This is a genomic window from Janthinobacterium sp. BJB301 (assembly GCF_002735685.1).
Taxonomy (GTDB): Bacteria; Pseudomonadota; Gammaproteobacteria; order Burkholderiales; family Burkholderiaceae_D; genus Janthinobacterium; species Janthinobacterium lividum.
This window is the reverse complement of record NZ_PDZJ01000001.1, coordinates 112628-168861: the sequence shown is the minus strand read 5'-3', so window position 1 is coordinate 168861 and position 56234 is coordinate 112628. Positions and strand designations below refer to the sequence as shown.

The following is a 56234-nucleotide window of genomic DNA, read 5'->3' as shown; positions in this document are numbered from 1 at the left end:
TGCAAGCCGTGTTTGGCGATGCGGCCCGCTATGCGAGCGAACAGCATCAGGCTGGCTGGCGCCTCACCTTTACCTTGCCGGCGGCGCCATGAATGTCTTGATACTGGAAGATGAACCGCTGATCGCGCAGGGCCTCGAACGCGAGGTGCGCGCGCATTTCGGCGCGCGCCTGACGGCGCTGGCGCTGCATGACAATGTGCCGCAAGCCTTGGCCGCCCTGGCGCAGGAGCAGGGGCAGGACCGGATCGACTTGCTGCTGCTGGACTTGAACCTGCATGGCGCGGACGGCTATGACCTGCTGCGCCTGGCCCAAAATGCTTCGTTCCAGACCATCATCGTCTCGGCCCACGCGGAACGCTCGATCACGGCGTTCGAATTTGGCGTGCTCGACTTCGTCGCCAAGCCGTTCAGCCGCGAACGGCTGCACAAGGCGCTGCAACGCTACACGGGGCGGCACACGGAAGCGGCCTCGCTGGCCGTCAAGAAGCGCGGTTCCCTGGAATGGATCGCCATGGCCGACATCGACCACGTGCAAGCCGACGGCCACTACAGCAATATCGTGCTGCGCAACGGCGAACAGTGTTTTCATGACTTGCCTATCGACAAGCTGATGGCCCTGCTGCCACCCCACTTCCTGCGCGTGCACCGCTCCTACATCGTCAACAGCCTGGGTTTCAAGCGGCTGCAGATCGCGGCAGGCGGCAAATATGCGCTCGACACGCAGACCAGCACGGGCATCCCCGTGTCGCGCAGCAGCTATCCCGCGCTGAAACAGCGGCTGCTGGGCTGATGTTGTTGAGTTAAAGCCAAACTTACCAGTGCGGCGCGTAGTTGGGGAACGGCGGGGCCATGTGCTCGGCTTCCACGGGCGGCGCCATCCAGTCGCGCGGGTCGACCTTGTAGTACTGCAAGAATTGCGCGTACAGCTCCTCGTGGTGCTCGGCCATCTGGTACGGCTTTTCAAAGAAGGTTTCCGTCGCCACGGCAAAGAATTCGGCGGGATTGGTGGCGCCGTAATGGTCCATCACGCTTTGCTGCTGGACCATGGCGTCATGGCGCAAGTTGTCGAAGTCGCGCGACAGCACGGTGGCCCAGCTGCGATAGCTCGACACGCTGGGCAGGTAGGGCGCGCCATTCGCGGCGCCCGATTCGCTGTCGAGCTGATGCGCAAACTCATGCAGCACGACATTGTGGCCATCGCTCCAGTCGGCCGCGCCCCGCTGCACGTGGTCCCAGGCCAGCACCACGCGGCCATCGCCCCAGGATTCGCCCAATAGCCCGTTCGCCGAGGGCGTCACCACGCCGCCCGGCCCCACTTCATCGCGCGTGACGATAAATTCCGTGGGATACACGAGGATGGTGTCGAGTTCGGGATATACCTGCGTCTGGCGGTTCAGCAGCAGCAAGCAAGCCTGGCCGGCAATCGTATAGCGCATCTCGTCCGTGATCTCCAGGCCGCCGCAACCGACGAATTTCTTTTGATACAGGAATTGCACGACGAGACGGCGCAATTGCTCCTGCAGCGGCGCCGGCATATGCCGGTAGACGGGAATATTGTTTTCCAGCACAGCCAAGCCTTCTGCCGGCAAGGGTTTCGCCAGGGCCCGCTTCAAGCGCCAGCGGGGAAACCACAGCGACAGCACGATGGCGGCCGTGACGAGGGCGATCCACAGCAGCGGATTCATGCGGCGGCCCGTTTCAGGCAAGGCAGGGGCGGACACGATAACAAGGCGGCGTAGGCAGACAAGGACAAGCTCCTTCGAATGAACCCCGCATCGGGACGGGCGGGCAGTCCAGCCCACATGGGGTTGATTAACATCTTTTCAATCCGCCAAGATCAAAGGGCCGGCTCCAACGCCAAAAGCCGGGTTGCAACCCGGCTTTCATTCTTTCATTACAACGTTCCAACGCCTGACAAAACCGTAGCGAGCGGCGATGGTTTGTGGCTAAGAAGCGCAACCGTACTCTAGTACGGTGAGCATCGCAGGCCGCAAAGCGCGCCGCGCAGTAGGTTTGGTCAAGCGTTATTCTGCAGCCTTTTGCTGTGGTGCACCAAACAGAGCGGCAACCAGGGGATCGCGCGTCACGGGACCGCGGTTGACGCGGATGGCGTAATGCGTGTCATCGGCCAGGATGTGGAAGTGACGGCCGCTGCCTGCCATGCTTTGCTCGCGCAGGCCTGGACGGTCCTTGCGCGGTGGCGCGCCTTCGCGTTTTGGCTGAACGATGGCGGCCAGGAAGGCGCGCACGCGCTCAGGATCCGGCGTCAGCTGGTACACTGCCTTGCCCAGGTAGGTGGCGGTGCCTTCGATGTAGCGGGCCAGTTCGATCACGCCCGCTTCGCGCAGGTCGCGGATGTATTTGCGGGCGCCCGATGGCGAAAACTTGAGGAACCACGCGATTTCGTCGGCCAGCATCTCGTGCAGCGACAATTCGCCGATCAGCTTTTGCATGTTTTCAATGCGGCGCAAGGTGGCCGACGTCGAACGCACGCGCTCGATCGGTGCCATGGAAATGGGATTCATGCGTTCCGGGGGGATGGGTGCTGCGCGTTCTACCATTTGCGAGCCTTTTTCGGGGCTACGAAGTTCCTGGTGCGCTGCCTTTAATTCGCTCTTCACGTGAGACTGAGTCATTGCATGCATTTGAATACTCCTTTTAAACGATTGCCGGTAGCCCGGATTGTTAAGTTCTTGGCAATTTTTATACCAGAACACCACGAATCCTGAGCGTCTGGACACAGAATGCCTGTGCCGGCGGCTACGGTCTGTGCGTTAACGAACATTAGAAGCAAGAAAGTGAAAAATATTGCCCTACTGAATTCTTTCTCTCATGGCATTTCAAAAAAACATCTAAAAACTCTGCACTCCCGCTCTGTGCTCCCATTCATGGCACAAAGTGAAATAGCGAACAGAAGCGGAACCACCATTGCAATAAATTCAAGCTTCGCACGCGGCGCCCGCCGCCCGCATCGCGCACCTTCGACTCTTGCAAAGGAAATATCATGAAAATACCTGCCCTGTTGGCCGCCGCCTTGCTTGTCAGCCTGTCCGCCTGTAAAAAACCGGCCGAGCCGCCCCTGCCCGAAACGGCACCCAATCCCGCTTCCACCCCGCAAGTGATGCCGGCCCCCGTCATGCCAGCCACGCCGGAGACGGGTCCAGGCAGCACGACGCCGCCTGCGCCGCTGACCGACCCCGCCACCGCGCCCGCGCTGCCGCCCGCCACGGCGCCGAAGTAAAGCCTGAAGACGAGGCCGCCGGACGGCGATCGATCAGGCGCCCACGCGGCGCCGCCCCTACTCCACGGGGGAGTTACGCGTTGCCAGCCTGTCTGCAACGCGTTTTTTTACGATTGGAGTCGGCTACGCCATGAAGGTTCACCTGCAATGAACCCGCAAGCGGACATCGGGCCCGTCCGCCAAAAATGCGGCAATCCGCACAGCCTTTCCCCTCCCCGTGCGGAAAGGCGGAATATCGCCATTTCCTATTTTCAATAGATCCAAATTAAACCTTTATAAACAATCACTTGCAATAAACGCCAAAATGCGCTCCACTGGCACGGAAGATGCTTTTATATTTTCATAACCGCCATCAGAGCGGCAGCCTGACCCACTATATAAAACCATCTACATTTTGGAGACAACAGCATGGCACGCACCTTCCGCATCGCATCCTTCCTGAATACCAAGGCACTGGCCGTGGCCGTCGCACTGGCCGCGCAATTCCCGCTGGCCGTCCACGCAGCCGATACCGTACGCCTGGGCAACCTGAAATTCGCCCATTACGGCGCAGTCGCCTACATGAAGGAAATCGCGCCGAAATACGACCTGAAAATTGAAGAGCGGATCTTCGCCAAGGGCCTCGACATCGTGCCGGCCATGATCGCCGGCGAAATCGACGTGTCCGCCAGCGCGCTGGAAGCGGCCATCACGGGCCGCGCCACGGGCTTGCCCGTGTACCTGGTGGGCGGCTTCGCCAAGGGCGGCGTGCAGATCGTCGGCCGTCCCGACCTGAACATCAAGGGCATCGCCGACCTGAAAGGCAAGAAAGTCGGCGTCACGCGCGGCGGCCCGCAGGAAATCCTGCTGTTTGCCGAACTGACCAAGGCCAAGCTGACCTGGTCCGACAAGCCGGGCAAGGACGTGCAGATCCTGTACATGGGCTACCCTGACTTGAACCAGGCGCTCCTGACCAAGGATATCGACGTCATGAGCCAGTCCGAGCCGTACTCGACCCAGGCGATCCACAAGAAATACGGCGCGGCCATCCTCAAGCCTTACGACACGCCGCTGGGCGAGCCCGTGCGCGCGCTCGTGATGACGGAAAAAATGTACAAGGAAAAGCCGGCCGTGGCCCAGCGCTTCATGGATTGCTTCGTCGCTGCCACGCGCGCCTTCCTGGCCGACCCGAAACTGGCGGAAAAATACGTGCGCGAATCGATGTTCAAGAACCAGATCACCACCGAGGATTACCGCGATGCCATCGACAATGCCATCTTCACGGAAGACATCACGCAAAGCCACGTGCAGCTGACCACCGACTACATGGTGAAGTTCGGCGTGGGCCGCATGGCCAAAGCGCCTGTCGCCAAGGATTGGGTCAAGCTGGACCTGCTGGAAAAAGCCAAGAAGTCCTACGCACCTCGCTAATCTGAAAGTGTCACGATGAATATTCAAATGATGAAACGCTTCGCGCACGGCGCCGCCGTGCCCGTCGCCGTGCTGCTGTTGTGGCAAGCCATGTCGACGTTTGGCTGGATCAACCCGCAGATCCTGCCGTCGCCCGTCGCCGTGGTGGTGAAATGGTATGAATACCTGATCCCCATGGAAGCCTACACGCCCGAAGCGGGCAATTACCTGGTGTGGATGTTCTCCGGCGAACTGCCGCACGATGCCTGGGCCAGCCTGTCGCGCGTGCTGGGCGGCTTTGCCATCGGCGCCGGCCTGGCCTTGCCGCTGGGCCTGCTGATGGGTACCAACAAGACCATCTATAAACTGTTCGACCCGCTGGTGCAGGTGCTGCGCCCGATTCCACCGATCGCCTACATTCCGCTGGCGATCCTGTGGTTCGGCCTGGGCAACCCGCCCGCCTTCTTCCTGATCAGCATCGGTTCCTTCTTCCCCGTGCTGATGAATACCATCGCCGGCGTGCGCCAGGTCGACGGCATCTACATCCGTGCCGCGCGCAACCTGGGCGCCAGCCAGATGACCATGTTCCGCCGCGTCATCCTGCCGGCGGCCACGCCGTATATCCTGGCCGGCGCGCGCATCGGCATGGGCACGGCCTTCATCGTCGTGATCGTGGCCGAGATGATCGCCGTGAATAGCGGCCTCGGCTTCCGCATCCTGGAAGCGCGCGAGTACTTCTGGTCCGACAAGATTATCGCCGGCATGTTCACCATCGGCCTGTTCGGCCTGGCCATCGATATCGCCATGAATGCCCTGAATAATCATTTGCTGCAGTGGCACCGCGGCCTGGAACACTGAGAGGAACGGCCATGACCACGATCAATATCAACGCAGTCAATAAAATCTTCACCACGGGCGGCGCGGACGTCATCGCCCTGAAGGATATCAACCTGGAAATCGCCAGCGGCGAGTTCATCTGCCTGCTGGGACCGTCCGGCTGCGGCAAGTCGACCCTGCTCAACGCCATCGCCGGCTTTTCGCAGCCGACCTCGGGCCAGATCCTGGCCGGCGGCAAGCTGATCACCGAACCCGGTCCCGACCGCGGCATGGTGTTCCAGGAATACGCGCTGTTCCCCTGGATGACTATCGAAAGCAATATCGCTTTCGGCCTGGAAATCGCCGGCAAGACGCCGGCCGAGATCAAGGAACGGGTCGACATGCTGCTGAGCATGCTGGGCTTGACGGAATTCCGTGCCCGCTACCCGAAAGACTTGTCGGGCGGCATGCGCCAGCGCGTGGCCATCGCCCGCGTGCTGGCCCTCGATTCGCCGATCATGCTGATGGATGAACCGTTCGGCGCGCTGGATGCCTTGACGCGACGCAACCTGCAAGATGAATTGCTGAAAATCTGGAAAGTCTTCGGCACCACCATCGTCTTCGTCACCCACTCGATCGAGGAATCGATCTACCTGGCCGACCGCACCATCGTCATGACCTACCGTCCCGGCACCATCAAGCGCGACGTGGCCATCGACCTGCCCCGCCCGCGCGACCCGAGCGACCCCGAGTTCAACCGCTTGAAACGCATGCTGGGCGAGATGGTGATGGAAGAGCAGCAACGTCATCACAACGCGGAAACGATGGCAAGTACGGCAGATTAGTCGTCGTGCGACCAAACCCGAAAGCAAATGCCGGGGTCGGACCTTAAGGTCCGACCCCAGTCCTCGACTTGCGGGTTTCAGCTTTACAATATCGCTGTTTTTAACCCGACACACGGAGCACCATGGCATTCGGCAAATGGCCCCTGAGACCCGCGCTCGCCCCCCTGCTGGCCGTGGGCTCGCTGGTCGTGCTGACGTGGGCGTCGTATGCCTGGGTCAAGCAGCGCCAGCTCGATGAATTGCACCGCACCCTCGATTCGCGCGCGGAACTGTATGCGGCGTCCATCGGCGGCGCCCTCAACAAGTACGAATTCCTGCCCCTGGCCGTGGCCCAGAGCGATGCCGTCGCGCAATTGCTGGAACAGCCCAGCGCCGACAAGGTCACGCAGATCAACGCCTACCTGGTCGACATGAACCGCCGCGCGGGCGCCTTTGCCGTCTACGTGCTCGACGACAAGGGCACGACCCTGGCGTCGAGCAACTGGCAAGACCGCAGCTCCTACGTGGGCGTCAACTACGGTTTCCGGCCCTACTTCAAGGATGCGTTCGCGGGCGGCATCGGCCGCTTCTACGGCATCGGCGCCTCGACCTTCGAAGCCGGCTATTTCATTTCGCAGCCCGTGCAGCGCAACGGGCGCATCATCGGCATCGTCGCCGCCAAGGTCAACCTGGACTGGATCGAGCAATCGTGGCGCACGCCCGGCGCGGGTGAACAGATCTGGGTCAAGGATGCGAATGGCGTGCTGATCCTGGCGACCACACCCGCGTTCAAGTTCAAGACCCTGGCCCCGCTGTCTGCGGACGCCAAGAAAGACATCAGCGAACAGCGCCAGTTCTTGCAAGAAAACCTGCCCATCCTGCCGCACCGCGTGCGGCGCCAGTTTGCCGATGGCGCCAGCGTGATGACATTGGAACGTCCGCAGACGGGCGACACGCCTGCCCTGTCCGGCAGCGCAGACTACCTGGCCGTGAACCGCTCCCTGGGTCCGCTGCAATGGCAGATCACCGTGCTGGCCGAGCTCGACCAGGTCGACGAGGCGGCGCGCAATGCAGCCATCGCCGCCGCGCTGGGCTGGGCCTTGCTGCTGCTGGCCCTGATGTATGCGCGCCAGCGCCGGCGCCGCATCGCCGACAAGCTCAATGCGCAACAAACCCTGGCGCGCGCCTATGAACAGCTGGAAATCAAGGTCGAACAGCGCACGGCCGACCTGGTCCATGCGAATGGCCGCCTGCAGGCCGAGGTGGCCGAGCGCGAACGGGCCGAGCAAACCCTGCGCTATGCCCAGGCGGAACTAGTACAAAGCGGCAAGCTGGCGGCCATCGGCCAGATGGCGGCCGGCGTCACGCACGAACTGAACCAGCCGCTGGCCGCCCTGCAAACGTTTTCCGACAATGCCAAGGTGTTCCTGGCGCGCGGGCGCATCGATGATGCGCTCGACAACCTGTCGACCATATCCGACCTCGTCAAGCGGCTCGGCTATGTGACGTCGCAACTGAAAGGCTTTGCCCGGCGCAGCGACGATGCCCGCAAACCCGTCAGCGTGCGCCAGGCGTTTGCGCAAACCATGCTGCAAATCCGCACGCGCAAGCATTCGCAGCGCCTGACCCTGCATGAAAGCTGGCTTGAGGACGACATCATCGTGCTGTGCAACGCCATCGGCCTGGAACAGGTGTTTACCAACCTGATCACGAACGCCATGGATGCCGTGCCGGAAAGCGAGCCCGTGCACATCTGGTTCCAGGTGCGCCGCGAAGGCGACCTTGCCGTGCTGCATATCACCGATAATGGTCCCGGCATCCCGCTCGCTTCGCTCGACAAGATCTTCGACCCCTTCTATACCACCAAGGAACACGGGCTGGGCTTGGGATTATCGATCAGCGCAGGCATACTGCGCGCGGCCGGCAGCGCCCTGGCCGTGCGCAACCGCAGCGCGCAGGAAGGGGGCGGCGCACAATTTACCATCACCCTGAGCTGCGCCCCGGGGGAGAATAAGATAGAGACGAAGGAATAGGGAATGCACGAGAATAATTTTGAAGGCATGCAAGTGCTGCTGGTGGAAGACGATGCCGTCGTGCGCAAGGGTGCCCGGCAATCGCTGGAGCTGGCGGGCTTGCAAGTGACGGCCGTCGCCACGGCCGAGGAAGCGCTGCCCTACCTGGTGCCCGAATTTGCCGGCATTTTATTGAGCGATATCAAGCTGCCCGGCATGGATGGCTTGAAACTGCTCGATATCGCCGTGGCGCAGGATGCCAGCCTGCCCGTCATCCTCGTCACGGGCCACGGCGACGTTTCGATGGCCGTGGGCGCCATGCGCCGTGGCGCCTACGATTTCATCGAAAAACCGTTTTCCGCCGACTTGCTGGTGGAAGTATGCCGCCGCGCGCTCGACAAGCGCCATCTGGTGCTGGAAAACATGAACTTGCGCCGCCAGCTCGAGCAGCGCGTCGGCATCGCGGCGCGCATCGTGGGCCGAAGCGCGGCCATGGCCAAGGTGCGCCAGCTGGTGCTGAACCTGGCGCCAAAATCGGCCGACATCATCATCCTCGGCGAAACGGGCACCGGCAAGGAACTGATCGCCCGCTGCTTGCACGACTTCAGCGAGCGGCGCGACCATCCGTTCGTCGCCATCAACTGCGGCGCCCTGCCCGAATCGATCTTCGAATCGGAACTGTTCGGCCACGAGGAAGGCGCGTTTACGGGCGCGCAGCGCCAGCGCATCGGCAAGATCGAATATGCGAACGGCGGCACCCTGTTTCTCGATGAAATCGAAAGCATGCCGCTGGCCCTGCAAGTGAAACTGCTGCGCGTGCTGCAGGAGCGGCAAGTGGAGCGGCTCGGTTCCAATAAACTCATTTCCGTCAATTTCCGCGTCATCGCCGCCGCCAAGGAGGATTTGAATGTGCTGGCGGAACAAGGGAAATTCCGTCCCGACCTGTATTACCGCCTGAACGTGGCCAGCCTGACCCTGCCCGCCCTGCGCAACCGGCGCGAGGATATCCCGCTGCTGTTCGAGTTTTTCGTGCTGCAGGCAGCCCTGCGCTACGGCCAGCCGGCCGCCCTCGTCAGCGGCGAACTGATCTCCTCGCTGATGGCGCAGCGCTGGGCCGGCAATGTGCGCGAGCTGCACAATGTGGCCGACCGCTTCGTGCTGGGCTTGCTGGACGACACCCTGAGCCCTGCCGGCTGCCGCGAAGCCTCGCTGGCCGAGCAAGTCGACACGTTCGAGATTTCCATCATCGAAGAAGCCTTGCGCCGCCACAACGGCAACGTCATCGACGCGGCTGCCAGCCTGAATATTCCAAAGAAAACCCTGTACGACAAGCTCAAGCGCTTCGATATCTCGACGGAACAATTCCGATAATCAGTAGCAAGTAGCCGACACAGCCATGAGGCGGCGTCCTACCCGTGCCGCCGGTATCCTGTGTGAGAATGCAAGCTCTTCCTCATTTCTGCACAGGACACTGCCATGAAAACCGCCGCTCTCTTGCTGGCCGCCACCCTGATGACCGTCGGCGGCGCCTGGGTGCAAGCCCAGTCGACGACGAATCTGAACCAGACGGGCAACCACACCAACAATCCCAACGATCCGGGCCAGAAATCGGACCAGTCCGACAAGCTCGACAATAAAGGCAAGCCGATCCACGACGCCAAGCCCGCCAAGACGCGCACGGACAAACGCACGCGGCGCGGCAAGCCCGTAGCCGCGCCGGACACTCCGGCCGCCAGCGGACCGGCCACCACGCCGCCAGCGACGCCAGTCGCGCCGGCCCGCTAAGTCTGCCTCCAGCGCTGCGCCACATTGCTCCAAGGCACGTTATCATCGCGCCTTTGCAATATATTCAGGATGACAATGAAAGCAGCATGGTGTGGAATAGTGGCGGCCAGCGTATTCGCGGCCGCGAGCGTGCAGGCGGCGCCCACGGTGGGCGAATGCATGGAGCTGACGACAGGCATCAAGTTCAGCAAGAACAATGGCGATGCGCAAGTCAACGTCGAGGAAACCTTCGAAGGCAAGAAACAAAAGGGCACGCAGCTGATCCTCGACGGCGGCGTCTTGCTGGCCACGTCTTACCAGGACATCCGCGACGGCCAGGTATTCCTGACGGGCGCCATCCACTACAACGAAGACGGCACCGTGCGCAGCAAGAACGTCTACACGCCGCAGTCCGCCATCCCCGCCAACATGCGCCCCGGCCAGGAAGTGCGCGTGCAGTTCACGGACACGCGAACGGACACCCACTATCCGCTGGCGGGCCTGTCCGACAAGATCACCACCTCCACGCGCACCGACAAACGCGATTTCTCCATCACCTTCCTGGGCTGGGAGCGCCTGGAACTGGGCGGCCGCCGCTTCCCCGATGCCTGCAAGTTCGAACTGCGCGACGTCGGTGGCAAGAGCAAAGGCAAGAGCGGCGAATACGTGTGGTACGCGCAAGGCTACGGCGTGATCATGACGGACAAGCTGGACAAGGATGGCGACGTGCAGCCCGCGTACCGCATCGCGCTGACGAAGATCATCAGCGCGCCGTAAATACTTTCTGACAATACTGCGCCAGAAAGCGGCCAAGGGCACGAATCGTTCCGCCTAATGCAGCTGCGCCAGCGCATTGCCCCGCACCTGGAACGCCACCTGCGCCACCGTCTTGCCGGCGCCGTCGACGAGCGCCAGCGCATGCTTGCCCGGCACGGGGCGCCAGCTGATGCTGTCAAGCGCCGCGCCCATGTCCTTGCCATCAAGCACCCAGCGCAAGGCGTGGCTGCCCTGGGCCTGGAAGAACACGCGCTGCAAGGCGGGCGGGATGTCGGGGTCGATGGCGAGGATGCTGTCCTCGGCCGGATACACGATGGCGGGTGGCTTCACGGTGTCGCCCAATACGGCGATGACGGGGCTTTCCGTGCCGGCGATAAACCATTCGCGGCGCGGCGCTTCCAGCGCGGGCTGGTACGCCACCATCTGCTGCAATACGCCGGGCGGCGCTTTCGGGGCATGACTGGGCACGTTCTTGTGCAGGTAATCCATCACGTCGCGCCACACGGGCGCGGCGCCCGTCACGCCCGACACGTCCCACATGGGCTTGCCGTCGAAGTTGCCCACCCACACGCCCACCGTGTAGCGCGCCGAGTAGCCCATGCACCAGTTGTCACGCATGTCCTTGCTCGTGCCCGTCTTGACGGCGCTCCAGAAATTCGTCCCCAGCTCGTTGCGCAAGCCAAAGGTCATGCTGCGCGCGGCGCGGTCGGCCAGGATGTCGCCGACGATGAAGGCAGCGCCCGGCTCCATCACGCGGCGCCGATCCTTGCCCGCCTGGCCCGGCTGCAGGCTGGCCGTGCTGTACAGCCCGCCATTGGCCAGCGCGCGATAGGCGTTGGCCAGTTCCAGCAGGCTTACTTCGGACGAACCCAGCGCCAGCGAAGGACCGTAGTATTCGGCCGGTTCCGTCAGGCTGGACAGGCCCACGTCCTTGAGGCGGTTATAGAAGCCGTCCTGCCCCGTCAGCAACACCGTGCGCACGGCGGGAATGTTGAGCGAACTGGCCAGGCTGGTGCGGGCGCTGACGTATCCCTTGAAATTGCGGTCGTAGTTTTGCGGCGCATACATGCCGGACGCCGTGGCGACGTCCAGCGGCGAGTCGTCCATGACGGACGCGGCCGTCATCAGCCGGCGCTCGATGGCCAGTTCATACAAGAACGGTTTCAAGGTGGAACCGGCCTGGCGCAGGGCCGCCACGCCATCGACATGGCTGCCGCCCGCATTGCCCACATAGGCGAGAATGTCGCCGCTGCGGTTGTCCAGCACGATGATGGCGCCATCGTTGACATTGCGCTCGCGCAAGGACGCCAGTTGCTGGCGCAGGTTTTCCTGCGCGAAACGCTGCAAGGGGCCGTCCAGGGTGCTGGCCACTTGCGCGCCCGGCTGTTTCAACAGTTGCTGCGCCACTTGCGGCGCCGGCGCCAGCTCCGCATACAGGGCGTTACGCTGCAAGGCCGTCTGCACGCGCTGGCCGATCAGCTGGCAGCTGCTGTCCATGCGCCATTCCTTCGCCAGCGCACAGGCGCGGCGCGTGACGGCGGCCGGCGGCGCATTCGGCGCCCGCACGAGGCTGGCCAAAATGATGCCGTCCGTCTGGTTCAGGCCCGACGGCGCCTTGCCGAACAGGCTGTACGAGGCGGACGCGATGCCCTGCAATTCGCCACGGAACGATACGAGGTTCAAATACGCTTCGAAAATCTGCGCCTTGCTCCAGCTATCCTCGATAGCCTGGGCCGCACGCATCTGGTCCCATTTCTGGCGCAGGCTGCGTCCGCCCGAAGACGCCTGCAAGTCCGCGTCCAGCTGGCCTGCCAGCTGCATGGTGATGGTCGAAGCGCCCCGAGGCTTTTTCGAAAACAGATTGTCCCAGGCGGCCGTGGCCAGCGCGGACACATCCACGCCGCCATGGCGCATGAAACGCTGGTCTTCCGCCAGCAGCACGGCCTGCTGCACGGAGGGAGAGATATCTGCCAGCGGCACCCACGGCAAGCGGCGCACTTTCATGTCCACGCGCAAGGATTGCAGCGGCACGCCGCTGCGGTCCAGCAGCTGCGCTTCCGAACTGCGGTACGCGGCCTGCACCTGGGCCGGTGTCAATATCGCTTCAGCGAAGACCGGGCCGGCCAGCAAGCCGCCCATCAGTAAAACAAACCCTTTCACTGCGCCACCTTCACATTCGCGTTCGGCGACTCGCCAAACATCTCGGGCGAATACATGGCTTCGATGCGCGTGGCCGGCAGGCTGAAATCCCCTGCATTGTTCAGGCGCACCGTGTATTCCACGCTCCAGTTACCCTTTGGCACGAAGGCGTAATACGCGCGGAAAGCGTCGAACGCCCGCTCTTCGAACGTGGGCCAGACCCAGCCCGTGGATTTTTCGCCCGCCGTGAGCAGCTGCGAATCGCGTCCCAGGCCATTGCCCAGCACCGTGGCGCTGGCGGGAATCGGGTCGTCGACCACTACCCAGCTCATGTCCGCCTGCGCCGACAAGTCCAGGCGCACGCGGTAGACGTCGCCGCGCGACCAGGCGCCTGCCGTCTTCTGTTCCACCGGCATAATGGTTTTCTTGATCGTGTAACCGCTGGAGACGGGCGCCTTGAGCGGGATGGCCGCCAGGCTTTGCACGGTGGCCCAGGGCTTGCCCGTGCCGCTGTGCGCCAAGCCCAGGGTGTCCGTGCCCTTCGGCCACGCTTGCAGCACGGGGCCGACCTTCGCCGCGCCATTCCACACGAGCGCTTGCGTATCGCTGCCCAGCTTGACGGCGCTGGCGCCCGTCACGGGCGTGGCTTCGAACTTGGCCGAGAACTTGGCGATCGCCAGGGTGCCCCAGGCGTTGGCCACCGTCGTATCCCAGCGGCCCTTCTTTTGCCGGCCCATGCTGCCGCGCACCAGGCGGCCGATGTCGTCCTTCCATGCCGGATTGTCCATCACGGCCAGCAGCAGCCGGTTGGCGTTGACGTCGCCGGAGACCATCAGCCACCACCAGTTATCCTTGCGCTCGGTGGAAAAGCCCATGGTCGTGCCCTGGAAATTCAGTCGCGCGCGCAATATCTGCTGCGCCTCGGCCAGCAGGACATCGCGGCGCGCCAGGCTTGGCGTGCGTTGCAGCAACAAGCTCCAGTCGATGACGGCGGACGTCGGCCACAGGTTCGGGCTGATACTGATGCTCTCCAGCGCATCGGGCGGCACCTTGTTCGAACGCGACAGCGCTTCCAGCGCGGCCAGCTTGCGCACGGCCAGGTCGGTCGTATCCAGCGCGGAACGGCGCACGATGCGGCCCTGCACGAAGGCCGTCAAGGCTGCTTCCATGCGGTTCTTCGTCTGTTCGGGAATCGCATAGCCCGCTTCCCGGGTGGCTGATAGCACATACGCCGTCAGGCTGTCGCTGCCCTGCTCCATGATGGGGAAGTATTTCAGCAGGCCGTCGCTGTCCAGGTAGGCGGGCAGGCTGGCGGCCAGCTTGTTCCACGCCTCCTGGTCTTGCAGGGCGATGGCCTTCGACGTGTTTTGCTCGAAGCAGGTGTACGGATAGGCCGCCATGTACTCGCGCACGCCGGGCAGCTCGCCGCCCAGCCTGGCGACAAAGCTCGTCTGGATGCCGCCCCGGCCCGGCAAGGCGCCGGCCGGCATCTGCACGGACATATTGATGGGCTTGTCAATCTGCTGCAAGGTGGCTTGATACGTGCGCACGGGCGTGGCCTGGCCCACCTTTTGCGTGATTTTGAGTTTATCCGTATGGCTGCCCGCCTTGGCGACTATCTCCCACACAATGCTGGTCGCGCCGAACGGCACCTGATAATCCCAGCCCGTTTCGCGCGCTTCGCCCGCCGCCAGGGTCAAGCTCTGGCGCGGCAAGGCTTTGCCGGCCGCGCTGGCGTTGAGGTCCACGCTCAAGGATGCGGCCAAGGTGTTGCGCACGGTAAATCCCGCGCGCAACTGGTCGCCTTCGCGCACGAGGGTCGGCAAGCCCGACATCAAGATCAAGTCTTGCGAACTGCGGATATCCGTGCTGCCCGTGCCAAACAATTCCTTGCCGGCGCTGGCGATGGCGACGATGCGAAACGCCGTCAGCGAGTCGTTCAGCGGCACTTGCACCGTCGCTTCGCCTTTTGCGTCGAGCTTGACGGTGGCCTTCCAGAACAGCAGGGTGTCGAACAGTTCGCGGCTGGCGCCCTTGCCGCCGCCACCGCCGGCCGGGAAGGCCTTGCGGCCGAAGTGGCGCTTGCCAATCACCTGCATCTGCGCCGTCGCCGTTTCCACCTGCAGGCTGCGCTGCGCCATCATGGTGTCGAGCAGCTTCCAGCTATCGTTGGGCATCAGTTCCAGCAAGCCCGTGTCGACGGCTGCCAGCGCCACTTCGGCGCCGGCCGGCAGCGGTTTGCCATCGGCGCGGCGCACGCGCACGGACACTTCCGCCTTGTCGCGTGTTTTATATACTTCCTTGTCGGACACCACCATGACGTTCAGTTCATGCGCCTGCCAACCCACGTTCAGCGGTGCAATGCCCATCTTGTAAGCGGGCTTGCCCAGGTCCACCAGGGCCGTCGGCTGCACGCCATCGACCCTGCCCCGCACGACAAACACGGAGACATACACATTCGGTGCATAGTTCGGTTTGACCGGGATAGTCACCACCGGTTCCCGCCCATTGAGCTGGCGCACATAGGTGTCGAGGATGCCTTCGCGCTCGACCGTGATCAGTGCCGTGCCGGAACGGAACGGCATGCGCACCTGCAAGCTTGCTTCCTGGCCTGGTTCATAGCGTTTCTTTTCCGGCAGCACGTCGATACGGTCATTATCGCTGGCGTTGAACCACCAGTCGCCGCTGCCGGCCACCCAGGTTTCGCGGTTGGCCACCGCCGCGTTGCCGGACGTATCCTGCGTGCGCGCGCGCAAAATCAGATTACCGCTGGCGGGCGCCTTCACGTCGCAAATCAACAGGCCCTTGGCGTCCGTCTTGCCTGAGCATGCCGGGCCCAGCTTGACCACTTCGCTGCTGTTTTCATATGCATAGAAGCCGCCGATCAGGCGCCGGCGGTGCGAATAGCTGTTGCGCTGGAAAAAGTCGACGGCGACCGGGGCGTTCGCCACCGGCTTGCCATTGGTACCGAGCACGGCCACCGTGAATTTGAAGGCATCCTTGCTCAAGGCCCAGGCATCGGGCTTGATGCCGATCACGACGTTCGATGGCCACAGCGGCACTCTTGTCGCCACGGAAGCCGTCTCACCATTCGCATCCTGGAAAGCCATTTCCGCCACCAGGTCGCGCGGCGTGGACAGCTGTGGCAGCTGGTCGATGACGATGCGCGCGCCGCCCGCCTTGTCCAGGGTCAAGCTTTGCGTGCGCGCAGCCGCCGCGCCAGCACCGGCACGCCCGCCATTGCCCTCGTCCTGCCACTCGCCTTCATCGTCGTCGTAACCTGTGCCCTGCTTGACGAGCCCTTCCTTCACGTCGCCATTGCTGAAGCTGTATTCGGGATAATCGGCAAAGGAAACACTCTTGTCTTGCAGCACCGTACGCAGCTTGACGGGCGCATTCGTGGCGGCACCGCCAGCCAGATACGTGATTTGCGCATCGAGGGCCAGCTGCTTCGCCTGCACGGCGGGCGCCTTCGGTCCCTGCAGCACGGCCTTCATGGTCGGCACGCGGAACGCTTCCACGCGGAAACTGCCGGACGGGCGGCCCGCCATCGTCACGCTGTATTCGCCCTGCTTGGCATCGGCGGGAATGAGCCAGTCGCTTTCCGCCGTGCCGCTGGCGGACCAGCGCAGGGGCAACTGGTAGTTCTGGTCGCTGCCCTGGTGCGTGATGACGATGGAGGTGGCACTGCCGGGGCCGTTGTTCTTGTCGACCAGGCTCATGCCTTCGCCCGTGTGCTTGCGGATGAAATGCTTCATGTGCACGGTTTCGCCGGCGCGCAGCAAGGTACGGTCGAATACCGTGGCCAGCAAGGTGTTGTCGGCGCGCGTGTCGTCCGTGGGCAAATTGAAACGCCAGGCTTCGATGCCGCCCACCCAGTCCGACAGGGTGAACGTCATGTCGCCGCCGCTGCGCGCACTGATAAAGTAGCGGCCATTGTTCTTGCACGAGGAATTGGCCAGCTCGCCGGGGATGTGCGCCACGCCGTCCGCGCCCGTGGCGCCTTGCCACAGCAGCTTGCCGGCGCAGTCGCGCACGGCCACTTGCGCCTTCGCGACAGGCGCGCCCTTGTCCAGCGACGTCACCCACACGAGCGACGATTGCGCGCCATGCTTGAAGTGGGCCGCCAGATTCGTCACCAGCGCGGCCGTGCGGATGTAGGCCGTCGTCGGTTTACCCAGCAATGCCTTGCCGAGGATGGGGCTGGCCAGTTCGACCACATAAAAGCCCGGTTTCAGCAAAGGAATACCGATCACTTCAAAGGTTTTCTTGCCGTCCGGACGAGGCAAGCTGATGGGGCGCGTGCCGGCAGCGTCGGCCAGCACGGATTTACTCATGTTGCCCGCGTACTGGGCGTACGGCTGCCAGTATTCGCCCCCGTCGCCATTGCCGGCCAGGCGCCGCATCCACTCGATGATGAACTTGTCGTCATTGTCGGGCACGCGCAAGGTGGCGCCCGCGGCGGCGGCTGGCTGGGCGACTTCCTTGCCGGAGAGCACAGGTTCGATATTGCGCACCGTCACAGGCAGCAAACCGTCGCCCTTGGCTTCGATGATGCCGAACGGGGCCGGGAACTTCAGCAGCGGCGGCTGTTCGCCCGTGCGCACCGTCATGGGGAAGCGCGCGCGGTTGAGCAAGGCGCGGCCCGCGTCATCCGTCAGCTTCGGCGGCAGGGCCAGCACGAAACTGGCCTGCACGGGAAACGGGCCGTTGAAGGTGGCGCCATACAGGAATTCCGCCTTTTCCTCTTCTTTTGCAATCGTCGGCGCATACGTCTTGCCGCCGCCCTTCAGGGTCATGGCGCGCACCTGCGCCGCGCTCACGGGCGCGGAAAACTGCACGCGCATGGGCAGGAAGGGAATGCACTGTTCCTTCGGATTGCTGCGCTCGCAGCTGAACTTGGCCGTGAAATCGGGACGCGTCTTGAACTGCAGCGTTTGCGCCTTGTCCGTGGCGATGCCGCTGGCGCTGGCGATGCCTTCGCCCCACACGAGCGACACCTTGGCGTTGGCGGGGAAACTGCGCTTGCATTGCAACACGGTCACAGGCAGCGGCGGCGCACCCTTGCTGGCGACGGGCATGCCCACCTTCCACAGCGTGCCCCGCTTCTTGAAATACACGGTCAGGTAGCGGTCGAGAAAACTCTTGCGCAGGGTCAGTACCTGCTCGAGTTCCTTGCCCACAAGCTGCCGCACGGGAATCTTTTCATTGATGCCATCGGCGCGGCAATACGCGTTGGCGGCCACGCTGGCGTCGTTCGGCACGGCGTCGAGGCCCAGCACGAAGATCTGGTTTTCATCGATATACGGCTGACCGTCATACGGCACGGCCTCGACGATGGCCGGGCCGCCCGTGGAAAAGCGGTAGGCGCTAGTGCCCTGCAAGGGCTTGCCTGCCTGGTCCTTCAGCCCCGCTTTCAAGGTAAAGCTGCACGCCACGCCGGCCGGCAAGTCGCGCTCGAAATCATAGTTCCAGTTGCGCTCGTCGGCCCAGCGCCCCGCGCCCGCCACGGCGGCAGGTTCGGCCTTGCCACAATCGATGGCGAACGGCGCGGGCAAACCCATGTCGCCGAACGGCACCATCGGCGTGGAGAACTGGGCCCGTACCTGGCGCACGGCCTTGACCGTGCCGCTCGGTGAAAACAGGGACACGCCGCTATCGGCCCAGGCCGGCATAGCCATGCCCAGCGACAGCAGCACCGCCAGCAGACCCAGCGGGGCCAATTTGCCGGACAACGGGGAAGAAACAGCACGGGGGTGGTCAGGCACGGGTAACTCCTTGATGAAAAGTGGCGGAGCTGACTGCGGCGCACGATAGTTGCCCGAGAGAAGCCCGGAAAAACAACAGAACGCGGCAGGAATACAACATCAATGTAATATTAGTTATCAAGCTCATCATTGTTGCTAATATACAGTGGCATGCTGGTAACAAGTCGTACGATTGCCTCCAGTTACGGCGCCAGGATATGGCCGTGATTGCAAAATTTTCCGGAGGCGAATTAGTTTTTTTCAACACCGAAGTAGTTGTCGTGAATCTGCAACACCATTGATATACAACAATGCTTTGTGCGCTAACGCACCGACCACGTGAACCTGCAACCGTATTCTCTACTCCAACAGCAGTGCATTTATCGCAAGAAAGCGCACCTGGAATTGTTGTCCATCTCTAGCAATAGCATGTCTGGCAGTTGTCGCATTGATGCATTAGAGAAAATCTCTTATCAACGTTGGGAGTTACTTGTGAATAATCTAAAAAAAATCGCCGTTGCCGCCGCAGTACTGTGCTCCGCCCTCGGCGCACAGGCCCAGGAAATCAATCCTTCCTGGTACATTCAACCTAGCCTCAACGCACTCAAGCCAGATTCCGACTTCGCTACGGATAAAACCGGGTATGGCGCAGGCTTGCGTTTCGGTAAACCTGTTTCCCAGGACTGGGATATCCAGCTGGGCACCACGTATGCCCGCTCCAAGGATGGCCAACAGCGCTACCAGCAAAATACGCTGGGCGTAGACGGTCTGTACATGTTCTCGCGTAAAGCCTTCCGCCCCTTCCTGCTGGTCGGTGCCGGCATGCAGCGCGACAAGGACACCAGCTTCGCTTTTGGCGAACGCAAAAAGAGCTCGCCGTATGCCAGCGTCGGTCTGGGCTTCCAGTCCACGATCAACGATCAACTGTCGTTCCAGGCTGACGTGCGCAACGTGCACGGCTTCCTGCGCGGCAATACGTTCGACCCAAGCAGCAAGGCCAACAACTACTACGTCACCGTGGGCCTGAACTTCGCGTTCGACAAACCACCTGCACCGCCGCCACCACCGCCACCGCCGCCAGTGCGTGAAGAAGTCGTCGTGGTCGTGCCGCCACCACCGCCGCCACCGCCAGCACGCTTTGAAAAAGTGACGATGGCAGCAACGGAACTGTTCGCGTTCGACAGCGCCAAGCTGGGCCCGACACAGACCAAGCTTGACGAAATCGCACGCGTGCTGAACGCAGCGCCGGACGTCAACAACGTCGTCATCAGTGGTTATGCCGACCGCATCGGTTCGGCCAAGTACAACCTGAAACTGTCGCAGCAGCGCGCTGATGCAGTCAAGGAATACCTGGTCGCCCACGGTGTCGCCGCCAACCGCCTGACGGCCGAAGGCAAGGGCTCCACCAATCCTGTCGTCACCTGCGATAACAAGAAGCGTGCCGACCTGATCAAGTGCCTGGAACCAAACCGCCGCGTTGAAGTGGAACAAATCACCATCGAACGCCGCGTGCAGTAAGCTAAACAGTGGTACGCCACTTGTGAATAAAAAAAGGGGCTCGCGCCCCTTTTTTGCATTGAAAGCCACCATGAATATTTCTACCCGCTATCCCAGACTGGCCGGCCTGGCGCCGTTCAGCAAGCAGATGCGCAGTGTCATCGTTTGTTCCGTCACCGAATGGCTGGAACACCGCGCCTCGAGCAAGGGCGCGGCCCTCGCCTATTACACCCTGTTTTCCATCGCCCCCATCCTCGTGCTGGTGATTGCCATCGCCGGCTTTTTTTATGGCCCGGCCGCCGCGCGCGGCGAACTGATGGGACAACTGCAGGGATTGCTGGGCACGCAGGGCGCCGAAGCCATCCAGCTGGTGCTGGCCGGCGCGAAGAACCATGAGCAGGGACGCATCGCCACCCTCATCGCCAGCGCCCTGCTGCTGTTCGGCGCCACCAGCGTGTTTGCCGAACTGAAAGCCAGCCTCGATGAAATCTGGCAAGTACCGCCCTTGAAGGAAGCGGGCGCCTGGGACATGCTGCGCACGCGCTTGCTGTCCTTCGGCCTGGTGCTGGTGCTGGCCTTCCTGCTGATGGTGTCGCTGGTGGTCAACGCGGCCATGGCCATCCTCGCCAACTTCTGGGAAGGCGTGTGGAAGGACACGGCCGTGCTGTTTACCATCCTGTCGAACCTGATCGGCTTTGCCGTGATCGCCAGCCTGTTTGCCGTCATCTATAAAATGCTGCCGCGCGTGCGCCTGTCCTGGCGTGACGTGCTGATCGGCGCCATCGGCACGGCCTTCATGTTTTCACTGGGGAAATACGCCATTGGCGTATATATCGGCAATAGCGGCGTGGCCAGCAGCTATGGCGCGGCCGGTTCGCTGGTGGCCCTGCTGCTGTGGGTATATTATTCAGCGCAAATCTTCTTCCTGGGCGCCGAATTCACGCGCCAGTTCGCCCTGCAGCTGGGCAGCATGAAGGATATGCCGAAGACGGACGATGGCGATGTGCAAGTCAAGATACTGAAACGCCACCAGTCGTAAGCGATACATCTGCATGCAACAACGGCGCCCGCGGGCGCCGTTTTCTTTACGTTGCCGCAAGCTATTCGCCCAGCAGCTCGGCCACCACTTCCATGCCCTGCACACGCTCGGCCACGACCTTCACGATGACGATGATGGGCACGCCCAGCAGCAAGCCCCAGACGCCCCACAGCCAGCCCCAGAACAGCAGGCTGATGAACACGGCCGTGGGATTCATCCGGGCGATGCGCCCCGTCATCCAGGTGGTGACAAAGGTGCCCACCAGGGTGGCGATGGCCATCGACGTGCCCGTCACCAGCAAGACCATTTCCAGCGATTCGAACTGCAGGAAGGCAACGAGGCCCGTGGCGATGGTGATGAGCAAGGGGCCGAAATACGGCATGATGTGCAGCAAGCCGGCCACGATGGCCCAGGCGCCCGCGTTTTCCAGGCCGATCACGCGCAGGGCGATCCACATCAGGACCGCCAGCAAGCCATTCGTGACGAGCAGCATGAACATATAGTTCTGGATCGACGTATTGATGTCTTCCAGGATGTGCACGGTGACCTTCTTGCGGCTCAGCGACGGCCCCGTCAGCTTGACGAGCTTGCGCTTGAAGGTGTCGCCCGACAGCAGCAGGAAAAACACGAGGAAGATGACCATGGTGGCCTGGCTGAGGAAGCCCACCAGGCCCAGCGAGCCGGCCCAGACCCAGTCCATGATCTTGAAGTTGGGCGCCTCGGCGGCGGCCGTGCGGCGGTTGTTGCGGCGCGCTTCGGCGCCGGCGGCCACTTGCTCGATTTCATTGGCCACGGCCTGCATCTTCTGGAAGGTGCTGTTCTTGCCGCCCGTACTGGCGGCGATCAGGCGCGACAGCTTATGCGTGGCGGCCGGCAATTCTTCAACGATGGATTCGAATTCGCCCTGCACGCGCTCGACCACGACGATGGAGCCGAACAGGATCAGGGCCGTGACGGCCGTGGCGCCGATGGCGCGCGGCAGGCGCAGCTTTTCCAGCCAGGCGACGACGGGATTGAGGGTGTAGGCGATGAAAATGCCGAAGATGACGGGAATGAGGAATTTCTGTGCCCACTGCAGCGCATAAATGAAGCTGACGGTGGCGATGATGCCCAGCGCCATGCCACGCGCATTGACATGCAGCGGCAAACGCAAGGATGAGTCTGGCTGCTCCGCGGGCGCGCCGGGAGGTGGCCCGGCAGGCTCGGTGGAGGCAGCCGCCACCGGCTCGGGCGGGGTATCTGTAGGCTGGATATGCATGCGATTCCCGCGACGGTCGGTGGAGGGCCGCAGGGCCAGCCCTGGGGCTGGCCGCTGCGGCAGGTCAGGCCATTACTTGACGCGGATGTCGTTTTTCACGGACTTCACGCCCTTGACGCCACGGGTGATTTCACCCGCTTTGGCGGCATCGGCTGGCTGGGCCACGAAGCCGCTCAGCTGAACCACGCCCTTGAAGGTTTCAACGTTGATTTCCGTCGATTTCAGGGTAGGCTCGTTGAAGATGCTGGCTTTCACTTTGGTGGTGATGGCCGCGTCGTCGATGTACTCGCCCGTGCCTTCCTTGGTTGGGGTCGAAGCGCAACCTGCAACAGCGAACAGGGAAGCGACGAAAAGGCCAGTAGCGATAGATTTGGTGAATTTCATGGTTTTTTCCTTAGGAGTGGTCAATCAATGTGCTCACAATGAGCTTCTTATACCAGTTTGGTGACTGCGCGCCGGAGGGAGCTCAGTAACCGAACTGGGTTTTTGCAGCCTTGATACAGTCATCCTTGGCTGCGCCGGCTAATGCATCGCATTTTTCTGTCGCGACCTTGTACTCGGCTTTTCTTTTTGCTTCACGCGCATCGCTGCGCGCTTCGATGACTTTCTTGTCTGCCTTGGCATCGGCCAGGGCCGCCACCTTGGTGGACTTGGCCAGCTTGACGCAGACATCCTTGTCGTTGCCCGTCAGCGCATTGCAGCGCGTCAGGTCGACGTCGTAATTGGCATCGGCAATCTTGATGCGCGCCTTGGTGTAGGCGCGCAGGGTATTCGTGTATTGCGCTTGGGCCACAGCTTCATCGTAGGTGCGCACGGCCTTTGCTTCGGCGATGCAGACATCCTTCGGGTTGCCCGTGATTTTTTCGCATTCGGCATGGGCCAGCTTGTAATTCAGGCCCGCCTGTTCATTGGCCGCCTTGTAGGCTGCTTTTGCTTCCGGCGTGGCAGCCACGGCCTGGCCGCCCCATGCGGCGCACGCCAGGCTGACAACGATGGCGGTGAAAAGCTTATTCTTGTTCATGTATTTCTCCCTGGTAGTGACAAGCATCTCTGCTTGGCATGACTACCGTTTTACGTGGATCGCCGCCTCTCTTCTGTACGCTGCCGTACACAAGTAATTTATTTTGAAAGCGGAAGGCAGACAGGGATAAATAACAACGTTTTGCTGGATCGTCCCGGTAAAAAATACCATTTTCGGCGCCAAATAAGTACGTGCGGCAGCGTACAGACCGGAAACAGGGGCATGACTAAGATGGCACTACACCCTCACCTCGTCAGGAGAATAAAATGAAAACCAACGCCACCTTGGCTGCACTGATGCTCGCCGCCACCGCCGCACTGAGCGGTTGCGCCACCGGTCCTTCCCAGTCACAACAATATTACCCGGCCAACCAGCCTGAATCCGCCATGTACGGCACCGTCGACTCCATCCAGATCGTACAGGGCGGCGGACAAACCAGCGGCGCGGGCGCCGTGGTCGGCGGCATCGCCGGCGCACTGCTGGGCAATACCATCGGCTCGGGCGGCGGACGCACGGCCGCCACCGTGGCGGGCGCCGTCGCCGGCGGCGTCGTCGGCAACCAGGTGGAAGGCCGCAGGCAGCAAGCGCAGGCCTACCAGATCAGCGTACGCCTCGACAACGGCGAATACCGCACCGTGGTGCAGGACAACGCGAATGATCTGCGCCCGGGCAACCGCGTGCGCGTCGTTGACGGCCGCGTCTACCGCTATTAATTTTCGGCGGAGCTTGCCAACAGGCAGCCGCCATCCCGCATGAGTCGTACGATAACAAGGAGTTGCCATGGGCACCATCATTCTGATCATCTTGATCCTGGCCCTGGTCGGCGTCCTGCCTACCTGGCCGCATAGCCGCAACTGGGGTTACGGCCCCAGCGGCATCGCCGGCCTGGTCGTAGTGATACTGATCCTGCTATTACTGACGGGCAGGTTGTAAAAAAAGGCGCTGCGGCGCCTTTTTTATTTCAAGGAGGAACTATCATGACTATCCACAACACACTCTTGGCCACCCTGTTCGCCTGCAGCCTGGCGCCTTTGGCACTGGCCCAGACGGCCACGCCGCAGCCGGGCGACCCGCAACGCTGGTACCAGGAAGACAGCACGGCGCAAGCCCAGCTGCGCACCCTGCGCAAGGAAATCGCCGCCGCCCTGGCCGAGGCCAAAAAAGCCTGCCGTTCGGAACCATCCGCCGCGCGCGCCACCTGCCTGAAGGATGCGCAGGACACGTATCGGCAAGACATGACGAACGCGGAAAAACTGCGCGAAGCGGCCCATCCGCAGTAGTGAAGCGTACTCTTGCGACTCGGCCTGATCAGGCGGCGTCGCGCTCGTAGGGCGGCAGTTCGTGCACCACGAGTGGCGTATCTTCCGTGACAAAGGCCAGCCAGCCGGCCGCCTTGATCGCGCGCAAGCCATCCTGGTAGCCCTGCTCCCAGCGCCACTCGATGGAGCCCCGGGAAAAATTGATATCCTTGGCCGCCATGTGCCAGTCGCGCCCCGCATACGGCAGACGCACGATGTGCATGGTGCTGTCGCAGCCGAGCGCCACCAGCTCTTCCGTCTGCTGGCGGTTGTGCTTTGTGTCGGGCAGGCCGGCGTACAGTTCGCGCAATTTGCGCTGCAAGGTATGCGTATTGACGTAATCGGCGATATGCCGCTTCGAGCGCGACGCGAAGGTCACGTCCTTTTGCCGCGTCTGCACTTCGTCGAGGGTGGTCGGCTCCGGTCCTTCCGAGCTCCACAGGTCGACCATGAAGACCAGGGTGTCGACGTGGGGCGTATCGTCAAGCACGGTTTCCAGCGGCGTGTTCGAGTACAGGCCACCGTCCCAATATAAGTCGCCATCGACGCGTACGCCGGCAAAACCGGGTGGCAAGGCGCCGCTGGCGCGGATATGGTCCGCCGTCAGGGGCTGCTGCTGGCTGTCGAAACTGGTGAGGCTGCCGCATTTGACGCGCAGGGCGTTGACGGTCAGGCGCATGCCGCCGGGCTGGTTCAGGTAATCGAAATCGACCAGATCCTCGAGGGTGCTGGACAGCTCGCTGGTGTCATAAAAACTGGCCTCTTCCGGCTTGACGGCGATTCCGGCGGGAAACAGGCTGAAGGCGCGCGGCTTGAAGAAGCCAGGCACGCCGCGCAGCACCGTATCGAGCGTGGCCAGCCAGATGTTCGAGCGGCGCTGCTGGTCCGATACCAGGTTCATGTCGATGCTATCGCGGTGCGCCACGCGCTGCCAGAACTCCTTCAGACGCACGAGCCGGTCTTCGTGCTTGTTACCCGCCAGAATGGCGGCATTGATGGCGCCGATCGAGGTGCCCACCACCCAGTCGGGCGCCAGGCCATGTTCGTGCAGCGCGTGGTAGACGCCGGCCTGGTAGGCGCCCAGTGCGCCGCCGCCTTGCAGCACCAGCACGATGCGCAGGCGCGAGGGATTTAACTGATTGATCGGTGTCTTTGAATTCGTCATCGAGATGGCCCTCTGTCCGCCGCGCGGGTGCGGCGTGAATCATTGTAAGGGATTGCGCCTGCACGTGCCGGACGTTGGGTACGGGCAAAAAAAACGCCGTCAATGACGGCGTTCCTGTGCAACACGGCTGGCGTTCAGCGCTTGCGGCGCAGCCAGCTGGCGGCAACGGCGGCCACGGCCACGAGGACCAGGGCCGGCTTGACCAGCTTCTTGCGTCCGATAAACGATAGCGCCGTCAGCACATAGGGCATGGCGCCTTGCAAACGCATGCCGCCCGGCGCCAGCAGGGATTCGACGCGGTGGCCGGCAAAGCCGACCGCCGTTTCGACCACGCCCTGCAGCATCGATTCCGGGCGCAGCGCATAGCCCACGTTGGCGCGCGCATGCACGATGCCCACGCGGTACATTTCGCCCTGGGCGATCAGCAGGCGCTTGCGGGCGGCTTGCGCCGCCAGTTTGTCGTTGTCCGACATGAATTCTCCTCGTAATGCAGCTTACATCAGCATGTCGCGGTCAGCTTTCAATTCCGCCATGGTGGCCGGCATGGACAGCTTTCCTTGACGCAGCATGGCGCGCGCATACATGACCAGGGCGATGGCCAGCAGTACGAACACGACCGTCATGATCGCCAGGATCTTCCAGCCCAGGCTATCCCAGGCCAGAAAGACGATCAGCACGCTGCCGTAAGCGATGGCAAACAAGCCCGCCACGGTCGCCAGCGCGAAAATGACAATCAGCTGCAGCATGTGATTGCGCACTTCCGACAGTTCGATGGTGGCCAGTTCCAGCCGCGACAACATCAGTCCGACGGCGTTTTTGGCCAGGCCGGCGACCGAGCCGATCAATCCCGGCCCCTGGTGAGACGAAGCAGACTTGTCCATATCGCTCCTGACAGTGGATTACTTGCGGCCCAGGATGAAGCCGACCAGTACGCCGACGCCAGCGGCGACGGCCACCGTGCGCCATGGGTTTTCCTTGACATAGCCGTCAGCCTGGGAGGCGAGCTGCTTGGTGGCAACGATGGCCGACGCCTGCGCTTCATGCGCCTTGGCCAGGGCGGCATCCAGGGTTTTCATGCCCTTGACGCGCACTTCATCGGCTTTTTCGCCGGTCAGGGCGGCAGCGGCGCTGAACAGGGCTTGGGCATCCTTGACCAAGGTTTTGACATCGTTATTGACGGTGGTGATATTGTTTTCCAACATGGTTTAGCTCCTTAGCTGTGGATGAATGTAGTTACTATACCTACTTTACTCAAAAACACTATTCCATTAGATCGCGCATATCATCGGCGTGCTCTTCCTCGACAGCCATGATCTTGATCAACAAATGGCGTGTGGTCGGGTCTTTGTCGCCGATTTTCACGATCATCTGGCGATACGACTCGATCGCTACCCGTTCCGCGATCAGATTGGCACGCACCATGCTCTGCACGTCTTCAGAGTCATCATACTCGGCATGGCTACGCGCAAGCAATGTTGCAGGATTAAAATCTGGCTTGCCATTCAATTGCACGATGCGTTCAGCCAGCCAGTCGGCGTGCTCCTGTTCCTGCTGCGCATGTTCAAGGAACTCGGCCTTGATGGTGCCGTTGTCGCGTCCGCTCACCGTGTAGTAATGGCGCTTGTAGCGTGCAATACACACCAGTTCGGTGGCCAGCGCCCCATTCAACAGGGTAATCAACTCCTGGCGGTCGGCCTGGTAGCCGGCCGTCACGGCGCCATCGTCCAGGTTTTTGGCGGCAGCGCGGATGGCGGCCGTATCGATGCCAGCTGGAATCTCAACAGATGTTTGGGTCATGATGTTTCCTTTCAAGTCTTGCATGGGTATCCACCGGCCAAGCTTCGGCCGGTGCTGCCTACTAACAAATCAAACACTAGGCAAAACCGTAGCGAGCGGCAGTGAATTGTGGCCGAGAAGCGGAGCTGTGCTAGAGCACAGTGAGCATCGGAGGCCGCAAGACGCGACGCGCAGCAGGTTTGGCCTGGTGTTTTAGCGGCGGGCGGGAATCGCCGTATTGTCTTCGGACAAGACGATTTCCACCCGGCGATTCAGCTGGCGGTTCGACGCCGTGTCGTTGCCGGCGGCCGGATAGGCGGCGCCATAGCCTTTCGTGGCGATGCGGTCGCGGCTGATGCCTTGCTCCAGCAGCGCATTGCGCACGGATTCCGCGCGGCGTTGCGACAATTCCAGGTTGTGCGAGGAGCCGCCCGTGCTATCCGTAAAGCCTTCGATCAGCACGGTGCGCTGCGGGTTGTTTTTCAGCACATCAGCCAGCTTGCGCGCCGTATTTGCGCCATCGGCCGTCAGGTTCGCCTTGTCCGTACCGAACAGCACGTCACCCAGGGTGATCACCATGCCGCGTTCGGTTTTCTTGGCGGCCAGGTCGGCCAGCTGCGCTTCGAGTCCGGCGGCGCGCGCTTGCGCATCGCGGGCCGACGCTTCGGCCGCTTGCGCCTGGGCCTTGGCCGCTTCCGCATCCGCCTGCGCCGACTGGGCGCGAGCCGTGGCCTGGTCGGCCTGCTGCGTGCGCGCATCGAGGCGCAACTGGTCGCGCTGCTTGCCGGCGTTGGCGATATCGGCTTCCGCGGCCTTCTGCTTGGCGACTTCTTGCGCCGTGGCTATCTTTTGCTTGGCCAGGTAGGCCAGCTTGTCGACTTTTTCGCTATCTTCCTGGCGCGTGGCGGCCGCGTTTGCCGCTTCCAGCGCAACGCTCGCTTCGCGGAATTCGCGTGGCGCATAGGTCGACACGATCGGGTTCGATTGCGCCGCCATGTAGTCGCCGCGGGTCTGGTCGAGCAGGCTGGTGGTGGTCGGTGCGGAGCTGCAGGCGGCAACCAGAGCGGCCATGGCCAGCAGGCCGGGAATGGTAGTGTAGGTAGCTTTTTTCATGATGGGGTCCTGTTATTAGTTATTGTTGTTGCTTATTGTTTTGGGGCTTGCTGATTGGCACGGTCGAGTTCTTCGCGCATGACGCGGATGTTCTCGTTGATTTCATCAGCGGCGCTGGTGGCCTTGGCCGAATTGGCCTTGCTTTGCGCCAGCTTGGCATCGGCTTGCGCCTGGTCCGCCAGATCGCGCGCCGTCTTGTAGTCGCGGTCTTTCAATGCCTGGTTAGCCATGCGCATTTTTTCGCGGGCCGAACGCATTTCATCAGGCGCCAGGTCGGCGGCGCCAGCGCTGGCAGCGTTATCGACGGCGGCGCGCGACACGGCAACATCGGCCGTGGCCGGCGTTTTCAGGCTGGAGCAGCCCGTCATCAGGACGACAGCGGTGGCGCAGGCGGCCAAGGCGGCCAATGGGGACATCTTGAAATCTCGGTTTGTCATTTTTCTTCTCCTGGAGAATGTTAAGCAATAGGGTTCATACGTCGGTGCATCTGGAATCAGGAACTGCGTTTGATGTATGACGTTATAGGCTCCGGCTCCCCGCATATCCGTTCGGTGCCGCACATAGGGTAAGAAATCGACAATACTTGCATGGGCAACGTGCGCCAGCGCACGTGCCCGCCAGCAAAACCTGAAACAGGCCCGGCTTTGAAGCGATTCCTGTAGCATCGCAACTACTTGTCCAGAAAGAATCAGCTTATGCCGCTCTCCCGCCGTCAGAAAATCGCCCTCGCCAGCACCGCCGTGCTCATCGCCCTGCCCGTCACGGCTTCCATCATCGTGCTGAACATGGACTGGAACCGCGCCAAGCCCTGGCTCAATGCGCGCGTCAGCGATGCGTTGGGAAGGCCGTTTGCCATCGAGGGCGACCTGGCGCTGACGTGGCAGCAGCCAACGGCTGGCGGGCAACAAAGCTGGCGCGACTATCTGCCGTGGCCGCACCTGCAGGCAAAGGACGTGCGCCTGGGCAACCCGAGCGCCATGACGGACACGGATGGCCAGGCACAGCTGGCCAGCGTCAGCCAGCTGGCGTTCTCGCTCAATCCGCTGGCCCTGCTCGACAAGAAAATCATCATTCCGCAATTGCGCTTCGACACGCCGCAGGTGCGCTTGCTGCGCAACAAGGATGGCAAGAACAACTGGACCTTCGACAAGCAGGACCAGCCATCGCCTTGGCAGCTGGAATTGCAAAGCGTGGTCTTCAGCAAGGGCACCGTGTACCTGGACGATGGCGTCAGCAAAACGGCGATGCGCGCCGACGTCGACACCATCGCGGACGATGCGCGCTACGGCATCGCCTGGACCTTGTCCGGCAAATACCATGGCGAAAGCATCAAGGGTGGCGGCAAGGCCGGCGGCGTACTATCGCTGCAGCAGCAGGGCACGCCCTTCCCCATCCAGGCCGACATGCGCGCGGGCGGCAGCAGCGTGGCCATCGAAGGCACCCTGACGCGCCCGGCCAACCTGGCCGCGCTGGACGTGCGCCTGAAGCTATCCGGACCCAGCATGGCCCGGCTGTATCCATTGACGGGCGTGCTGTTGCCGGAAACGCCGCACTTCAGCACGGAAGGCCATTTGACGGCGACCCTGGCGCCCCGCGGCGGCGAGTGGGTGTACGACAAGTTCAGCGGCAAGGTGGGCTCCAGCGACGTCCAAGGCAAGCTGGCCTTTTCCGCCAGCACGCCGCGCAAGCGTTTGACGGGGGAAGTCCACTCGCGCCTGCTGCAATTTTCCGATTTGGGTCCGCTGGTGGGCGCCGATTCCAGCGCCAGCAAGAAGGAACGGGGCGTGCCGTCGACGCAGCCGGCCGGCCGGGTCTTGCCGGTGGAAACCTTCAAGACGGAACGCTGGACCAGCCTGGACGCCGACGTGCGCTACACGGCTGACAAGATCACGCGCGATGCCGAACTGCCGATCAGCAAGCTCGACACGCATGTGGTGCTGACGGACGGCGTGCTGTCCTTGACGCCGCTCAACTTCAACGTGGCGGGCGGCACCCTGACGTCGCAAATCAAGCTCGACGGCAGCGGCAAGGTCATCGCCAATGGCATCGCGGCAGAGCTCAAGGCCAGCGCCCGCCATCTGCACATCCAGCAGCTGTTTCCCCGCCTGCCGGCCCTGCAGGCGAGCGTGGGCGAAATCAATGGCGACGCCTCGCTGTCGGCGACGGGCAATTCCGTCGCCACTCTGCTGGGCAGCTCGAACGGCGAAGTGCGCGCGCTGATCAACCGTGGCAGCATCAGCAAGCTGCTGCTGGAAGAAATGGGCTTGAATATCGGCAGTGTCGTGCTGGCCAAACTGGCGGGCGACAAGCAGGTCAAGCTGAACTGCATGGCCGCCGATTTCGCCGTCACCAAGGGACTGATGCGCACGCGCCAGTTCATCGTGGACACGGATGACGCCATCCTGAATATCGACGGCACGGTGAACCTGGCCGATGAACGGCTGGACCTGACCCTGCGGCCGGACAGCAAGGGCTTGCGCATCTTTTCGCTGCGCTCGCCCCTGTATGTGCACGGCACCTTCAGCAAGCCCGACGTGAGCGTCGACAAGGGCGTGCTGGCCCTGCGCGCCGGTGGCGCCCTGGCGCTGGCCGTGGTGGCGCCCGTGGCGGCGCTGCTGCCGCTGGTCAATACCGGCCCCGTCGAAGATAGCGAATGCGCGGCACTGCTGGCCCAGGCGCGCGTAAAACCGGTGGCGCCGAAACCTGGCAAGGCACCGCGCAAAAACCGGTAAGTCACACGTAGCCGTGCACGATTACAATTGTTACACCCCTATGTGCGTTGCCGAACAGACCCTGCCTTGCCACAATCCTATTCTGTAATCGTGCCTGAAACACCCAAGACGTGGCGATACGAAGTCTCACCGGCCCATACCATGCCGGCGCCACGAGGTCCGAATTCATAGGAGAACTATCATGCAAATCATTAAAAAAATCGCCGCTACCACTTCCGTTGCCGCCCTGCTGCTGAGCTTGACCGCTTGCGCCAACATGTCCGGCCAGGATAAAAACACCGCCATCGGCGCTGGCGTCGGCGCCGTTGCCGGCTCCGTACTGACGGGCGGCAGCGCCGTCGGCGCAGTCGGCGGCGCCGCAGTCGGCGGCGTGATCGGCAACCAGGTCAAGCCGAAGTAATTATTGATCGAGAAAGCGGGGTGGGTGCGCACGCGCCCGCCCCGCTTTTTTGCGTCTGCGGCAGAAGGATGAACGCCAGCAGGAAGAATCAGACGAAGACGTTGGCCATGCCGATGGCGCCGCTATCTTTGACCAGCTCGTAGCAGCGGCAGGACACGGCTTCCAGCCCCGCCGAATCGAGGATCTCGATATTGCCCCGGCTGTAGGTGATGAGTTTTTGCTGTTGCAGCGCGCTGGCCGCCTTGGTCACGCCGACCCGCCGCACGCCCAGGGTGTGGGCAAGAAATTCATGCGTGAGGTGAAATTTCTCCGACTGCAGGCGGTCGCGCGTGATCAGCAGCGAACGGGCCAGGCGCGCCTCGAGCACGTGGAAGCGGCTGCACACGGCAATCTGGATGGCTTGCGCCAGCAGGGTGTCCGTGTAGCGGTACAGCAAACGCTGCAGGGACTCGAGCTGGGCGAACTCGGCGCAGAACTCGGCCCGCCCGATGCGGCTGGCCGTACCGGAACGCTGCACCACGGCACGCACTTGCGCCAGGTCATGACCGAGCGCGACGGAAGCGCCCAGGACGCCTTCGCGGCCGACGGAGCCCACTTCCAAGGTCATCCGGCCTTCCGCCACGGCCAGCAGCGAAATCAGGCAATCGCCAGGGAAATAGATGTGGCCGATAGGCTGGCCCGGTTCGTACAGCACCTCGCCCACCTCGACCGTGACGGTATCGAACAGCGCCGTCAGGTGCCGCAAGTCGTGCTCGGGCAGGCTGGCCAGCAGGCGGTTGCCGGCGTCAAGCGCGCCCACGGGCGAACCCAGGCCGGATCGGCCTGCATCGCGGGACAGGGTCATGCTGGCAGTCGTTGGTGGCATTGCTTTTCCTTGGTGTCGTTACAACTCGACATAATTTTTACTTAGCCTACGGTGCAGTACCGGCCCTGTATGTACGGTGACGCACGGAAGCGGAGCAAGCGGCACAGCACACTGGCAATACACGCACAGAACAAGCATCAACCAACAGAACACGCAGCACCCTTTATTTAAAATAACCAAGGAGCCTTCCATGACTACCACCACCAAATCCCTCCATCCGCTGGTGCTTGCCGCCGCCGTCGCCGTCCTGCTGTTTTGCGGCGTCGGCACGGCTGCCCTGATGGGCTGGCTGCCTTCGTCCCAGGGCGATAGCCAGCCACTGGCGGCCAGCACCTCGGCCGAACAAATGGCCAACCTGCAGGCAAACCAGCCGCCAGCAAACTTGCAACCGGCCAGCGCGCAGCCGCTGGCCGCCCTGCCACAGCAGCAGCAGCCAGTGCGCCAGCCGCAACCGCAGCAACCGCAGCAACAATACGCGGCAGCCCCGGCGCCGCAGGTGTGCGCTAATTGCGGCGTGATCGAAGCCATCCATGAAGTCAATACGCGCGCCGAAGGCAGCGGCGTGGGCGCGGCTGGCGGCGCCGTCGTCGGCGGCTTGCTGGGCAACCAGGTGGGCGGCGGCCACGGCAAGCAACTGGCCACCGTGCTGGGCGCCGTCGGCGGCGCCGTGGCCGGCAACCAGATCGAAGGCAGCGTGCGCGCCACGCGCAGCTACAACATCGTCGTGCGCCTCGATAACGGCAAGACGCGCACCGTGCACCAGAGCGCCGCGCCAAACTGGCGCCAGGGCGACCGCGTGCGCGTCGTCAACGGCGGCTTGCGCGCCATCGGCTAAGGCATAGGCCGCAGCGCTGCCGCCGCTGCAATAAGTTGCAAATTCAACACACGCCCGGCTTGTCCGGGCGTTTTCTTTTTAACAATGTTCGTTGGCGTACAGATGAGCTTGCCGTCCCGCGAGATGATGCATTCAGGAAAGTTCAACGAAACGTCATCAAGGAGTAGCCATGCAAGACGACAAGGCAGGCAGCAACAGGATCTGGCTGGGTTTTATTGGCGGCGGCTTGCTGGCCACCGCGCTGGGCTTCTGCGCGCTGGATCTGGCGCCCGAAGCGGGCGGCCCCGTGTTCGGCGTCATGCTGCTGCTGACGGGCGGCATGGTCAGCTGCCTGGCCGGCGCCGTCGGCATGGCCGGCATGCTGGCATGGGTGCCGGGCATGGCCGATGAACACGCCGACCGCTCACGATAGTTGAGTCTTGTGTACGACAGCGTACAGAACGCAAGGGAAACAAAGTAGACACTTAGTCATGGCATCAGCGTTCAGCGACCCAGTCGCCGCGCAATGACAAGAACCGATGACGGCGCCACGCGCCAGCGCCTGCAAGGCCAAGGCCGTCGCCGTCATCCACACATTACTCTCGGAGGACACATCATGCTGTATACAATCGCCGTCGTACTCATCATTCTTTGGCTGCTGGGCCTGGTAACTTCCTATACCATTGGCGGCTTCATCCACATACTGCTGGTGGTCGCCGTGATCATGGTGCTGCTGCGCCTGATCAGCGGACGCGGTTTATAGAGGCCAATTTACTGGCCAGACGGGGCGGCGCGCGTGCGAACGGGCGCCGCCCTTTTGCCTGTAGTGCGCGCACACTGGCACGCCGCGCCATTTTGCAGTAACGTGTGCAGGTAATTCCTGGGTATGTCCCAATAACAAAACAAGGAGAAAATCCATGAAAGAAGCATTCAAAAAAGGCCCTGGCGCCAAATCCCTGATCGGCATGCTGGTGATCGCATTGGCCGCCAGCGGCTGCGCGGACATGTCCGCCACGCAACGTGGCACGGCCACGGGCGCCGGCGTCGGCGCGGGCCTGGGCGCCTTGATCGGCGGCACCACCGGTGGCGGCAGCAGCGGCCGCACGGCCGGCGGCGCCCTGATCGGCGCGGCGGCGGGCGCCGTGATCGGCAATATCTGGTCGAACCGCATGGAAAACCAGAAGCGCGCGATGGAACAAGCGACACAGGGTACTGGTGTGCAAGTGACGCAGACGGCCGATAACCGCCTGAAAATGGAAATCCCCAGCGATATTTCCTTCGACACCAACCGCGCCGACATCAAGGGCAATTTCCGCCCCATCCTCGACCGCTTTGCCGCCACCCTGAACGAAAACCCGAACACCACGGTCAGCATCATCGGCCATACGGACAGCACGGGCAGCGCCTCCATCAACGAACCGCTGTCGGTGGAACGCGCGGCCCACACGCGCGACTACCTGTCCATGCGCGGCGTCTCGCCGACCCGCGTCGTCACGGAAGGCCGCGGCGCCCGCGAGCCGATCGCCTCGAATGCGGATGCATCGGGACGCGCACGCAACCGCCGCGTGGAAATCTACGTAGCAGAGCTCGCTCCCCGCTAAGGCCGGGAAATCGCCATAAAAAAAGCCCGCTGGCAAATAACTTGCCAGCGGGCTTTTTTATTTAAAGCAGCTTATTTCGACGTCGTTGCCTTGGCGCCGCTTTCACCCTCTTTCGCCACCTTGGCAAAGTCGCCGGCCACCACCACCGAGACGGCCGATGGCTTCAGGTACTCGCGCAGGCCCTGGTTCACTTGCGCCAGGGTCAAGGCGGCCACTTTCGCTTCCAGGTCCTTGTCGTAAGCCATGGTGCGCTCTTCGGCAAGGTAGCCGGCCAGTTCGCGCGCCAGGCCGCTGTCCTGCGTGCGGCCCACTTCCTGCGATTGCAGCCAGCCTTTCTTCGCTTCGGCCAATTCCTCTTGCGTGAAGCCGTCGGCCAGCGCCTTGGCGATTTCCTCGCGCAGGGCCGCTTCCACCTTGACCGTGTTTTGCGGCGCGCTGATGGCATACGCCATCCAGTAGCCGGCCGGTTCGCGCGACGGGATGCTCACTTGCGAACCGACGCCGTACGACAGGCCTTCCTTCTGGCGGATGCGGTCGGCCAGACGGCTGCGCAAGGCGCCGCCACCGAGCATGTGATTGGCGATCAGCAAGGCGGGATAGTTGGCGGCGTCATCCTTGAGGGGAATCGGCTGGATGGCAAACAGCACGCTGTTCGCCTTGTCCGGCGTTTCCAGGGTGACTTTCTCGCCGCTGACAGGCTTGACGGCATCAAGTATGCGCGCGTACGGCTGCTGCGCCTTCCAGCTGCCGTACAGGCTGGCCACTTGCGCCTTCAGCGCGGCCGGGTCGAAGTCGCCCACGGCAGCAAAAGTCGCGTTCGCCGCGCCATAGTAGGCGCCATGGAAGGCTTTCACATCGGCCACCTTGATGGCTTTCCATTGCACCAGTTCAGCCGGCAAGGTGGCCACGTGGCGCACATGGCCTTCCGGCGTGGCGTCGAGCAGGCGGCGGAAGGCGTTCACGGCCAGCGGCTGCGGCTCAGGCAACTCCTGCTCCGCGCGGCCGACGCGCTCGCGCTGCAATTCCAGGAATTCCGTCTCGTTCAAGGCCGGCTTTTGCAGCACTTGCGCCAGCAGGTCCATGGCGGCCGGCAAGTTCTCGCGCTTGCCATTCAGCATGGCGGTGACGCCCTCGGCGCCGCCCGTGATGGCGACCTGCATGCCCAGCTGGTCGAACTTGTCCTTCACTTCCTGGCGCGACAGTTTATCCGTGCCGCGCGACAGCAAATTGGCCGTGTAGACACCCACTTGCGCCTTGCCGCGCAAGCTCTCTTCGCTGCCGATCTGCAATTTCAACACGACGCTGACCGTGCTGCCCTTGGTTTTCTTCGGCAGCAAGGCGCCCTTCAAGCCATTCGGCAAGGTGAAACGCTGGGTGCGCGCTTCGATATTGTCGGGGCTCGGATCGAACGCTTCGCCCTGCGCCACCACGGCGCGGCCCGTGTAGCCGGCCAGTTGCGGCGCCACGTCGGCATAGGCCGGCACGACGGTGCGGTCCGGCGCATCGGTAGGAATGAAGCGGCCCAGGGTGCGGTTAGAGCTCTTCAGGTATTTCTCGGCCGCCGCCTGCACCTGCGCCGTCGTCAGCTTGTCGAGCTGGTCGCGCTGCAGGAAGAACAGACGCCAGTCGCCGGCCGCCAGGGACTCCGTCAGGGCGATCGTCATGCGCGCCGTGTTCGAGGTGATCAGTTCCACCTGCTTGTTCAGCTGCTGTTTCACGCGCGCCACTTCCGCATCCGTGATGGGCTGCGATTTCAAGTCTTCCAGCACTTTCAGCATGGCCGTCTGCGCCGCATCGAGGTTGCCATCAAGCGGCACCAGCGCGCCGAACAGGTTGTAGCCCGGCTCCAGGTTGCTCACGGAGTTGTATTCGATCTTGCTGGCCAGCTTGGTTTCCACCAGCGCCTTGTGCAGGCGGCCGGCCGGCGCGTCCGTCAGCACATGACCGAGCACCTCGATGGCGACGGCGTCCGGGTTGCCGGACGGCGCCACGTGGTAGCCGGCGCCGACGAACTGCGTGCCGCCGCTGCGGCGCACCGTCACGGCGCGCTCGCCATCCTGCACGGGTTCGGCCGTGTAGGTCGGCTCGATCACGCGCGTGGGTTTCGGAATCTTGCCGAACAGATCATTGATCTGTTTCAAGACCTTGGCTTCATCGAAGCGGCCCGCCACCATCAGCACGGCATTATCGGGCTGATAATATTTATGGTAAAACGCGCGCAGGCGGGGAATGTTCACCTGCTCGATGTCGGAACGGGCGCCGATGGTCGACTTGCCATAGTTGTGCCAGTCGTAGGCGATGGCCTGGATGCGCTCGCTCGTCACGCCGATCGGGTCGCTCTCGCCCATCTCGAACTCGTTGCGCACGACGGTCATTTCACCCTTCTGCGTCTTCGGGTTCCACAGGTCGTTCTGGTCGATGGCCGCGTTGACCATGCGGTCCGCTTCCATGGCCAGCATCTGGCGCAGGTTGTCGTCGTTGGCGGGGAAGGTCGCGTAGTAATTGGTGCGGTCGTACCACGTGGTGCCGTTGAAATCAGCGCCCGTCGAGTTCAGTATCTCGACGGGGGTCTTGCTGCCCTTCTTGATGCCGAAGTTGGCGCTGGGCTTGAACAGCAAGTGCTCGAGCAAGTGGGCCATGCCCGTTTCGCCATAGTTTTCATGGCGCGAACCGACCAGGTAGACGATGTTGGTGGTCAGGGTCGGCTTGCTGGCGTCCGGGAACAGCAGCACGCGCAAGCCATTGGCCAGGCGGTATTCGGTGATGCCTTCGACGGACGTGACTTTGACGGCGGCGGCACGGCTGGGCACAGCCTTGCCGGCTTTCTGGGTCGGCGCCGCTTCCACGGGGGTGGCGGCAAGGATGAACGATGGCGAGAGGATGCCGGCGGCAAGCAGGAGGGCGGTAATGGGTTTCAAGGCAGAGTCCTGGTAACACTACGTTATAGACGTGCGCAAGCAAACGGCGCAGGCGCAATGTGATACGAACGCAAGAATAGTCACGGGGCCCGCGCTGCGTCTTCGCCGCCACGTGAAATTATTGCTATTTCGTAATTTACGGCATACGTATCACTATTGCAAGCCTCTGTCATCAGGCTGCCATACAGGCGTGTTATACTCGACCGTTCCAGAACTATCTGCCTGTATATGAGACGAGCTCTCGTCCTGCTCTGCCTTTTTGTTTTCATCGCGTTACCCCAGGCGTTTGCCAGCATGGCTTACGCCAGCCCTTCCCCATTCCAGCATGCAATCGCGGCCGGCGCTAGCGCCACGCCCGCCTTCAGCATCGATTGTGCCGATGCCAGCCTCCATGCGGGCCTGCCTGGCGACAGCTGCGATAGCTGCAGTAGCGAAGAATGCGACAACGACCCCATCACGCTGTACCCGAGCTCGCGCCAGGCCGTGCCGTTTTACGCCATCATTTGGCAAGCGGGACCGGGCGCACTTGCCGAAGCGGACGTGCGGCTGGCCACCCGGCCGCCGCGCGTCCGCCCCTGAAGACATGCATGCAGCACCCACGCGCCCGGGGCTTTAGCCGCCAGGCACGCTTTACACTGATCGACTTTACAAGGTTACACACATGGAATGGTTATTTGACCCGACAATCTGGGTCGGCCTGCTGACGCTGGTCGTACTGGAAATCGTACTGGGTATCGACAACCTGATTTTCATCGCCATCCTGGCCGAGAAACTGCCGCCGCACCAGCGCGACAAGGCTAGAGTGCTGGGCCTGACCCTGGCCCTCGTCATGCGCCTGGGCCTGCTTTCCCTGATTTCCTGGCTGGTCACCCTGACCACGCCATTGTTTTCCATATGGACATTCTCGTTTTCGGGGCGCGACCTGATCCTGCTCCTCGGCGGCCTGTTCCTGCTGTTCAAGGCAACCAGCGAGCTGCATGAGCGCCTAGAAGGCATCACGCACGCCCAGACGGGCCCGAAGGTGTATGCCGGCTTCGGCCTGGTGGTGGCGCAGATCGTCGTGCTCGACGCCGTCTTTTCGCTCGACGCCGTCATCACGGCCGTCGGCATGGTGGAAAACCTGTACGTGATGATGGCCGCCGTCGTCATTTCCATCGTCGTCATGATGCTCGCGTCGAAGGTGCTGACGCGCTTCGTCAACGCCCACCCCACCGTCGTCGTGCTGTGCCTGAGCTTCCTGCTGATGATCGGCCTCTCCCTGGTGGCCGAGGGCCTGGGCTTCCACATTCCGAAAGGATATCTGTACGCCGCTATCGGTTTCTCGATCGTCATCGAATTCTTCAATCAATTGGCGCGCCGCAACTTCCTCAAGCTGCAGTCCAACGCCCCCCTGCGCGACCGTACGGCGCAAGCCGTGCTGAGCCTGCTGGGCGGACGCAAGGGCCGCGAAGCCGTGGAAGAGCACGAAGTCAAGGAAATGCCCGATGTCTCCGCCTTCGGCGTGGAAGAGCGCAACATGGTCAGCGGCGTGCTGACCCTGGCCGAACGCTCGATCCGCTCCGTCATGACGCCGCGCGGCGACGTGTCGTGGGTCAACCTGAACGACAGCAGCGAGAAGATGCTGCAACTGCTGCGCGACACGCCGCACAGCATGATTCCTGTCTGCAATGATGACCTGGACAATGTGGTCGGCATCGCGCGCAGCAAGGACCTCATCGAGGATCTGGTCTCGCGCGGCAAGATCGACCCGGACAGCATGCGCGAAGCCGTCGTCGTGCCGGAAGCGGCCGGCGTGCTGAAAGCCATGGAAACGTTAAAGCGCTCGCGCGGCCAGCTGGTGCTGGTGGTCGACGAGTTCGGCACCGTGCAGGGCGTGCTGACACCGATCGACATCCTGGAAGCCATCGCCGGCGAATTCCCCGACGAGGACGAGCAGCCCGACGTGGAGGTGCTGGGCCCCGGCCACTGGCGCATCGACGGCGCGACGGACCTGCATTATCTGGAGCAAGTGTTCGAAACGGAAACCCTGGTCAGCGAAGACGGCGAATACAACTCGCTCGCCGGCTTCCTGCTGGCGCATTTCGAAAACATGCCGGCCGTGGGCGAAGTACTGGAGCTCGATGACTTGCGCTATGAAATCATCGAGGCCGACGAGCGCCGCATCGCCTGCGTGGACGTGCGCCGCATCGAGCCCGATCACAGTTTGTAACACAATGGCAAGCGTGCCCCGCTTGCCATGCCGTATGCTGGGGTCTGCCCATACCGGAGACCCCACGATGAAAAAATCCCTGCCAAGCTTGGCCCTGCTGGCTTGCGCCGCCTTCGGCGCCCACGCCAATACCATGGCCGCCTCGCAGTCCGCCACCATCAAGCCGGGCCTGTGGCAAGTCGACAGCAAGATGGCGTCGCCGGACGCCGCCACCGACAACGCCATGTCCATGGTGCTGCAGCAACTGGGCAACCTTCCTCCCGATCAACGCAAGCAGCTGGAAAGCATGGCGGCCAGCCGGGGCATGGCCATGCCCACCGTGGGCGCCGATGGCGCCGTGCGCGTGACGGCATGCGTGACGCCGGACATGGCGGCGCGCAAGCAGATTCCCACGGGCCAGCCCGGTGACTGCAAATCGAAAAACACGGATATCGCGGGCGGCATGAATGTTTCGTTCACTTGCGCCAATCCGAAATCGAGCGGCGAAGGCAAGGTACTGTTTACGGGCGACCAGGCATTCAGCATGCAATTGGCGGTGACCACCAGCGCGCGCGGCACGCCGGAACAGGTGAATGTGACGAGCAACGGCAAATGGCTGGGCGCAAGCTGCCCTGCCCCATCGGCGACCGCGGCTCAGAAACCGTGACGGAAGCCGAGATTAAACGCCGCATCGCCACGCCCCGAATCGCTGGCATTGCCCACCGTGTAGCGGGCGCCGTTCTTGTTGTGGATCTTCGCGTAGGACGCATAGAAATCGCTGCGCTTTGACAGCGAATACGTGAGGCCGACGGCCATCTGGCTGGCGTCGCGGTTGGCCAGATCGCGGTCATCCTTGCGCACCCAGGACGCCAGCAGCTTGAAGCCGCCCACGGGCACCGATACGCCCAGCAAGGTGTCGCGGCTGTCAGACGACGACATCGACAGGGCCAGCGAGCTGTAGGCATTGTTCGGGTCCCATGGCGAGCTGCCATAGCCCTTGTTGATGCCCACGGCGGCAAAGGCAGTGGCCACCTTCAGGTCGATATTCGCCGCGATCAGGGTGTTGCGGGCAGACATGTCGATGGCGGGCAAGGTGCCGGAAGCGAGGATGAGGTTATTCTTGCGCTGGTGCGACACGCTGACATTCACGGCGCCGGCCGAATAGCCGAGGGTGGCGCCATACGCGCGGTTGTTGGCGTTGCTGTACGGCGACTCGCCAAAGCTGTAGATGGCGCTGGCAGTCACGCCGCGCAAGGCGGGCGTCACGTATTTGACGGTGTTGTCGTAGCGTTTCACGCTGTAGCCGGCCAGGTTGCTGGCGCTGCCGGCCATGCCGCCCTTGAACGGGTCGGCCACATCGGTCAGGGTCAGGTATTGCAGGTTGTACTGGCGCCCCAGGGTCAGCGCGCCCAGGCGGCTGTCGAGGCCCACGTAAGCCTGGCGGCCGAACAGGCGCCCCTCTTCCGACTGGCCCGTGTCGTTCTGGATGCCCGCTTCCAGGGTAAACACGGCCGTGACATCATTACCCAGCGCCTCGCGGCCCTGCACGCCCAGACGCGAACCGGACGCGACGCCGCCGGACACCTTGGCGCCGGCGCAATTGGCGGCACAGCCCCGCTCGGCCACGATGCCCGCGTCGAGCACGCCGTACACGGCAACGTTACTGGATGCGGCACTGCCTGCGCCATCGGCAGCCTGGGCCGTCGCGCCCAGCGCGAAAGGCCCCATCCCTATCACAGCAAGCGCAAAATACGAGGTCTTCATGATAAATATCTCGGTAACGTGAATTGAAACTTCCCGGTATTGATCAGGACATGCGCTGTGTGTCTGATCTCAGTGTTACCTTATCCCCGCTTTTTGTCCAGCGTCCGTGCGTTGTACAACAGAAACTTCAGCTTAGCCCAGGAAAAGAGTCGCACACTGACAACACGCAATATTGACCATGATTCAGCTAATTTGCGGCAAAATGGCGTTAAATGCAGGCCCTGCCGTAAAGCAATGTTCGGTGGCGAACGTTGCGCGATTTGACGCAGGCGGTACACTACTGGTTTTACCGACAGCGGCTCGCCCGTTTTTTCTGCATGCTAGCTATCCTCGAACGCATTGACCCCAACTCCAGCAATATCGACTTGCTGGTGGAATTATTCAACTCACTGCGTCCCAAGCGCTCCCACGACAGCGCTACCGCGATTGCCAACGTGCGCACCCTGCGCCAGCTTCTCAAAGGTAACCCCGCGCAAGCGCGCGCCCTGCATGAATACGTGCTGCGCGTGCTGGCCGCGCGCCGCCACGCCAGCCTGTACACCGACATCGGCGTGCTGTCGAACAGCGGTTTCTTCACGGAATTGAAACGCCGCATCGCCTACCGCATGCTGCCGCCCGCCCTCGGCGACGAGTACCTGAACGACGCACTCGACCAGGTGCTGTACCTGAAAACCGATTATTTGTGGATCAGCAATGTGCCCGCCACGGACTGGCTGGAACTGTTCGACGTGCTCACCAGCGACGAGATCGAACTGGCCGTCGGCGATGGCAATATCATGCTGCCGGGCATGCTCGACGCCATCCGCACCCTGTCCTACCGCGTCTGCGCCATGGGCCTGGAGCCGGAACTGACACGTTTCCACAGCGAAATCGAAGTGTTCCAGTCGCCATTCATGGTGCAGAACACGGAAGTGAACGCCTACCTGGATGCCTACACGAATCTGCTGCATGGCGATCTCGAGCACATCGAAGACGCGCGCCATTTGCTGGTGATGCTGGACCAGTGCGACGCCGTCATCGCCAAGATCCGCAAGAAGGCGCTGTATCAGGGCACCAGCATTCCCCTCACGTATTTATTGGTGGCCTTGGCGCAAAGCATCGAGCGCTTGCGCAAGCTGCTGTTCCTCGTCGACACGAGCGGCGAGCTGCCTGCCTCCAACAACGTGGACATCGCCGCCATCACGGTCGATGCCACGCAAGACTTGCTGTACCCGCAGCCCGTCAGCCGCCGCCGCGCGGGCGCCGTCGGATTGGCGCTGGAACTGATACGCGCGCACAACCACAAGTACAAGGTCAGCGACCTGTTTTCCGACAATATCAACTTGCTGGCGCGCAATGTGACGGAAAACGCCAGCCGCACGGGCGAGCACTACATCGCGGAAAACCGCCGCGAAATGGGCGCCATGTTCCTCTCGTCCGCGGGCGCGGGCGTGATCATCGGCTTCATGGCCCTGTTCAAGATATTGATGTCCTACCTGCGCTCGGCGCCGCTGGTCGAAGCCTTCATGTTCAGCATGAATTACTCGATCGGCTTCATGTTCATCCACTTGCTGCATTTCACGGTGGCCACCAAGCAGCCGGCCATGACGGCGTCGCGCATCGCCGCCGGCCTGCACAGCAAGGATGGCAGGAATATCGACCTCGACAGCATGGCGGAACTGATCAACAAGGTCTTCCGCACGCAAAACATGGCCGTGCTGGGCAACCTGGCGACCGCCATTCCCACGGCCTGGCTGATCGCGCTCGGCTACAAGGCGATTACGGGACACAACCTGGTGACGCCCGAGAAAGCCATGCATTTGCTGCACGATATCGACCCCATCGGCAGCCCCGCCATCTTCTACGCCATGATCGCCGGCGTATGCCTGTTCGTGGCCGGCCTGATTTCCGGCTACTATGACAACCAGGCCCTGTACACGCGCTGGGCGCAGCGCATCGCGCAATTGCGCGGCCTGGGCCGCGTGATTGGCCAGGAACGCCTGCAACGGCTGGGCATGTACCTGGAAAACAACCTGGGCGGGCTGATGGGTAACTTCTATTTCGGTATCCTGCTGGGTTCCATCGGCACCCTGGGCTTTTTGATCGGCTTGCCTATCGACATCCGCCACATCACCTTCTCGGCCGCCAACTTCGCCACGGCCCTGGTGGGCCTGGACCACAACATGAGCTGGCAACTGGCCGTCAAGTCGCTGTCGGGCATCTTCGCCATCGGCACGGCCAACCTGCTGGTCAGCTTCGGCCTGGCCCTGTGGGTGGCTCTGCGTTCGCGCCAGGTGCGCTTCAAGCACGGCATGCAATTGTTGAAGATTCTGGGCAAGCGCTTCCTCCGGTCGCCCATCGTCTTCTTCTTCGGTTCAAAAAACCCGCCACCTTTGGCACTGGCCGATGAGTCGGCAAACCTGTCACCCACCACCAAGGCTCAAAAATGACCGCTCGGCGCATGCAACCCTGCCTCACCGCCCTACTGCTGTGCTGGACCCTGGCTGCATGCGCCTCGCTGCCCAATGTCAAGAACCTCAACACCACCCTGGAGCCGGTGGCCAAGCCCAAGGTGATCACGGGCAAGGGCGCCGTGCTGAGCGTCAACAGCCGCGCCGCCCTGCTCAACAAGCGCTGGGCCAAGTCCGGCATGGACTTGAAAACCCAGGCGGCGCTGGAAGAGGCGGCCACGGGCGTACCTTTGATCAAGGGCAACAAGGTGACCCTGCTGTTTGACGGCCCGCAAACCATGGCCGCCATGTTCCAGGCCATCAGCGAAGCGAAGAACAGCATCAACCTGGAAACGTATATCTTCGACCAGGATCCGCTGGGCCTCAAATTTGCCGACATGCTGATCGAAAAGCAGCAATCGGGCGTGACGGTCAATGTCATCTACGACAGCGTGGGCACCCTCGGCGTGCCGCAGGCGTTCTTTGACCGCATGCGCGCGGCCGGCGTGCACCTGGTGGCCTTCAACCCCGTCAATCCCGCCAAGCTCAAGGGCGACGACTGGAAGATCAATAACCGCGACCACCGCAAGGTGCTGATCGTCGACGGCAAGATGGCATTTACGGGCGGCATCAATATCAGCGATACCTATGCGAAAAGCTCGCTGTTCCGCTCGAAATCGAAACCCAAAGACAAGAAGGACGTGGGCTGGCGCGATACCCACGTGAAAGTGGAAGGCCCGGCCGTGGCCGCCTTCCAGTGGCTGTTCATCCGCACCTGGGCCCAGCAAGACCAGGCCGACTTGCCGGACGCTAATTATTTCCCGACCCTGTCGGAAGTGGGCGACAAGCTGGTGCGTGTGGTGGCCAGCGAACCGGACGGCGGCTTTGAAATCTACAAGGCGTACATCCTGGCCATCCAGGAAGCCAAGAAATCCATCCACATCACGTCCGCCTATTTCGTGCCGGACCAGCAGACGGTCGACGCCCTGATCGCGGCCGCGAAACGGGGCGTGGACGTCACCGTCGTGCTGCCCGGTGTGTCCGACAGCGGCCTCGTATTCCATGCGGGACACGCCCTGTACGACCAGCTGCTGGCCGGCGGCATCCGCATCTTCCACTTGAAACTGGCCGTGCTGCACGCCAAGACGGCCGTCATCGACGGCGCCTGGTCGACAGTGGGCTCGACCAACATCGACATGCGCAGCTTCCTGCATAACAGCGAGCTGAACGTGATCGTGCTGGGCGACAGCTTCGGCAGGGAGATGGAAAATGCCTTCCAGGAAGACTTGCGCGACTCGGAAGAAATCACCAGGGCGAAATGGGAAACGCGGCCGATTGCCGACCGCATGAAGGAGTGGGCGGCCCGTTTCATGAACTACTGGCTGTAGCGGAGTAGCCATCAAAAAGTCCAGGGCGTTGTTGCATTGCCTCGCCGTACTATTCGTACTGTCTTCGGCAACGCGCCTAGCCCTGGCCATTTTGCCGGCCACTCGACGACAGGTGTAGATCGGCGTAGGTCGGATTAGCGCAGCGTAATCCGACATCACCACAGCTATTACCAAAGCCAACAATAGCGTCGGATTACGCGGGGCCTTGCCCCGCTCATCCGATCTACAGCGGCCGCAAGCTGGCCCACACCCCGCCCTGGCGCTCGAACGCTTCCGTGCTGACCTTTTCAAAGTCGGCGCTGTCCTCATTCCAGCTGTAGCGCTCGACGCGAATACAACTATTTTCCACGCGCAGCACGTTGAAGGAGTTCGACTCGCCCCGGCCACGCGTGGACGTGGCCGTACCCGCCTGCACCATCAGGGCAGCGTAGCCGGCGATCTTGTAGCGCTCGGCCGTGTTGCCCGCCACGCTGGCGTGCAAGTGCCCGGCCAGCAGCAGATCCACGCCGCATTCGGAAAACATTTGCAGCGCCTGCGGGGCGCGGTCCACCAGGTCATCCTCGTCGAAGTGCTCGGGCAAGTCAAATGGATGGTGCGTGACGATGATGCGCGTCAAACCTGGCGGCAAACTGCCCAGGCGTTCACGCAGGAAATCGATCTGCTCGTGGCTGATGCGGCCATCCTTGAACGTCATCGAGCGGGCCGTATTGATGCCCAGCACGGCGATTTCCTCATCCACATATTCGGGCGACAAATCGTCCGTTACATGGCGCCGGTACTTCACCAGCGGCGTCAGGAAGCGGGAAACGACGTTGTAGAGTGGCACGTCATGGTTGCCCGGCACGACGATCTGCGGCCCCGGCAAGCTGTCGAGAAAGTGCCGCGCTTCCTGGAACTGGGCGCTGCGGGCGCGTTGCGTGAGGTCGCCCGAGACCACCACCACGTCAGGTTCCAGACGCTCGACGAGCGCGCGCAGGGGCGCCAGCAGGTCAGCATCGACCCTGCCAAAATGCAAGTCGGACAAATGCACGATGGTACGCATGGCGTTCTCCTAGCTGGCTGCGGGTACGGGCGCCGGCACGATCACATCGAGCGCGGCCGTGCGGATGCGGTAATGCAGCGGCGTATTCATGACGGTCACTTCGCCATCGGTGGCCACGCGCAGGCGGCGGTGTTGCGTGGCAATCTCCAGGTCGGTGGCCGTCAACACGTCGAAATCCTTGGCCTGCGACAACTTGCCAAACAGCGCGTGCAAGGCCAGCTTCAGCAAGCCCAGGCGGCCCGGACGCTGCGCCACGTACAAGCTCAGCTGGCCGCCGTCAAGCCGCTCGCGCTCGCCGATATTCAAGCCTTCCATCAGGTATTCATTATTGCCGATGAAGACGAAAGGCGTGCGCCGCGCATGCACGGCGTCGTTGAGCTTCAATTGCACGCTGAGGAATGGGTAGCGGCGCAGCGCGGCCACCAGCGCCCAGCTGAAGGCCAGCCACTTGCCCCGTCCCAGCCGGCGCTGCTGCTTTTCGCGGTCGCGCACGATATCGGGATACAGGCCAAGGCTGGAATTGTTCAGGAAGATGCGGCCATTGACTTCGCCCACGTCGACCTGGTGCCGCACGCCCTGCGCTACATTGGCAATGGCCGCATCGAGGTCGAGCGGGATATTCAAATCCTTGGCGAAATGGTTCAGCGTGCCCAGCGGCAAGACACCAAACGGCGTGCCGCTGCCGACAACGACGGATGCGACGGCATTGATGGTGCCGTCGCCGCCACCGGCCACGACGATGGGCGCGCCATCGCGCAGGGCTTGCTCGGCCGTGGCGATCATGTCGGCGCCGCCTTGCGCCAGGGTAATGGCGGCGTCGAGTCCCACGGCGGCAAAAGCCGCTTCGAGCTGCTGCGCCCAGTCGGGCGCATAGCCGCAACCGGCGCCCGCATTGATGATGACTGCAATCTTGCTCAGGATCGTACCCCTTATTTGGTTTGCCGGATATGCCGGCGGCGGCGCAGGGTCGACACGCCGGCGATGCAGATGGCCAGCCAGCCATAGCTTTCCGCCATGGCCGCCAGCACATCGCTCAGGTAATGCGCGCCCAGGTAAATGCGGCTGAAGCCCACGAGTGACGCCATCAGGAAAGCGCCCAGCGCGATGGCGATGCGCTTGCCCCACGCGCCCGGCGCCGTCTGGCAAATCAGGTAGGCGGCCAGCAAGCCGTACAGGGCTGTCGAGGTGGCCGTATGGCCACTGGGAAAGCTGTACGTGCTCAGGGCCGTCTGCAAGATGGGCTCGTCAAAGCTGGGCCGCGCGCGCACAAAAATGTACTTTAGCAGCAGGTTCAAAAACATGACGCCCGGCATGGTGATGACCAGGGTAAACAGCCAGTAATCGGCGCCCTTGCGATGCAGATACCAGCCCAGCAAGACGGCCAGGGTGATGGCGCCGATCACGCCATGCATGTGCGTGACGACCAGCAGGCAGCTGGTGATCCACGGCACGGCATGCTGGTTGAACCAGTGCGCCACCTGCAAGTCGATCACCGTGATCCGGGCCATGCCCATGACGGCTTCGGCGATTTCGTGAAACACCACGATGGCCACCAGCATCAGCGCCACGCCCACCGTCATATGCAGGCCCAGCTCGCCTTCCGGCGACAGGCGCGCCTCGACGAAGCGGCGCAGTTTCGTGGTCCAGCCCGTGGTCATGCCCATGTCATTTTTCTCTTGCAAACTCATCTCTCTTTCATGTTCCTGATACTGATCAAAAAAACCACACCAGCAAAAAAATACTGTTTATTCATACAGTAGCTGTGTATTCATACAGTACTTATGCTATTCTGATGACTCGTTCAACACATCTCCCTCAAAGGAATTGTCATGGCAACATTGAATAGCGGTTTTGGCTCACGGTTCGGCCTGGAATACGCCCCAAGCTCTTTCCTCGTCCGCATGGGCAAGCGCGAAATCCTCGTCTGCCGCGACTTCCGCAAGCGCTACTACACCGTCAATCCCTTGATCGAGTGCGGTACGGGCATCGAGCCGGGCTATGTTGAAGTGCTGCTGATGCGCCGTTGGTTGCTTATTCTATCCAAGGCACATTAAGAATGACTTTAAAACAAGGTGTTCGCACCCTGTTATCAAGTCAGCTCCGTCCGGCCACGCCGGGAACGCCTCAGTACCGGCCAGCGGCACGCTGACCGACCCCTCACTACTGTGTGCGTTCCGGCGCGGCCGGGCTGGCAGGTGTTGCAGCAGCTGTACCGGCAAGTGCGTCGGCACCTGCATCGTCAGCTGTGCTGGAAAGCATGGTCGCCGGCGGTACGCGGTCAGTCGCATTCGCTTCGTACCACAAGGTAACAAACAGCACCATCACGACGGGACCGATGAACAGGCCCACGAGGCCCAGGGTTTCCACACCGCCCAGGATGCCGAACAGCACGGCCAGGAAGGGCAAGCGGGTAGCGTTGCCGATCATGCCGGGGCGCACGAAGTGGTCGGCCACAAACAGCACCACGGTGCCCCACGCGGCCACGCCGATGGCGGCGCCCACATTGCCCTGGAAGACCAGCAAGGCGGCCGCGCACACGTAAGCGAGCGGCGCGCCGAACGGGATGATGGCCAGGATGCCCGTGGCAAAGGCCCACAGGGCCGGCGACGGCAAGCCGGCAATCGCATAGGCGATGCCGATCAGCACGCCTTCGGCCAGGCCCACCAGTACCAGGCCGTTGACGGTGGCGCGGATGGCCGTGGGGATCTTTTGCGCATAGCGGCCCCACCGTTCTGGGCGCAGGAAATGGCTGCCGACAGCCGTGATCTGGCGCGTCAGCGCCTCCCCATCCTTGTAAAAGAAAAACAGGCATAAAAACGCCAGACCGAAGTCGACCAGGCGATGGAACACGTCCGCCCCCAGCACCTTGAGCATGTCGCGCGCGGAATGAAAGCCGCCCACGGCGCTGCCCGCAAAGAAGTGGCCCAGGCCGTGCGGCTGGCTCAGGGTGGCCAGCCACCAGTCGCCGATGGCGCTGCCGGCCAGCGGAATATGCGCCACCCAGTGCGGCACGGGCAAGCCATCGGCATTCGCATGCACGATGAAATTGGCCAGCACGGGTACTTCGCGCGCCGCCTGCGCCACGCCGAACAGCACGGGAATGATGAAGATGCAGGCGAACGCCAGGGTCAGCGCGGCCGCCGCAATGATGGGGCGCTGCCCCAGCGCCGCGCGCACGCGCAGGTACAAGGGCCAGGTAGCCACGCACAGGATGCCGGCCCACACGAGCGGTAAAAAGAAACGCTGCATGACGAAGGCCGTCACGGCGATCAAGGCCAGGGAAAAGCCTGCGCTGACAATATCGCGCTGGGTATCGTTCATGCCACTCCATTCGTGCCCGGCGCCACAAGCCGCCGGTTTTCGCTACGCGCCAGTTGCGCAGGCGTAGCGTAACACGGTGGCATTCCGATTTACACGAGCCCCAGCTCCGCCGGTTTCACGCCGGCAAATACGTGATCGAGCTGCGCCGAGGTCAAGCCGAACGTGCGGCGCAGCAAGCCGCCCAGCACGGCCCGGTATTCATTCAGCACGGGCATGTCGCGGTTCTGAAACAACGTCCCCTGCGCAATCGCCACTTGCTCGCCCGCCACCTGCTTGCCTTTGATGCCGCCGCCCAGCACCCAGAACACGCTGCCGTGGCCATGGTCCGTGCCGCGGTTGCCGTTTTCGCGGAAGGTGCGGCCAAATTCGCTGACCACCACCACCACGGTATGGCGCCAGGCGCCGCCCATTTCCTGCGAAAACGCTGACAACCCCCGTCCCAGCTCATCGAAGCGCCCCGCCAGGTAGCCGCTGGCGCCGCCCTGCCCCACGTGCGTATCCCAGCCGCCCACATCGACGAAGCCGAGGTTGTATTTATCCTTCATCAAACGGGCGATGCGCTGCGCTTCCAGTTCAAAGCCCTTGGTACTGATGGCGTTGCGGTTGGCCGCCTGCATCTCTCCCGTCAACTCCTTCGTCACGTCGTCGCGCACGACAAAGCCCGCGCTGACGGGTTGCTGCAGGGGCGTGCCCCGGTACATGGCGGCGATGATCTGGCTTTGACGCGCATCAATGCCGGACTTGCCCACGGAACGCAGCGCCATGTTCGGCACTTGCACGCCGCCCTGGAAGATCAGCGGCAGCTGGTCCGTGAAGGCGATGGCGGGATAGACCGGATTGGCCTTGCTGCCATTCAAGGTCTGTACCAGGCGGTTCAGGAAACCGGAACGGAAGTCGCGGCGCGTGTTGATCTCTTGCCCCAGCTCGATCGTGTCCTGCGTTTCAAAATGGCTGCGCGTCAAATCCGTCGTGCCCGCAAACGGGATGAAGGCCGCCTCGCCGCCCGTGAACATGGGATAGATGGTCTCGCGCAAGGCTGGATGCAAGGCCCAGTCAGCGTTCAAGGCCAGCGCGCCGTTTTCCTCGCCCGGTTTCGCAATGGCGATATTCGGCCGCGCCGCATAGTAAAAATCGCTGCCGACCGGCACCAGCAAGTTGTTCGCATCATAGCCGCCGCGCAAAAAGACGAACAGCAGCTTCGCATCCGTGGCGGGCGCCGCCAGCAGACTGCCCGCATGGGTCAGCAAGGGCGCGGCGGCCAGGGCTTTTAACAAGTCACGACGATTCATGGCAATCCTCCGGTTTCAACTTAGCGGTGCATCATTTCGGGTGACGAGAGCAGGAAGGTATTCCACTCCTGCGGCGAGGCGGCCTGTTCCAGGGCCAGGCGCGTGGCCGGACTCAAGGCTGGCTGCAGCGACTGGTAATACAGGGCGCTGGCCAGTTGCGGGAAGGCCACTTTTTCCTGCGGCTGCGGGCCATCCGTCTTGAACAGGCCGGCGCTGCCCGAGCCGATGGTGCGGGCGATATCGAAACGCGTCGTCATCTGGCCGGGACTGGCCCAGGAGGCGTCCGTCAGCGGATAGCCGTCCGGCGTCTGGCGTCCGTACAGGGGCTGGCCCATGCGCGAGAGCCAGCTCAGCATGGGGCCCGCGTTCAGGATGGGCTTGTCGTCATAGCTGAGGCGCACGGCCGACACCACATAATGCATGGGGTCCTTGAATTTCTTGCCCAGCGACTGCTTGAACTCCGGACTGCTGAACATGGTTTGCAACACGTCGGCGATCATGCCATCGCTCTGCTGGAAGGTAGCGGCCATGCGCGCCACCAGCGGCGCGGGCGGATTATCGCCAACGAAATACTGGGCCAGCTTGCCGCTGATGAAATGCGCGGTGGCCGGACTGCGGCTGAGGCGGTCCAGCGCTTCATCGAGCTCGGCCAATCCCCTGCCCTTCACCGTCTGTCCGAGGAATTGCTTATCGCCGTAATCGTGGCGATTCGGATTGAATTCAAACAAGCCCCGGCGCACGTATTGCGATTGCAGCACCGGTTTCACCTTCGGCGTGTCCGCGCCCAAATTCACGCCCACGCCCGTCAGAATGCGCGCCAGTTCCTGCACATCCGCCTGGCTGTAGCCGCCGTTGACGCCCAGGGTGTGCAGCTCCATCAGCTCGCGCGCATAGTTTTCATTGATGCGCTTGGCGGCGTTGGCTTCATTGTCCAGGTAGCGCAGCATGGCCGGATGGTGGACGGTCGCGCCCAGCAAGTCGCGAAATTTCCCCAGCGCGTGCGGCGCGATGGCGTTCGCCTCGTAATCGCCCACCATGGCGCGCAAGTTGTGCTTGCCCTGGTGCACGCTGAAATGGTTGAGCCAAAACCAGCTCAGTTGCTGCTGCAACTGGTTCGGCGAATACACATCGAGCAACAGCGAACGCGTGGCCGCTTCGCGCGCCAGGCGGTTCAGTTCCTGCTGGTACTCCTTTTGCGCCTGCTGCTTCGCCATGTCATCCATGACGCCGGCCGACTCCTTGCGCTTTTGCTCGATAGAAAACACCAACTGATCGAGCGGCACCTGGCTGATGGTCATGGCGTCGATTTGCGCGGCGATGGCCGGCGGCAAGGCCGCTTTTCCTGGATGCAACTGCGCCTGTAAGTAGGCATTCCAGCCTTGCACCTGCACCTGGCGCACGCTGCCCCCGCTCACGCCCCAGCTGACCCGTTCCAGCATGGCGATGTCCTGCGCGGAACTGGTTTGCGCGCGATGACCGGCCTGGACGGCAGGTTCGGTTGCGGCGCAGCCGGCCAGCAACAGCAGGGAAATCAAGGTCGTCGGCAACAGTCGGTTCGGAGTCATGGCAGTCCTTCAAGCGGTTTCATGCAGAATGCCTGAGGGTACGCCCAGGTTGACCTGCGCATGATTGCCATTTGCAACGAGTTGTAATCCAGCGGGATAGTTTTCCGGCCAACCTTTCGCCGGCAAGAGTGCCGCGAGTACCATTACGAATGAATAATCTCGGATAAAATATTATCGAGAGAATGGCGTATTGCAATGGCAGCTGCGTATTTTCTCTCGAACCAGGCATTATCCATACAAAAGTCATATTGGAAATAGATGAAAATATTATTTATCGCTGCATTCGGAATGTTATCGCTGATTCAAACACCATCCTCCTTCGCGGAAAATCTCAACGGGAAAACGCTGTATGTACAGAGATGCGCCGTGTGCCATGGGGCAGAGATCAAGGGAACCGGGCCATTGGCGAATAAAAGCAATCCTCCCACGCCGGACCTGACCACCGCCGCTTTCAAAAAACGCCTGAAGGATTATCCGGGCGTGATTGTATCGTCGGTCATCCTCCGTCCGAATGGCGATTTGATTCCAAAGACCTTGAAAGAGAATGGCGTCAAGATCGCGCCATATGCCTGGCGGGTGAAGGATTTTCGCGATTTGAATCAATACATGAGTGACGTGATTTTAAAAAATCGATGAAATCAGGTTGAGCGGCGGGAACATCGCAAATGAGCAATCCACCGTCAATCATGCTGTTTCAATAGCTCCGCACATTGGTCGCGCAGGAAATCGCGCAGCTGCAGCACCAGCGGCGTCACCTGCGCCCGGTGCGTGCAGACCAGGTGCAAGGGCGTGGCTTCGCCCGCCACGCCGGGCAACAGCGCTTGCAGGCGGCCGGCGGCCACGTCTCCCGCCACGTCGAGCCGCGATTTGTAGGCGATGCCCAGCCCCGCCACGGCCCAGCGCCGCACCAGGTCGGCGTCGTCGGCGCTGCGGTTGCCGCTCACGGACACCGTCACTTGCTCGCGCTGGGGCAGGCGGTAAAAGGTCCAGCGGTCGTGCAAGCCGTCTTCCAGCGCAAAGCGCAGGCAATTACGCTGCGACAAATCTTCCAGCGCCAGCAGGGGGCCATATTCGCGCAGGTAGGCGGGCGACGCCACCAGCACCCGGTCGTTGGCGGGCGCGATCGGCATGGCGACCATGCTCGAATCGTCTTGCTGGCCATAGCGGATGGCCACGTCGACTTGCTGGCGCACCATGTCGGCCACCCGGTCGCTGACGCTGAGCTGATAGTGCAGTTTCGGATGGCGCGACTGGAATTCGTCCAGCCAGCCCAGCATCAGGTTGCGGCCCAGGTCGGAGGGCATGGCAATTTTCAAGGTTCCGCCGAAACTGTCCTTGCCGGCTAGCAGCGCATCGTGGCCTGCGCGCAGCAGGCGCAAGGCTTCGCGCGCGTGTTCCAAGTATTGCGTGCCTTCCGCCGTCAGGCTCAGCGAACGCGTCGTGCGGGCCAGCAAACGCAAGCCCAGCTCCCCTTCCAGGCGCTTGACGGCGGCGCTGGCCAGCGCGGGCGAAATGCCGATCTCGCGCGCGGCCGCCGACAAACTGCCCCGGTCGGCCGTGCGCACAAATACCTGCAAGTCATCGAGTCGCAGCAATTTTCAGCATTCCTTTGAAAGTGTTTCGGTACGTACCCCCTGTTTCCAGGAAGGCATTGCCGCCATCATACGGTATCCACCCAACGAGGAAGCACATGAAAGCCATCGCCTACCACCACAGCCTGCCCATCACGGATGCCGACGCCCTGCTCGACATCGAGCTGCCCGAGCCCGTCGCCACGGGGCGCGACCTGCTAGTCGCCGTGCACGCCATTTCCGTCAATCCCGTCGACACCAAGGTGCGCAAGAACCGCGCCCCGAAAGAGGGCCAGCCGGAAGTGCTGGGCTGGGATGCAGCCGGCGTCGTCACCGCCGTCGGCCCCGACGTGACCCTGTTCCAGGTGGGAGATAAAGTCTGGTACGCGGGCGCCATCAACCGCCCCGGCAGCAACAGCGAATTCCAGCTGGTCGACGAGCGCATCGTCGGCCACATGCCCGCCAGTCTGGACTTTGCCCCGGCCGCCGCCCTGCCCCTCACGGCCATTACAGCCTGGGAATTGCTGTTCGACCGCCTGCAGCTCAGCCGCGACAGAAATCTGACAGGCAAGTCCCTGCTGGTAATCGGCGCGGCCGGCGGCGTCGGTTCCGTGCTGGTGCAGCTGGCGCGGCAATTGACAGGCGTCACCGTCATCGGCACGGCCTCGCGCGCGGAAACGGCGGACTGGGTGAAGGAACTGGGCGCCCACCACGTGATCGACCACAGCTTGCCGCTGGCGGGGGAAATCACGCGCCTGGGCTTGCCGCCCGTCGATTATGTGATCAGCCTGAACCAGACTGACCAGCATTTCGAGCAGATCGTGGAACTGATCGCGCCGCAGGGCAAGTTCGCCCTGATCGACGACCCCGAGCACATCGACGTGCGCAAGTTCAAGGGCAAGAGCGTGTCGCTGCACTGGGAACTGATGTTTACCCGTTCGCTGTTCCAGACGGCCGACATGGTCAAGCAGCATGAGCTGCTCCAGGAACTGGCGCAGCTGGTCGATGCGGGCACCATCAAGACCACCCTGGCCGAGCGCTTCGGCACGATCAATGCGGCGAATTTGAAGCGCGCACATGCCCTGCTGGAAAGCAATACGGCAAAAGGGAAGATTGTGCTGGAAGGTTTCCAGTAATCAGGTAATCAGGATAGCCCGGAAATCATTGACGTTCGTCAATGTCGGGCCCGTGACCACGCTGTCTCCCAGCGCCTGGAAAAAGCCGTGGCCATCGTTGTTGTCGAGGCTGTCGCGCGGTTTGATACCTTGCGCCCAGGCCCGCTGCAGGGTGTCCGGCGCCAGAACAGCGCCGGCGATGTCTTCCTGGCCGTCGACGCCATCCGTGTCGCCGGCCAGCGCGTGGATGCCTTCGCGCCCATCGAGCGCGATGCCCAGCGCCAGCAGGAATTCCACGTTGCGCCCGCCGCGCCCGTTGCCGCGCACGGTGACCGTCGTTTCGCCGCCCGACAGCA

General features: G+C 62.5%; 54 protein-coding genes (2 of these 54 running past the window's edge). 29 read left to right on the top strand and 25 right to left on the bottom strand.

The genetic code is table 11. From position 1 onward, the window contains the following. Window positions 1-92: the final stretch of a histidine kinase gene (locus tag CSQ91_RS00805; RefSeq protein WP_099387117.1), read on the top strand. 1567 nt of this gene lie to the left of the window's left edge; only the last 92 of its 1659 coding nucleotides appear in the window; the start codon falls outside the window, past its left edge; its stop codon occupies window positions 90-92. Beyond that, window positions 89-790, top strand: a complete 702-nt coding sequence (locus CSQ91_RS00800) for a LytR/AlgR family response regulator transcription factor (protein WP_070278608.1) — start codon at window positions 89-91, stop codon at window positions 788-790. Before CSQ91_RS00805 ends, CSQ91_RS00800 begins: the two co-directional genes overlap by 4 nt. A 22-nt stretch (window positions 791-812) precedes the next feature. Here the strand turns inward: CSQ91_RS00800 and CSQ91_RS00795 are convergent, their stop codons facing one another. Continuing rightward, window positions 813-1685 (bottom strand): zinc-dependent peptidase, encoded by an 873-nt coding sequence (locus tag CSQ91_RS00795; protein ID WP_092612503.1) that lies wholly within the window; start codon window positions 1683-1685, stop codon window positions 813-815. Window positions 1686-2024: 339 nt separating this feature from the next. Further along, window positions 2025-2525 carry a winged helix-turn-helix domain-containing protein gene (locus CSQ91_RS00790; RefSeq protein ID WP_010396453.1) on the bottom strand — a complete coding sequence of 167 codons (501 nt, stop codon included), beginning with the start codon at window positions 2523-2525 and terminating at the stop codon, window positions 2025-2027. 479 nt (window positions 2526-3004) lie between these two features. On the opposite strand from CSQ91_RS00790, the gene CSQ91_RS00785 reads away from it, so the two are divergent. The 8 genes from CSQ91_RS00785 (at window position 3005) to CSQ91_RS00750 (ending at window position 10823) form a co-directional block, all read left to right on the top strand. After that, window positions 3005-3241 (top strand): hypothetical protein, encoded by a 237-nt coding sequence (locus CSQ91_RS00785; RefSeq protein WP_070255060.1) that lies wholly within the window; start codon window positions 3005-3007, stop codon window positions 3239-3241. A gap of 408 nt (window positions 3242-3649) precedes the next feature. After that, window positions 3650-4651 (top strand): ABC transporter substrate-binding protein, encoded by a 1002-nt coding sequence (locus CSQ91_RS00780; RefSeq protein WP_034786304.1) that lies wholly within the window; start codon window positions 3650-3652, stop codon window positions 4649-4651. Between the two features lie 27 nt (window positions 4652-4678). Then, complete coding sequence (locus CSQ91_RS00775) at window positions 4679-5488, top strand: ABC transporter permease (RefSeq protein WP_370385376.1); 810 nt, start codon at window positions 4679-4681, stop codon at window positions 5486-5488. Between the two features lie 11 nt (window positions 5489-5499). Next, on the top strand, window positions 5500-6291 hold the full coding sequence (locus CSQ91_RS00770; RefSeq protein ID WP_034786306.1) for an ABC transporter ATP-binding protein: 792 nt from the start codon (window positions 5500-5502) through the stop codon (window positions 6289-6291). Between the two features lie 122 nt (window positions 6292-6413). After that, complete coding sequence (locus CSQ91_RS00765; RefSeq protein ID WP_099387116.1) at window positions 6414-8303, top strand: sensor histidine kinase; 1890 nt, start codon at window positions 6414-6416, stop codon at window positions 8301-8303. 3 nt (window positions 8304-8306) lie between these two features. Further along, window positions 8307-9653, top strand: coding sequence for a sigma-54-dependent transcriptional regulator (locus CSQ91_RS00760; RefSeq protein WP_099387115.1), 1347 nt, complete (start codon window positions 8307-8309; stop codon window positions 9651-9653). A gap of 105 nt (window positions 9654-9758) precedes the next feature. Further along, the gene (locus CSQ91_RS00755; RefSeq protein WP_070278600.1) at window positions 9759-10067 is read left to right on the top strand and encodes a hypothetical protein; all 309 of its coding nucleotides are present in this window, start codon (window positions 9759-9761) and stop codon (window positions 10065-10067) included. Between the two features lie 75 nt (window positions 10068-10142). Then, window positions 10143-10823 carry a hypothetical protein gene (locus CSQ91_RS00750; protein WP_143450913.1) on the top strand — a complete coding sequence of 227 codons (681 nt, stop codon included), beginning with the start codon at window positions 10143-10145 and terminating at the stop codon, window positions 10821-10823. A 54-nt stretch (window positions 10824-10877) separates the two neighbouring features. Here CSQ91_RS00750 and pbpC read toward each other — a convergent pair whose 3' ends face one another. Then, entirely contained in the window at window positions 10878-12962 is a 2085-nt protein-coding gene (gene pbpC, locus CSQ91_RS00745; RefSeq protein WP_099387113.1) for a penicillin-binding protein 1C, read from the bottom strand. Between the two features lie 17 nt (window positions 12963-12979). Next, entirely contained in the window at window positions 12980-18730 is a 5751-nt protein-coding gene (locus CSQ91_RS00740; RefSeq protein WP_257217182.1) for an alpha-2-macroglobulin family protein, read from the bottom strand. A gap of 471 nt (window positions 18731-19201) precedes the next feature. Between CSQ91_RS00740 and CSQ91_RS00730 the strand changes: the two genes are divergently transcribed. Together CSQ91_RS00730 and CSQ91_RS00725 are read left to right on the top strand one after the other, a co-directional pair. Beyond that, the gene (locus tag CSQ91_RS00730) at window positions 19202-20227 is read left to right on the top strand and encodes an OmpA family protein (protein ID WP_034786319.1); all 1026 of its coding nucleotides are present in this window, start codon (window positions 19202-19204) and stop codon (window positions 20225-20227) included. A 70-nt stretch (window positions 20228-20297) separates the two neighbouring features. Continuing rightward, entirely contained in the window at window positions 20298-21245 is a 948-nt protein-coding gene (locus CSQ91_RS00725) for a YihY/virulence factor BrkB family protein (protein WP_070255091.1), read from the top strand. 61 nt (window positions 21246-21306) lie between these two features. On the opposite strand, the gene CSQ91_RS00720 is transcribed toward CSQ91_RS00725, so the two are convergent. The 3 genes from CSQ91_RS00720 to CSQ91_RS00710 all read right to left on the bottom strand — a co-directional run bounded on the left by CSQ91_RS00720 (window position 21307) and on the right by CSQ91_RS00710 (window position 23524). Beyond that, the gene (locus CSQ91_RS00720; protein ID WP_099387112.1) at window positions 21307-22398 is read right to left on the bottom strand and encodes an AI-2E family transporter; all 1092 of its coding nucleotides are present in this window, start codon (window positions 22396-22398) and stop codon (window positions 21307-21309) included. A 177-nt stretch (window positions 22399-22575) separates the two neighbouring features. Then, the gene (locus CSQ91_RS00715; RefSeq protein ID WP_034786324.1) at window positions 22576-22887 is read right to left on the bottom strand and encodes a BON domain-containing protein; all 312 of its coding nucleotides are present in this window, start codon (window positions 22885-22887) and stop codon (window positions 22576-22578) included. A gap of 82 nt (window positions 22888-22969) precedes the next feature. Next, the gene (locus tag CSQ91_RS00710) at window positions 22970-23524 is read right to left on the bottom strand and encodes a hypothetical protein (RefSeq protein ID WP_034786326.1); all 555 of its coding nucleotides are present in this window, start codon (window positions 23522-23524) and stop codon (window positions 22970-22972) included. A 266-nt stretch (window positions 23525-23790) separates the two neighbouring features. Between CSQ91_RS00710 and CSQ91_RS00705 the strand changes: the two genes are divergently transcribed. The 3 genes from CSQ91_RS00705 to CSQ91_RS00695 all read left to right on the top strand — a co-directional run bounded on the left by CSQ91_RS00705 (window position 23791) and on the right by CSQ91_RS00695 (window position 24804). Then, window positions 23791-24237, top strand: a complete 447-nt coding sequence (locus CSQ91_RS00705) for a glycine zipper 2TM domain-containing protein (protein WP_034786328.1) — start codon at window positions 23791-23793, stop codon at window positions 24235-24237. Window positions 24238-24304: 67 nt separating this feature from the next. Beyond that, window positions 24305-24457 carry a DUF3309 family protein gene (locus CSQ91_RS00700; protein WP_010396415.1) on the top strand — a complete coding sequence of 51 codons (153 nt, stop codon included), beginning with the start codon at window positions 24305-24307 and terminating at the stop codon, window positions 24455-24457. 44 nt (window positions 24458-24501) lie between these two features. Beyond that, on the top strand, window positions 24502-24804 hold the full coding sequence (locus tag CSQ91_RS00695; RefSeq protein ID WP_099387111.1) for a hypothetical protein: 303 nt from the start codon (window positions 24502-24504) through the stop codon (window positions 24802-24804). A 28-nt stretch (window positions 24805-24832) separates the two neighbouring features. Here CSQ91_RS00695 and CSQ91_RS00690 read toward each other — a convergent pair whose 3' ends face one another. The 7 genes from CSQ91_RS00690 to CSQ91_RS00660 all read right to left on the bottom strand — a co-directional run bounded on the left by CSQ91_RS00690 (window position 24833) and on the right by CSQ91_RS00660 (window position 29313). After that, window positions 24833-25987: a patatin-like phospholipase family protein gene (locus CSQ91_RS00690; protein WP_034786332.1), complete on the bottom strand. Its 1155-nt coding sequence runs from the start codon at window positions 25985-25987 to the stop codon at window positions 24833-24835. A gap of 134 nt (window positions 25988-26121) precedes the next feature. After that, window positions 26122-26460 carry a hypothetical protein gene (locus CSQ91_RS00685; protein ID WP_034786335.1) on the bottom strand — a complete coding sequence of 113 codons (339 nt, stop codon included), beginning with the start codon at window positions 26458-26460 and terminating at the stop codon, window positions 26122-26124. Window positions 26461-26481: 21 nt separating this feature from the next. Then, window positions 26482-26868 carry a phage holin family protein gene (locus CSQ91_RS00680; protein WP_034758936.1) on the bottom strand — a complete coding sequence of 129 codons (387 nt, stop codon included), beginning with the start codon at window positions 26866-26868 and terminating at the stop codon, window positions 26482-26484. Window positions 26869-26886: 18 nt separating this feature from the next. Continuing rightward, the gene (locus CSQ91_RS00675) at window positions 26887-27189 is read right to left on the bottom strand and encodes a DUF883 family protein (protein ID WP_034786336.1); all 303 of its coding nucleotides are present in this window, start codon (window positions 27187-27189) and stop codon (window positions 26887-26889) included. A gap of 58 nt (window positions 27190-27247) precedes the next feature. Continuing rightward, on the bottom strand, window positions 27248-27808 hold the full coding sequence (locus tag CSQ91_RS00670; protein ID WP_370385375.1) for a ferritin-like domain-containing protein: 561 nt from the start codon (window positions 27806-27808) through the stop codon (window positions 27248-27250). A gap of 168 nt (window positions 27809-27976) precedes the next feature. Next, window positions 27977-28876, bottom strand: a complete 900-nt coding sequence (locus CSQ91_RS00665) for an OmpA family protein (RefSeq protein WP_099387110.1) — start codon at window positions 28874-28876, stop codon at window positions 27977-27979. 32 nt (window positions 28877-28908) lie between these two features. Beyond that, window positions 28909-29313 carry a DUF4398 domain-containing protein gene (locus tag CSQ91_RS00660; protein WP_051992010.1) on the bottom strand — a complete coding sequence of 135 codons (405 nt, stop codon included), beginning with the start codon at window positions 29311-29313 and terminating at the stop codon, window positions 28909-28911. 258 nt (window positions 29314-29571) lie between these two features. Here CSQ91_RS00660 and CSQ91_RS00655 point away from each other — a divergent pair, with 258 nt between their 5' ends. Together CSQ91_RS00655 and CSQ91_RS00650 are read left to right on the top strand one after the other, a co-directional pair. Beyond that, window positions 29572-31608, top strand: a complete 2037-nt coding sequence (locus tag CSQ91_RS00655; protein ID WP_099387109.1) for an AsmA family protein — start codon at window positions 29572-29574, stop codon at window positions 31606-31608. Between the two features lie 181 nt (window positions 31609-31789). Continuing rightward, window positions 31790-32008 (top strand): glycine zipper 2TM domain-containing protein, encoded by a 219-nt coding sequence (locus tag CSQ91_RS00650; RefSeq protein ID WP_034758955.1) that lies wholly within the window; start codon window positions 31790-31792, stop codon window positions 32006-32008. Between the two features lie 88 nt (window positions 32009-32096). On the opposite strand, the gene CSQ91_RS00645 is transcribed toward CSQ91_RS00650, so the two are convergent. Continuing rightward, window positions 32097-32873, bottom strand: coding sequence for a Crp/Fnr family transcriptional regulator (locus CSQ91_RS00645; RefSeq protein ID WP_092612473.1), 777 nt, complete (start codon window positions 32871-32873; stop codon window positions 32097-32099). 190 nt (window positions 32874-33063) lie between these two features. Here CSQ91_RS00645 and CSQ91_RS00640 point away from each other — a divergent pair, with 190 nt between their 5' ends. The 4 genes from CSQ91_RS00640 to CSQ91_RS00630 all read left to right on the top strand — a co-directional run bounded on the left by CSQ91_RS00640 (window position 33064) and on the right by CSQ91_RS00630 (window position 35288). After that, entirely contained in the window at window positions 33064-33708 is a 645-nt protein-coding gene (locus tag CSQ91_RS00640) for a glycine zipper 2TM domain-containing protein (RefSeq protein ID WP_099387108.1), read from the top strand. 169 nt (window positions 33709-33877) lie between these two features. After that, on the top strand, window positions 33878-34120 hold the full coding sequence (locus CSQ91_RS00635; RefSeq protein WP_034786348.1) for a hypothetical protein: 243 nt from the start codon (window positions 33878-33880) through the stop codon (window positions 34118-34120). Window positions 34121-34303: 183 nt separating this feature from the next. Beyond that, window positions 34304-34450, top strand: a complete 147-nt coding sequence (locus tag CSQ91_RS28465) for a lmo0937 family membrane protein (RefSeq protein WP_010396376.1) — start codon at window positions 34304-34306, stop codon at window positions 34448-34450. Between the two features lie 202 nt (window positions 34451-34652). Beyond that, window positions 34653-35288: an OmpA family protein gene (locus CSQ91_RS00630; protein WP_034786394.1), complete on the top strand. Its 636-nt coding sequence runs from the start codon at window positions 34653-34655 to the stop codon at window positions 35286-35288. A gap of 71 nt (window positions 35289-35359) precedes the next feature. On the opposite strand, the gene CSQ91_RS00625 is transcribed toward CSQ91_RS00630, so the two are convergent. Further along, window positions 35360-38206 carry a M16 family metallopeptidase gene (locus CSQ91_RS00625; RefSeq protein ID WP_099387107.1) on the bottom strand — a complete coding sequence of 949 codons (2847 nt, stop codon included), beginning with the start codon at window positions 38204-38206 and terminating at the stop codon, window positions 35360-35362. Window positions 38207-38500: 294 nt separating this feature from the next. Here CSQ91_RS00625 and CSQ91_RS00620 point away from each other — a divergent pair, with 294 nt between their 5' ends. The 3 genes from CSQ91_RS00620 (at window position 38501) to CSQ91_RS00610 (ending at window position 41061) form a co-directional block, all read left to right on the top strand. Then, window positions 38501-38785: a hypothetical protein gene (locus CSQ91_RS00620; protein WP_070278575.1), complete on the top strand. Its 285-nt coding sequence runs from the start codon at window positions 38501-38503 to the stop codon at window positions 38783-38785. A gap of 82 nt (window positions 38786-38867) precedes the next feature. Further along, window positions 38868-40415, top strand: coding sequence for a TerC family protein (locus CSQ91_RS00615; protein WP_034786355.1), 1548 nt, complete (start codon window positions 38868-38870; stop codon window positions 40413-40415). A gap of 67 nt (window positions 40416-40482) precedes the next feature. Then, window positions 40483-41061 (top strand): DUF3617 domain-containing protein, encoded by a 579-nt coding sequence (locus CSQ91_RS00610; RefSeq protein WP_099387106.1) that lies wholly within the window; start codon window positions 40483-40485, stop codon window positions 41059-41061. Here CSQ91_RS00610 and CSQ91_RS00605 read toward each other — a convergent pair. After that, entirely contained in the window at window positions 41049-42158 is a 1110-nt protein-coding gene (locus CSQ91_RS00605; protein WP_099387105.1) for a porin, read from the bottom strand. The genes CSQ91_RS00610 and CSQ91_RS00605 overlap by 13 nt on opposite strands. Window positions 42159-42475: 317 nt before the next feature. Here CSQ91_RS00605 and CSQ91_RS00600 point away from each other — a divergent pair, with 317 nt between their 5' ends. After that, window positions 42476-44587: a site-specific recombinase gene (locus CSQ91_RS00600; protein WP_092612662.1), complete on the top strand. Its 2112-nt coding sequence runs from the start codon at window positions 42476-42478 to the stop codon at window positions 44585-44587. Next, window positions 44584-45975, top strand: a complete 1392-nt coding sequence (gene cls, locus CSQ91_RS00595) for a cardiolipin synthase (protein ID WP_099387104.1) — start codon at window positions 44584-44586, stop codon at window positions 45973-45975. Before CSQ91_RS00600 ends, cls begins: the two co-directional genes overlap by 4 nt. A 223-nt stretch (window positions 45976-46198) precedes the next feature. Here cls and CSQ91_RS00590 read toward each other — a convergent pair whose 3' ends face one another. Genes CSQ91_RS00590 through CSQ91_RS00580 form a run of 3 tightly spaced genes read right to left on the bottom strand, consistent with a single transcriptional unit; the run spans window position 46199 to window position 48705 of the window. Continuing rightward, a complete protein-coding gene (locus tag CSQ91_RS00590; protein WP_034786361.1) occupies window positions 46199-47017 on the bottom strand; it encodes a metallophosphoesterase family protein in 819 nt (272 codons plus the stop codon). A 9-nt stretch (window positions 47018-47026) separates the two neighbouring features. Continuing rightward, entirely contained in the window at window positions 47027-47935 is a 909-nt protein-coding gene (locus CSQ91_RS00585; RefSeq protein WP_099388511.1) for a diacylglycerol/lipid kinase family protein, read from the bottom strand. An 11-nt stretch (window positions 47936-47946) separates the two neighbouring features. Beyond that, complete coding sequence (locus tag CSQ91_RS00580) at window positions 47947-48705, bottom strand: phosphatase PAP2 family protein (protein WP_230522637.1); 759 nt, start codon at window positions 48703-48705, stop codon at window positions 47947-47949. Window positions 48706-48846: 141 nt separating this feature from the next. Here CSQ91_RS00580 and CSQ91_RS00575 point away from each other — a divergent pair, with 141 nt between their 5' ends. Further along, window positions 48847-49071 carry a hypothetical protein gene (locus CSQ91_RS00575; protein ID WP_010396348.1) on the top strand — a complete coding sequence of 75 codons (225 nt, stop codon included), beginning with the start codon at window positions 48847-48849 and terminating at the stop codon, window positions 49069-49071. 106 nt (window positions 49072-49177) lie between these two features. Here the strand turns inward: CSQ91_RS00575 and CSQ91_RS00570 are convergent, their stop codons facing one another. The 3 genes from CSQ91_RS00570 to CSQ91_RS00560 all read right to left on the bottom strand — a co-directional run bounded on the left by CSQ91_RS00570 (window position 49178) and on the right by CSQ91_RS00560 (window position 53192). Then, entirely contained in the window at window positions 49178-50338 is a 1161-nt protein-coding gene (locus CSQ91_RS00570; protein WP_099387103.1) for an AI-2E family transporter, read from the bottom strand. Window positions 50339-50427: 89 nt separating this feature from the next. Then, window positions 50428-51627, bottom strand: a complete 1200-nt coding sequence (locus CSQ91_RS00565) for a DUF1501 domain-containing protein (RefSeq protein WP_099387102.1) — start codon at window positions 51625-51627, stop codon at window positions 50428-50430. Window positions 51628-51647: 20 nt separating this feature from the next. After that, window positions 51648-53192, bottom strand: coding sequence for a DUF1800 domain-containing protein (locus CSQ91_RS00560; RefSeq protein WP_070278565.1), 1545 nt, complete (start codon window positions 53190-53192; stop codon window positions 51648-51650). A 258-nt stretch (window positions 53193-53450) separates the two neighbouring features. On the opposite strand from CSQ91_RS00560, the gene CSQ91_RS00555 reads away from it, so the two are divergent. Then, the gene (locus CSQ91_RS00555; protein ID WP_070255140.1) at window positions 53451-53828 is read left to right on the top strand and encodes a c-type cytochrome; all 378 of its coding nucleotides are present in this window, start codon (window positions 53451-53453) and stop codon (window positions 53826-53828) included. Between the two features lie 44 nt (window positions 53829-53872). Here CSQ91_RS00555 and CSQ91_RS00550 read toward each other — a convergent pair whose 3' ends face one another. Beyond that, window positions 53873-54787 (bottom strand): LysR family transcriptional regulator, encoded by a 915-nt coding sequence (locus CSQ91_RS00550; protein WP_099387101.1) that lies wholly within the window; start codon window positions 54785-54787, stop codon window positions 53873-53875. A 95-nt stretch (window positions 54788-54882) separates the two neighbouring features. Between CSQ91_RS00550 and CSQ91_RS00545 the strand changes: the two genes are divergently transcribed. Further along, window positions 54883-55899 (top strand): zinc-binding alcohol dehydrogenase family protein, encoded by a 1017-nt coding sequence (locus CSQ91_RS00545; RefSeq protein ID WP_099387100.1) that lies wholly within the window; start codon window positions 54883-54885, stop codon window positions 55897-55899. Here the strand turns inward: CSQ91_RS00545 and CSQ91_RS00540 are convergent, their stop codons facing one another. After that, a protein-coding gene (locus tag CSQ91_RS00540) for a glycerate kinase type-2 family protein (protein ID WP_099387099.1) crosses the window boundary here: on the bottom strand, window positions 55900-56234 show its final stretch. It continues 934 nt past the right edge of the window; the window shows 335 of its 1269 coding nt (coding positions 935-1269); the start codon falls outside the window, past its right edge — the gene reads right to left on this strand; the stop codon is at window positions 55900-55902.

Bases quoted from the DNA above. Each gene is read 5' to 3' on its own strand.
- CSQ91_RS00800 (WP_070278608.1), top strand. From the start codon at position 89: ATGAATGTCTTGATACTGGAAGATGAACCGCTGATCGCGCAGGGCCTC.
- CSQ91_RS00795 (WP_092612503.1), bottom strand. From the start codon at position 1,685: ATGAATCCGCTGCTGTGGATCGCCCTCGTCACGGCCGCCATCGTGCTG.
- CSQ91_RS00790 (WP_010396453.1), bottom strand. From the start codon at position 2,525: ATGAATCCCATTTCCATGGCACCGATCGAGCGCGTGCGTTCGACGTCG.
- CSQ91_RS00785 (WP_070255060.1), top strand. From the start codon at position 3,005: ATGAAAATACCTGCCCTGTTGGCCGCCGCCTTGCTTGTCAGCCTGTCC.
- CSQ91_RS00780 (WP_034786304.1), top strand. From the start codon at position 3,650: ATGGCACGCACCTTCCGCATCGCATCCTTCCTGAATACCAAGGCACTG.
- CSQ91_RS00775 (WP_370385376.1), top strand. From the start codon at position 4,679: ATGATGAAACGCTTCGCGCACGGCGCCGCCGTGCCCGTCGCCGTGCTG.
- CSQ91_RS00770 (WP_034786306.1), top strand. From the start codon at position 5,500: ATGACCACGATCAATATCAACGCAGTCAATAAAATCTTCACCACGGGC.
- CSQ91_RS00765 (WP_099387116.1), top strand. From the start codon at position 6,414: ATGGCATTCGGCAAATGGCCCCTGAGACCCGCGCTCGCCCCCCTGCTG.
- CSQ91_RS00760 (WP_099387115.1), top strand. From the start codon at position 8,307: ATGCACGAGAATAATTTTGAAGGCATGCAAGTGCTGCTGGTGGAAGAC.
- CSQ91_RS00755 (WP_070278600.1), top strand. From the start codon at position 9,759: ATGAAAACCGCCGCTCTCTTGCTGGCCGCCACCCTGATGACCGTCGGC.
- CSQ91_RS00750 (WP_143450913.1), top strand. From the start codon at position 10,143: ATGAAAGCAGCATGGTGTGGAATAGTGGCGGCCAGCGTATTCGCGGCC.
- pbpC (WP_099387113.1), bottom strand. From the start codon at position 12,962: ATGGGCGGCTTGCTGGCCGGCCCGGTCTTCGCTGAAGCGATATTGACA.
- CSQ91_RS00725 (WP_070255091.1), top strand. From the start codon at position 20,298: ATGAATATTTCTACCCGCTATCCCAGACTGGCCGGCCTGGCGCCGTTC.
- CSQ91_RS00715 (WP_034786324.1), bottom strand. From the start codon at position 22,887: ATGAAATTCACCAAATCTATCGCTACTGGCCTTTTCGTCGCTTCCCTG.
- CSQ91_RS00710 (WP_034786326.1), bottom strand. From the start codon at position 23,524: ATGAACAAGAATAAGCTTTTCACCGCCATCGTTGTCAGCCTGGCGTGC.
- CSQ91_RS00705 (WP_034786328.1), top strand. From the start codon at position 23,791: ATGAAAACCAACGCCACCTTGGCTGCACTGATGCTCGCCGCCACCGCC.
- CSQ91_RS00700 (WP_010396415.1), top strand. From the start codon at position 24,305: ATGGGCACCATCATTCTGATCATCTTGATCCTGGCCCTGGTCGGCGTC.
- CSQ91_RS00695 (WP_099387111.1), top strand. From the start codon at position 24,502: ATGACTATCCACAACACACTCTTGGCCACCCTGTTCGCCTGCAGCCTG.
- CSQ91_RS00690 (WP_034786332.1), bottom strand. From the start codon at position 25,987: ATGACGAATTCAAAGACACCGATCAATCAGTTAAATCCCTCGCGCCTG.
- CSQ91_RS00685 (WP_034786335.1), bottom strand. From the start codon at position 26,460: ATGTCGGACAACGACAAACTGGCGGCGCAAGCCGCCCGCAAGCGCCTG.
- CSQ91_RS00680 (WP_034758936.1), bottom strand. From the start codon at position 26,868: ATGGACAAGTCTGCTTCGTCTCACCAGGGGCCGGGATTGATCGGCTCG.
- CSQ91_RS00675 (WP_034786336.1), bottom strand. From the start codon at position 27,189: ATGTTGGAAAACAATATCACCACCGTCAATAACGATGTCAAAACCTTG.
- CSQ91_RS00670 (WP_370385375.1), bottom strand. From the start codon at position 27,808: ATGCAAGACTTGAAAGGAAACATCATGACCCAAACATCTGTTGAGATT.
- CSQ91_RS00665 (WP_099387110.1), bottom strand. From the start codon at position 28,876: ATGAAAAAAGCTACCTACACTACCATTCCCGGCCTGCTGGCCATGGCC.
- CSQ91_RS00660 (WP_051992010.1), bottom strand. From the start codon at position 29,313: ATGACAAACCGAGATTTCAAGATGTCCCCATTGGCCGCCTTGGCCGCC.
- CSQ91_RS00655 (WP_099387109.1), top strand. From the start codon at position 29,572: ATGCCGCTCTCCCGCCGTCAGAAAATCGCCCTCGCCAGCACCGCCGTG.
- CSQ91_RS00650 (WP_034758955.1), top strand. From the start codon at position 31,790: ATGCAAATCATTAAAAAAATCGCCGCTACCACTTCCGTTGCCGCCCTG.
- CSQ91_RS00645 (WP_092612473.1), bottom strand. From the start codon at position 32,873: ATGCCACCAACGACTGCCAGCATGACCCTGTCCCGCGATGCAGGCCGA.
- CSQ91_RS00640 (WP_099387108.1), top strand. From the start codon at position 33,064: ATGACTACCACCACCAAATCCCTCCATCCGCTGGTGCTTGCCGCCGCC.
- CSQ91_RS00635 (WP_034786348.1), top strand. From the start codon at position 33,878: ATGCAAGACGACAAGGCAGGCAGCAACAGGATCTGGCTGGGTTTTATT.
- CSQ91_RS28465 (WP_010396376.1), top strand. From the start codon at position 34,304: ATGCTGTATACAATCGCCGTCGTACTCATCATTCTTTGGCTGCTGGGC.
- CSQ91_RS00630 (WP_034786394.1), top strand. From the start codon at position 34,653: ATGCTGGTGATCGCATTGGCCGCCAGCGGCTGCGCGGACATGTCCGCC.
- CSQ91_RS00620 (WP_070278575.1), top strand. From the start codon at position 38,501: ATGGCTTACGCCAGCCCTTCCCCATTCCAGCATGCAATCGCGGCCGGC.
- CSQ91_RS00615 (WP_034786355.1), top strand. From the start codon at position 38,868: ATGGAATGGTTATTTGACCCGACAATCTGGGTCGGCCTGCTGACGCTG.
- CSQ91_RS00610 (WP_099387106.1), top strand. From the start codon at position 40,483: ATGAAAAAATCCCTGCCAAGCTTGGCCCTGCTGGCTTGCGCCGCCTTC.
- CSQ91_RS00605 (WP_099387105.1), bottom strand. From the start codon at position 42,158: ATGAAGACCTCGTATTTTGCGCTTGCTGTGATAGGGATGGGGCCTTTC.
- CSQ91_RS00600 (WP_092612662.1), top strand. From the start codon at position 42,476: ATGCTAGCTATCCTCGAACGCATTGACCCCAACTCCAGCAATATCGAC.
- cls (WP_099387104.1), top strand. From the start codon at position 44,584: ATGACCGCTCGGCGCATGCAACCCTGCCTCACCGCCCTACTGCTGTGC.
- CSQ91_RS00590 (WP_034786361.1), bottom strand. From the start codon at position 47,017: ATGCGTACCATCGTGCATTTGTCCGACTTGCATTTTGGCAGGGTCGAT.
- CSQ91_RS00580 (WP_230522637.1), bottom strand. From the start codon at position 48,705: ATGAGTTTGCAAGAGAAAAATGACATGGGCATGACCACGGGCTGGACC.
- CSQ91_RS00575 (WP_010396348.1), top strand. From the start codon at position 48,847: ATGGCAACATTGAATAGCGGTTTTGGCTCACGGTTCGGCCTGGAATAC.
- CSQ91_RS00570 (WP_099387103.1), bottom strand. From the start codon at position 50,338: ATGAACGATACCCAGCGCGATATTGTCAGCGCAGGCTTTTCCCTGGCC.
- CSQ91_RS00565 (WP_099387102.1), bottom strand. From the start codon at position 51,627: ATGAATCGTCGTGACTTGTTAAAAGCCCTGGCCGCCGCGCCCTTGCTG.
- CSQ91_RS00560 (WP_070278565.1), bottom strand. From the start codon at position 53,192: ATGACTCCGAACCGACTGTTGCCGACGACCTTGATTTCCCTGCTGTTG.
- CSQ91_RS00555 (WP_070255140.1), top strand. From the start codon at position 53,451: ATGAAAATATTATTTATCGCTGCATTCGGAATGTTATCGCTGATTCAA.
- CSQ91_RS00545 (WP_099387100.1), top strand. From the start codon at position 54,883: ATGAAAGCCATCGCCTACCACCACAGCCTGCCCATCACGGATGCCGAC.